The 57,671-nt window shown below is 64.8% G+C and carries 50 protein-coding genes, 2 tRNA genes and 2 pseudogenes (2 of these 54 only partly in view); 26 read left to right on the top strand and 28 right to left on the bottom strand.

The window, feature by feature from the left end:
* Nucleotides 1-99 carry the start of a dienelactone hydrolase family protein gene (locus OG430_RS49625; RefSeq protein ID WP_442816655.1) on the bottom strand. Its footprint begins 165 nt before the window's first position, so the window shows 99 of its 264 coding nt (coding positions 1-99); the start codon lies at nt 97-99; the stop codon falls past the left edge of the window.
* A 161-nt stretch (nt 100-260) separates the two neighbouring features.
* Here OG430_RS49625 and OG430_RS42400 point away from each other — a divergent pair, with 161 nt between their 5' ends.
* From OG430_RS42400 to OG430_RS42385, 4 genes are all read left to right on the top strand, one after another.
* On the top strand, nt 261-710 hold the full coding sequence (locus tag OG430_RS42400; RefSeq protein ID WP_327357994.1) for a hypothetical protein: 450 nt from the start codon (nt 261-263) through the stop codon (nt 708-710).
* 480 nt (nt 711-1,190) lie between these two features.
* On the top strand, nt 1,191-1,595 hold the full coding sequence (locus OG430_RS42395; protein ID WP_327357993.1) for a hypothetical protein: 405 nt from the start codon (nt 1,191-1,193) through the stop codon (nt 1,593-1,595).
* 38 nt (nt 1,596-1,633) lie between these two features.
* Complete coding sequence (locus OG430_RS42390; protein WP_327357992.1) at nt 1,634-2,743, top strand: hypothetical protein; 1,110 nt, start codon at nt 1,634-1,636, stop codon at nt 2,741-2,743.
* Nucleotides 2,744-2,790: 47 nt separating this feature from the next.
* Nucleotides 2,791-3,138, top strand: a complete 348-nt coding sequence (locus OG430_RS42385; protein WP_327359503.1) for a hypothetical protein — start codon at nt 2,791-2,793, stop codon at nt 3,136-3,138.
* A 78-nt stretch (nt 3,139-3,216) separates the two neighbouring features.
* On the opposite strand, the pseudogene OG430_RS42380 reads toward OG430_RS42385, so the two are convergent.
* Nucleotides 3,217-3,459: pseudogene (locus tag OG430_RS42380) on the bottom strand (ABC transporter ATP-binding protein); the annotation flags it as partial.
* Nucleotides 3,460-3,523: 64 nt separating this feature from the next.
* Nucleotides 3,524-4,087 carry a hypothetical protein gene (locus tag OG430_RS42375; RefSeq protein ID WP_327357991.1) on the bottom strand — a complete coding sequence of 188 codons (564 nt, stop codon included), beginning with the start codon at nt 4,085-4,087 and terminating at the stop codon, nt 3,524-3,526.
* A 230-nt stretch (nt 4,088-4,317) separates the two neighbouring features.
* Between OG430_RS42375 and OG430_RS42370 the strand changes: the two genes are divergently transcribed.
* Nucleotides 4,318-5,520, top strand: coding sequence for a sensor histidine kinase (locus tag OG430_RS42370; RefSeq protein WP_327357990.1), 1,203 nt, complete (start codon nt 4,318-4,320; stop codon nt 5,518-5,520).
* A complete protein-coding gene (locus OG430_RS42365) occupies nt 5,517-6,194 on the top strand; it encodes a response regulator transcription factor (protein WP_327357989.1) in 678 nt (225 codons plus the stop codon). The genes OG430_RS42370 and OG430_RS42365 overlap by 4 nt, the downstream gene beginning before the upstream one ends.
* A gap of 128 nt (nt 6,195-6,322) precedes the next feature.
* Here OG430_RS42365 and OG430_RS42360 read toward each other — a convergent pair whose 3' ends face one another.
* Complete coding sequence (locus OG430_RS42360) at nt 6,323-7,168, bottom strand: helix-turn-helix domain-containing protein (protein ID WP_327357988.1); 846 nt, start codon at nt 7,166-7,168, stop codon at nt 6,323-6,325.
* Between the two features lie 146 nt (nt 7,169-7,314).
* Here OG430_RS42360 and OG430_RS42355 point away from each other — a divergent pair, with 146 nt between their 5' ends.
* Together OG430_RS42355 and OG430_RS42350 are read left to right on the top strand one after the other, a co-directional pair.
* Nucleotides 7,315-7,524, top strand: coding sequence for a hypothetical protein (locus tag OG430_RS42355; protein ID WP_327357987.1), 210 nt, complete (start codon nt 7,315-7,317; stop codon nt 7,522-7,524).
* A gap of 7 nt (nt 7,525-7,531) precedes the next feature.
* The gene (locus OG430_RS42350; RefSeq protein WP_327357986.1) at nt 7,532-8,350 is read left to right on the top strand and encodes a serine protease; all 819 of its coding nucleotides are present in this window, start codon (nt 7,532-7,534) and stop codon (nt 8,348-8,350) included.
* 103 nt (nt 8,351-8,453) lie between these two features.
* On the opposite strand, the gene OG430_RS42345 is transcribed toward OG430_RS42350, so the two are convergent.
* Entirely contained in the window at nt 8,454-10,436 is a 1,983-nt protein-coding gene (locus OG430_RS42345; RefSeq protein ID WP_327357985.1) for a hypothetical protein, read from the bottom strand.
* A gap of 218 nt (nt 10,437-10,654) precedes the next feature.
* Between OG430_RS42345 and OG430_RS42340 the strand changes: the two genes are divergently transcribed.
* Genes OG430_RS42340 through OG430_RS42320 form a run of 5 tightly spaced genes read left to right on the top strand, consistent with a single transcriptional unit; the run spans nt 10,655 to nt 16,548 of the window.
* Complete coding sequence (locus tag OG430_RS42340) at nt 10,655-12,004, top strand: ABC transporter substrate-binding protein (protein WP_327357984.1); 1,350 nt, start codon at nt 10,655-10,657, stop codon at nt 12,002-12,004.
* Nucleotides 12,001-12,927 carry a carbohydrate ABC transporter permease gene (locus tag OG430_RS42335; RefSeq protein ID WP_327357983.1) on the top strand — a complete coding sequence of 309 codons (927 nt, stop codon included), beginning with the start codon at nt 12,001-12,003 and terminating at the stop codon, nt 12,925-12,927. Before OG430_RS42340 ends, OG430_RS42335 begins: the two co-directional genes overlap by 4 nt.
* Nucleotides 12,924-13,760, top strand: a complete 837-nt coding sequence (locus tag OG430_RS42330) for a carbohydrate ABC transporter permease (protein ID WP_327357982.1) — start codon at nt 12,924-12,926, stop codon at nt 13,758-13,760. The genes OG430_RS42335 and OG430_RS42330 overlap by 4 nt, the downstream gene beginning before the upstream one ends.
* A gap of 2 nt (nt 13,761-13,762) precedes the next feature.
* Entirely contained in the window at nt 13,763-15,550 is a 1,788-nt protein-coding gene (locus tag OG430_RS42325; RefSeq protein ID WP_327357981.1) for a glycoside hydrolase family 36 protein, read from the top strand.
* Nucleotides 15,547-16,548, top strand: a complete 1,002-nt coding sequence (locus tag OG430_RS42320) for a LacI family DNA-binding transcriptional regulator (RefSeq protein ID WP_327357980.1) — start codon at nt 15,547-15,549, stop codon at nt 16,546-16,548. Before OG430_RS42325 ends, OG430_RS42320 begins: the two co-directional genes overlap by 4 nt.
* A gap of 75 nt (nt 16,549-16,623) precedes the next feature.
* Here the strand turns inward: OG430_RS42320 and OG430_RS42315 are convergent, their stop codons facing one another.
* The 7 genes from OG430_RS42315 to OG430_RS49615 all read right to left on the bottom strand — a co-directional run bounded on the left by OG430_RS42315 (nt 16,624) and on the right by OG430_RS49615 (nt 19,662).
* Entirely contained in the window at nt 16,624-16,764 is a 141-nt protein-coding gene (locus OG430_RS42315; protein WP_327357979.1) for a hypothetical protein, read from the bottom strand.
* A 6-nt stretch (nt 16,765-16,770) separates the two neighbouring features.
* On the bottom strand, nt 16,771-17,328 hold the full coding sequence (locus tag OG430_RS42310; protein WP_327357978.1) for a DUF7927 domain-containing protein: 558 nt from the start codon (nt 17,326-17,328) through the stop codon (nt 16,771-16,773).
* A 126-nt stretch (nt 17,329-17,454) separates the two neighbouring features.
* Entirely contained in the window at nt 17,455-18,423 is a 969-nt protein-coding gene (locus OG430_RS42305) for an aldo/keto reductase (protein WP_327357977.1), read from the bottom strand.
* 144 nt (nt 18,424-18,567) lie between these two features.
* A tRNA-Ile gene (locus OG430_RS42300) sits at nt 18,568-18,641 on the bottom strand.
* A gap of 22 nt (nt 18,642-18,663) precedes the next feature.
* On the bottom strand, nt 18,664-19,035 hold the full coding sequence (locus OG430_RS49620) for a hypothetical protein (RefSeq protein WP_442816654.1): 372 nt from the start codon (nt 19,033-19,035) through the stop codon (nt 18,664-18,666).
* Between the two features lies 1 nt (nt 19,036).
* A tRNA-Leu gene (locus OG430_RS42295) sits at nt 19,037-19,121 on the bottom strand.
* Between the two features lie 58 nt (nt 19,122-19,179).
* Entirely contained in the window at nt 19,180-19,662 is a 483-nt protein-coding gene (locus tag OG430_RS49615) for a WhiB family transcriptional regulator (protein WP_442816769.1), read from the bottom strand.
* A gap of 2,786 nt (nt 19,663-22,448) precedes the next feature.
* Here OG430_RS49615 and OG430_RS49610 point away from each other — a divergent pair.
* A pseudogene (locus OG430_RS49610) lies at nt 22,449-23,358 on the top strand (IS481 family transposase); the annotation flags it as partial.
* Nucleotides 23,341-23,565: a hypothetical protein gene (locus OG430_RS42270; RefSeq protein ID WP_327357973.1), complete on the top strand. Its 225-nt coding sequence runs from the start codon at nt 23,341-23,343 to the stop codon at nt 23,563-23,565. The pseudogene OG430_RS49610 and the gene OG430_RS42270, both read left to right, overlap by 18 nt.
* A gap of 739 nt (nt 23,566-24,304) precedes the next feature.
* On the opposite strand, the gene OG430_RS42265 is transcribed toward OG430_RS42270, so the two are convergent.
* The 3 genes from OG430_RS42265 to OG430_RS42260 form a co-directional block, all read right to left on the bottom strand.
* Nucleotides 24,305-24,691, bottom strand: coding sequence for a hypothetical protein (locus OG430_RS42265; RefSeq protein ID WP_327357972.1), 387 nt, complete (start codon nt 24,689-24,691; stop codon nt 24,305-24,307).
* A 466-nt stretch (nt 24,692-25,157) separates the two neighbouring features.
* Nucleotides 25,158-25,352, bottom strand: coding sequence for a helix-turn-helix domain-containing protein (locus OG430_RS49605; protein WP_442816768.1), 195 nt, complete (start codon nt 25,350-25,352; stop codon nt 25,158-25,160).
* Between the two features lie 565 nt (nt 25,353-25,917).
* The gene (locus OG430_RS42260) at nt 25,918-26,319 is read right to left on the bottom strand and encodes a hypothetical protein (protein ID WP_327357971.1); all 402 of its coding nucleotides are present in this window, start codon (nt 26,317-26,319) and stop codon (nt 25,918-25,920) included.
* On the opposite strand from OG430_RS42260, the gene istA reads away from it, so the two are divergent.
* Both istA and istB read left to right on the top strand, forming a co-directional pair.
* Nucleotides 26,297-27,835 carry an IS21 family transposase gene (gene istA, locus OG430_RS42255; protein ID WP_327350379.1) on the top strand — a complete coding sequence of 513 codons (1,539 nt, stop codon included), beginning with the start codon at nt 26,297-26,299 and terminating at the stop codon, nt 27,833-27,835. The genes OG430_RS42260 and istA overlap by 23 nt on opposite strands.
* On the top strand, nt 27,835-28,626 hold the full coding sequence (istB, locus tag OG430_RS42250; RefSeq protein ID WP_327350378.1) for an IS21-like element helper ATPase IstB: 792 nt from the start codon (nt 27,835-27,837) through the stop codon (nt 28,624-28,626). Before istA ends, istB begins: the two co-directional genes overlap by 1 nt.
* Before the next feature lie 95 nt (nt 28,627-28,721).
* Here istB and OG430_RS42245 read toward each other — a convergent pair whose 3' ends face one another.
* Nucleotides 28,722-29,375 (bottom strand): ISAs1 family transposase, encoded by a 654-nt coding sequence (locus OG430_RS42245; RefSeq protein ID WP_327357970.1) that lies wholly within the window; start codon nt 29,373-29,375, stop codon nt 28,722-28,724.
* Between the two features lie 660 nt (nt 29,376-30,035).
* On the opposite strand from OG430_RS42245, the gene OG430_RS42240 reads away from it, so the two are divergent.
* Entirely contained in the window at nt 30,036-30,476 is a 441-nt protein-coding gene (locus tag OG430_RS42240; protein ID WP_327357969.1) for a recombinase family protein, read from the top strand.
* 1,637 nt (nt 30,477-32,113) lie between these two features.
* On the opposite strand, the gene OG430_RS42235 is transcribed toward OG430_RS42240, so the two are convergent.
* Together OG430_RS42235 and wecB are read right to left on the bottom strand one after the other, a co-directional pair.
* The gene (locus tag OG430_RS42235) at nt 32,114-32,662 is read right to left on the bottom strand and encodes an archaeosortase/exosortase family protein (protein ID WP_327357968.1); all 549 of its coding nucleotides are present in this window, start codon (nt 32,660-32,662) and stop codon (nt 32,114-32,116) included.
* Between the two features lie 113 nt (nt 32,663-32,775).
* Nucleotides 32,776-33,912, bottom strand: a complete 1,137-nt coding sequence (gene wecB, locus OG430_RS42230; RefSeq protein WP_327359452.1) for a non-hydrolyzing UDP-N-acetylglucosamine 2-epimerase — start codon at nt 33,910-33,912, stop codon at nt 32,776-32,778.
* A 185-nt stretch (nt 33,913-34,097) separates the two neighbouring features.
* On the opposite strand from wecB, the gene OG430_RS42225 reads away from it, so the two are divergent.
* Nucleotides 34,098-35,441, top strand: a complete 1,344-nt coding sequence (locus OG430_RS42225) for a glycosyltransferase (RefSeq protein WP_327357967.1) — start codon at nt 34,098-34,100, stop codon at nt 35,439-35,441.
* A 50-nt stretch (nt 35,442-35,491) separates the two neighbouring features.
* On the opposite strand, the gene wsfD is transcribed toward OG430_RS42225, so the two are convergent.
* The 5 genes from wsfD to OG430_RS42205 form a co-directional block, all read right to left on the bottom strand.
* The gene (gene wsfD, locus OG430_RS42220; protein ID WP_327357966.1) at nt 35,492-37,129 is read right to left on the bottom strand and encodes a glycan biosynthesis hexose transferase WsfD; all 1,638 of its coding nucleotides are present in this window, start codon (nt 37,127-37,129) and stop codon (nt 35,492-35,494) included.
* Nucleotides 37,126-37,821 (bottom strand): septum formation family protein, encoded by a 696-nt coding sequence (locus OG430_RS49600; protein WP_442816767.1) that lies wholly within the window; start codon nt 37,819-37,821, stop codon nt 37,126-37,128. Before OG430_RS49600 ends, wsfD begins: the two co-directional genes overlap by 4 nt.
* A gap of 197 nt (nt 37,822-38,018) precedes the next feature.
* The gene (locus OG430_RS42215) at nt 38,019-38,918 is read right to left on the bottom strand and encodes a MinD/ParA family ATP-binding protein (RefSeq protein ID WP_327357965.1); all 900 of its coding nucleotides are present in this window, start codon (nt 38,916-38,918) and stop codon (nt 38,019-38,021) included.
* A gap of 771 nt (nt 38,919-39,689) precedes the next feature.
* Nucleotides 39,690-40,352, bottom strand: a complete 663-nt coding sequence (locus tag OG430_RS42210) for a hypothetical protein (RefSeq protein ID WP_327357964.1) — start codon at nt 40,350-40,352, stop codon at nt 39,690-39,692.
* Nucleotides 40,353-40,551: 199 nt separating this feature from the next.
* Nucleotides 40,552-41,058, bottom strand: coding sequence for a hypothetical protein (locus tag OG430_RS42205; protein WP_327357963.1), 507 nt, complete (start codon nt 41,056-41,058; stop codon nt 40,552-40,554).
* A 570-nt stretch (nt 41,059-41,628) separates the two neighbouring features.
* Between OG430_RS42205 and OG430_RS42200 the strand changes: the two genes are divergently transcribed.
* A complete protein-coding gene (locus OG430_RS42200; RefSeq protein ID WP_327357962.1) occupies nt 41,629-42,906 on the top strand; it encodes a DUF7927 domain-containing protein in 1,278 nt (425 codons plus the stop codon).
* A gap of 793 nt (nt 42,907-43,699) precedes the next feature.
* Here OG430_RS42200 and OG430_RS42195 read toward each other — a convergent pair.
* The gene (locus OG430_RS42195) at nt 43,700-44,392 is read right to left on the bottom strand and encodes an MIP family channel protein (protein ID WP_327357961.1); all 693 of its coding nucleotides are present in this window, start codon (nt 44,390-44,392) and stop codon (nt 43,700-43,702) included.
* 51 nt (nt 44,393-44,443) lie between these two features.
* On the bottom strand, nt 44,444-45,289 hold the full coding sequence (locus OG430_RS42190) for a hypothetical protein (protein ID WP_327357960.1): 846 nt from the start codon (nt 45,287-45,289) through the stop codon (nt 44,444-44,446).
* Between the two features lie 996 nt (nt 45,290-46,285).
* On the opposite strand from OG430_RS42190, the gene OG430_RS42185 reads away from it, so the two are divergent.
* Nucleotides 46,286-46,990, top strand: a complete 705-nt coding sequence (locus OG430_RS42185; protein ID WP_327357959.1) for an HAD family hydrolase — start codon at nt 46,286-46,288, stop codon at nt 46,988-46,990.
* A 285-nt stretch (nt 46,991-47,275) separates the two neighbouring features.
* Here OG430_RS42185 and OG430_RS42180 read toward each other — a convergent pair whose 3' ends face one another.
* Complete coding sequence (locus tag OG430_RS42180; protein ID WP_327357958.1) at nt 47,276-47,452, bottom strand: hypothetical protein; 177 nt, start codon at nt 47,450-47,452, stop codon at nt 47,276-47,278.
* A gap of 81 nt (nt 47,453-47,533) precedes the next feature.
* Here OG430_RS42180 and OG430_RS42175 point away from each other — a divergent pair, with 81 nt between their 5' ends.
* Together OG430_RS42175 and OG430_RS42170 are read left to right on the top strand one after the other, a co-directional pair.
* Nucleotides 47,534-47,965, top strand: a complete 432-nt coding sequence (locus OG430_RS42175; protein WP_327357946.1) for a hypothetical protein — start codon at nt 47,534-47,536, stop codon at nt 47,963-47,965.
* A 45-nt stretch (nt 47,966-48,010) separates the two neighbouring features.
* The gene (locus tag OG430_RS42170; protein ID WP_327357947.1) at nt 48,011-48,778 is read left to right on the top strand and encodes a transposase; all 768 of its coding nucleotides are present in this window, start codon (nt 48,011-48,013) and stop codon (nt 48,776-48,778) included.
* Between the two features lie 696 nt (nt 48,779-49,474).
* Here OG430_RS42170 and OG430_RS42165 read toward each other — a convergent pair.
* A complete protein-coding gene (locus OG430_RS42165) occupies nt 49,475-50,320 on the bottom strand; it encodes an IS5 family transposase (protein ID WP_327359451.1) in 846 nt (281 codons plus the stop codon).
* Nucleotides 50,321-51,194: 874 nt separating this feature from the next.
* Here OG430_RS42165 and OG430_RS42160 point away from each other — a divergent pair.
* From OG430_RS42160 to OG430_RS42150, 3 genes are all read left to right on the top strand, one after another.
* Nucleotides 51,195-52,958 (top strand): hypothetical protein, encoded by a 1,764-nt coding sequence (locus OG430_RS42160; RefSeq protein WP_327357957.1) that lies wholly within the window; start codon nt 51,195-51,197, stop codon nt 52,956-52,958.
* Nucleotides 52,959-53,011: 53 nt separating this feature from the next.
* Nucleotides 53,012-54,835, top strand: coding sequence for a hypothetical protein (locus OG430_RS42155; RefSeq protein WP_327357956.1), 1,824 nt, complete (start codon nt 53,012-53,014; stop codon nt 54,833-54,835).
* A 222-nt stretch (nt 54,836-55,057) separates the two neighbouring features.
* Nucleotides 55,058-56,986, top strand: a complete 1,929-nt coding sequence (locus tag OG430_RS42150) for a hypothetical protein (RefSeq protein ID WP_327357955.1) — start codon at nt 55,058-55,060, stop codon at nt 56,984-56,986.
* A 164-nt stretch (nt 56,987-57,150) separates the two neighbouring features.
* Here the strand turns inward: OG430_RS42150 and OG430_RS42145 are convergent, their stop codons facing one another.
* Nucleotides 57,151-57,671, bottom strand: the end of a protein-coding gene (locus tag OG430_RS42145; protein WP_327357954.1) for an InlB B-repeat-containing protein. It continues 1,903 nt past the right edge of the window; 521 of the gene's 2,424 nt are visible here — the last part of the coding sequence; its start codon lies off the right edge, out of view; the stop codon is at nt 57,151-57,153.

Genomic DNA, 57,671 nt, shown 5'->3' with positions numbered 1-57,671 from the left:
GCGCCCGGCGAGGGCCGCAGCGCCCGCGGGTGTCAGGGGCGAGAGGCGGTTCGGGCTCAGCCAGCGGGATCCCGCCGTTCCGGGACCCCCTGCTGCCACGTGGCCCGCAAGGCCAGCTGGTGCCCAAGGAGCCTTGCGCGCGCTTCCGAGCCTTCAGTGCCTGGCTCTCTGCATTGTGTGCTCGCGGCGACCAGCAGCCTGTCACGCTGGGTCGCGGCGGTATACCGCTGTGTCGCGAAAGCAGGGGAGGACGACCATACATGGCACAGGAACAGAACAAGATGCTGTGGGACCGGTTCAATAAACTCAACGCCGACGGGACCGGTGTCAGCCAGAAGGACGTGCGTGCCCTTCTCGTGGACGAAGGCGGGTTGAAGCCGGAAGACGTCGATGCGCTCCTGCGTGACGTCACCGGGGGGACCGACGCCCGGATCACCGCCAGGAACTTCGGCGCCATCGTCCCGAAGCCTGCAGGGACGCCGACGGAGCAGGTGCAGCGGATGCAGGACGAATTCAAGGCTCTCGACACCGACGGCACCGGGATCACGGAGACCCAGCTCCGCCAGCTCCTTATGAACTGGGGCTCCGCGCTGACCTCGCCGGAGGTTGATGAGCTCCTGAAGGAGGTCGTCGTGGACAGCGAGGGGCGAGTCACTTACGACGCGTTCAACGACATGCTCGTCACTGGCTACCCCCTCGCGTCGGAGTAGCGGCCGGACTCGCATGCCACCCCGCCCCCGCCCCTCCGACCACGGCGGGGGCGGGATTAGGCCTGGACCGACGCGACAGCCTGCGAACGCGACGGACACACGCGATTGACGTCCGGACGGGGCCATCGGAACCCCGGTCCCGGGGACTGTGCCGCAGATCATGGATCATCCACCAAACTTCGCAACACAGGACAAACGCGAACAGACGGGGGCATGACTTCCCTGTTGAAGCCGCGCGAGTCGAGCGACCAGCCATCCGGGGGCGGCCAAAAATTCGGCTCATCGCACCCCGGACCCTCGCCGCCTTCGCCCGGATAAACCAACAGCCATGAGGGTCCAACAGTTCTATTTGGGCAGCGAATCGGCGCCTGGGCCTCACCCGCCTGCCCGCCCGCCGCGCGCCCAAGAGCACGGCGTGTTTGGCTCCGTTGGTGACCTTCGTTCAGGTCAACCCCGCCCACGAAGCTGGTAGGTGACATCGTGTCGATTCCCGTACGCGCGAGCAATGCCTTGGTGGCGCTGGGGCTCGTGGCCGGCGCCACCGCGCTAGCGGTGACCGTTCCCGCGGCCGTCGCGGCCCCCCGAATCCATGCGGCTGTGGACCCCTCACCCACTCCGGCAGATGCTGCGAAGGAGGGCGAGCTGGTCAGGCAGGAGACGTTCGCCGAGGTCACCGGGGAGTCCCCCGTCGTCCCGCACGATGTGGAGTCTGCGTCGCCGGAGGCTCTGGTGCCCGAGCCCGAGGTCGAGCCCGCCGACGACTTCCCCGACCTCCCCGACGGGCCGTTCAGGGAGGAGACCTTCGCCGAAGTGACCGGTGAGGCCCTTGTCGTCCCGCACGTCATCGAGGAAGCCCCCACCACACCGGACTCCTCCGTCCGTTGAGCCGCCGCTCCGCTGCCGTACCGCCCCAGGAGAACGTCATGGCACCACGACTGAGACACCTTCTGCCCGCCGCCATCTGCACCGCCCTGCTGTCAGCCAGTGCGTTGCCCGCCACGGCCGACCCGGCCGGCCCCGGTTTTCCGGACGAGCGCACCTTCGCCGAGGTCTACGGCCTCTCGCCGGCCGATGTCGAAGCGGGCAACGCGACATCCCTCGGACAGCGCGCCCCTCACGTCAGAGTGGTCCCGCCCGCCGAACCCGTGGTGGAGCCGGACCCCGAACCCGAGGCGGAGACCGACGAGGACGGCAACACCGTCACCGCCTTGTCCGTGACCGACTACATCCGGCACTGGCAATGGGACCGCAACGCCCAGAAGCAGATGGATGACGTGCAGCGGGACGCGCTCTCCAACGGATGCGTCGGCCTCACCATCCTCAACAGCCACGCCCCCTACCGGATGCCGCCCGGCACCCTGGCCTTCGCCGAGTACGACAAGGACCGCGCCGAGCGCGGCGAGCAGCGCTACCTCAAGCACAACCCGGACGAGGCCGAGCAGGCCAACGCGTACGGCGCGAAGATGGGATTCAGCCGCTCCGGTGGCTTCGCCCGCGCCCGGGACGTCCGGCTAGCCCTCAACGAAGCGCTCGAGCAGTCCCGGACCATCGACGAGTACCGCACGCACGTCAAGGCGGACGAGACCCTCAAGGGCGTCAAGAACCTGGACTCGGCCCTGGTCAACAGCTCGCACTGGACTCCCCAGGGCATGAACCCCTCCAAACTGCGGGCCGTGATCTTCTCCAAGCGCTTCTGGAGCGAGCAGGACCTCGACGCCACCAAGGAGCAGCGCGAGCTCGGTGAGGCCGACGCCTTCCTGCCCGACCCGGAGACCGGTCAGGTCGACATGCGCAAGGACCGCAACAAGGCCCGCCCGGGCATGATCAATTTCGACTTCGGCTTCTACGGCGCCCAGACCGGCTCCAAGGGCCGCTGGATCCACGCCAACCACGCCAATCTGGCCAACCGCCCCATGAAGATCTACAAGAGCAACTTCTCCAACTTCACCCGGTACCTGGGCGACTTCGACCGCCAGGTCTTCGCCATCGCCTTCGTACCGAAGGACTCCGCGAACCTCGTGGACGAAGAGTGATCAGCCGCCCCAGCACACCCACATCCGATTCCAGGAAGAGAGTCCCCATGCGTACGTCCACGCTCGCCCGCGGCATCACCACCGTCGCTTCCCTCGCCGCCTCCCTCACTCTCGCCGCCGGGTCCCCGGCCTCCGCGGACACCGCCGGCCCCACCCCCGTGCGGTACCAGATGCTGAGCTGTCCCTCCTTCGACGCCTGCAAAGGCACCGTCGACGGGATGATGTCCAACCCGAACATCAGCATGAGCATGAAGGGCGGCGACCCGGCCATCTACTTCACCTGCGCCGAGGGCCAGTTGAAGTCCTGCGACGCCACCCTGAAGGACCTGGGACGCTGGAACGGCACCAGCTTCGCGCCGAAGCCGGTCAAGGCTCCGGTGAAGCCCACGAAGTAGCTCGTACGGGCCCACACCACCCGCACCCGGCCGGCACGAAACAGGCGCGTGCCTCGGCCGGGTGCGAGTTGCGGGGCAGGCGAGGTCGACCAGATCGCGATAGTCCTCGCTCCAGGGGTCCTCGTCCGCGTCCGGCAGCAGCAGGACCCGGTCGGGGCGCAGCGCGTCGATGGCTCCCTCGTCGTGCGTGACCATCACGATCGCTCCGGGCCAGGAGCCGACCGCCGCGACAACCTCGTCGCGTGAAGCGGGATCGAGGTTGTTGGTCGGCTCGTCCAGGAGCAGCACGTTGGCGCCCGAGTGGACCAGGCCGGCCGGCGCGGTCGCCAGCCGGCCTGCATCTGTCCGCCTGCGCTGAGCACGAGTGTGGCCCCGCACAAAGCAACTATGCGAACGATGGGGGAATCCCGCCAAGGTCGGCGAGAACCCGAGTGTAGTGGTCGGCGAAGTCGATGCGAGTCACGTCCTCGTACCGCACCTTGGACGTGGTGCGATCCCAATGAGCAGTGTTGTCGATCTCCTGCAGCCGCACCGACTTCTTCCCGAGGCACGCCACCTTGCCGATGAGCGCAAGGTCGGGGTCCATGTCCTCCATGAGCACTCCGACAAGGTTGTGCCGGCTCCCCACCTGGCCCAAGAGACTGCGGGTGCTACCGAGAACGAGGCGCTCGCCCGGCGGCGCCGGCGGCGGCCAGGTGCCGTGCTTCTTCATCCAGCGACGGTGAAGGTCCCGCTTGCCCCGTGTGCGTACACCGGTCACATCCCGAGTGCGCACCAGGCTGTAGCCGTCCAGCATCGAGTCCGTGACCAGCAGCAGGAGCGTCCAATCCCGGTTCGTCGCTAGGACGAAGCCGTGCAGGTGGTCGTCCGGAACGAGCTCCGCGCGCCACACCCTCGCTACGAAGCCTTCGTCCGCGGCGCGGCGCAAGCGCCGCCGTTCCACGTTCATACCGTCAGCATTCGCCATGACAAAGGATGCCGCAAAAGATGCTGCAACAAGACGCAGGTCAGCAGGTTCCTGATGCGGCCCTTGCGGAAGGCCCGGTAGCTGCCTCTGCCCGACCAACGACAGCTTCCTTCTGGAGGTAGCCGCACGAAAGTCACTGGCTCCAGCAGCGGGCCGCCTCCATCCAGGTGGCTCTCCAGGCGGCGTAGCCCGCGCGCCTCTAGCGTGGCCGTATGTCTGAGTCCGCGGTCCGCGTCGCCCCATGGTGGCGACCCTGTGGGGAAGCGCTGGTCCTGAGCGTGGTCTTGGCGCTGGCCTGGCTGGCCGACGAGATCGGCGGCTGGGTGGACTGGCGTCCGGTACTCATCGCGATCGGTGCCCTGCTGTGGGGGCTGCGGCGCGCGCCCCTGCTCGTCATCGCCGTCCTGCTGGTGCTGGCGCAGTTGATTCCGCTGAGTGACGGCTACAACGGTATCTGGACCGGCCAGACGGTTCCCGCCGTCGCCATGTTCGCGCTCGGCACCACGTTGCGCGGCGGGCGCGCGCTAGCCCTCGGAGTGCTGACAGTGGTGCTCGGCCTCGTCGGCTGGTACCTGACGGGACCCGATTGGGAGCACTCCGTACAGGAGGCAGAGTACTTTTGCTTCAACCTCGTCGCCTTCTACGTCGCTCCCGCCCTCGGCGGCCGGGCCTGGAACTACCGGCGCGAACTGGCCGCCGCTCAATCCGCGCGTGCCGAGGCGTTGGAGCGAGAGCACGAGATCCGCACCGAGCAGGCCAGAAGCGCGGAGCGGACGCGTATCGCCCGGGAAATGCACGATGTCATCGGCAATCGGGTCGGCAACATGGTGATGATCGCGACCACGATGCACACCGTGCAGTCCCGGCCGGAGGGCGACCCCGCTGTCGCGGCCGAGGCCGAGCTGATCCGCGGTGAGGGCAGGGCCGCTCTGCAGGAGCTGCGCGAAGTCCTCGGGCTGCTCTCGGCGACCGCCTCTCCCCCGCCTACGGTGACCGATCTCAACGAGCTCGTCCGATCCGCCGCGCGGGCCGGCGGTACTCGTATCGGCTTCACCGTGGACGGGCACCTGGACACGCTGCCTCCGCCGGTCCTTCGGGCCCTGTATCGCATCGTGCAGGAGTCGCTCACCAACGCGGCCAAGCACGCTCCGGGTGCGCCGGTCGGCGTGCAGATCGCCTGTCGGCCCGTCGGCGTCGAACTTGAGGTCATCAACGGGGCGGCAGCGCGAGCCAGGGACGAGCAGTCGGCGGCAAGCGGTGGCAGCGGTCTGACCGGTGCGCGGGAGCGAGTGGCCGTCCTCGGCGGTAGCCTCCAGACACAGATGCTGCCCGACGGCGGGTTCCGGCTGCGCGCCTGGCTTCCCGTCCGAATCACCCGCGCCGCGACGGGTGAGAGGAACGACGACGCCTCATGAATTCTCGGATGATCAATGTGCTGCTCGCCGACGACAGCACGATCATGCGGCGGGGCCTGCGCACCACCCTGGAAGCAGTCGGCGGCATCCACATCGTGGCGGAGGCCGGGACAGGCGTCGACGCTGTCGAGAGTGCCCGCAGGTATCTGCCCGACGTGGCACTGGTCGACGTCCAGATGCCCGGCGGGGACGGCATCACCGCCACCCGCCGGATGCTGCAACTCCCCCGCCCGCCCGGCGTGATCGTGCTGACCACGTTCGACTACGACGAATACATCAGCCAGGCGCTGCGGGCCGGCGCCGCCGGCTTCCTGCTCAAGGACAGCCCACCCGAAGAGATCGTGCGCGCGGTGCGCCTGGTGCACGGCGGGCACGGTGCCATCGATCCCCAGGTCACCCGTCGGGCCGTCGGCCTGCTCAGCGATCCGCCGCCCCGTCTCGCTCCCGTCGAGCAGGATCGTCTGGACACGTTGTCGGGGCGCGAACGGGAAGTCCTGAGGCTGCTCGCGGGAGGGCTGGCGAACGCGGCCATCGCCGCCGAGCTCCACACCAGCGAATCCACCGTCAAGGGCCACGTCAGCCGCATCATGACCAAACTCGGCGCCGACAACCGGGTCCAGGCCGCACGGATCGCCTATCGAGCAGGCCTTGACGAACCGGACGGCGGAAGCTGAATCCTCCGGTTCCTGTGTAGGGAGATGCCACCGATGGCCGCACCGACAGCGCCGAGTCCGGCCATCACCCAGGCCCGGAGCCGGGAGCCGCCGCGCCTCGTGGGGCTTCCCACCCCAAGGAGGCTGCCTCACCGTTCGGTGCCCGGGCGGGGGTTCTCCTCGAAGTAGTCGGCCATCGCGAGGTCCAGATACCGCTTCATGGCGCGATCCTGAGCTGGAGACGGCTGGACGGTCGCGGCGCCCATGGCCTGGGCCCCCAGCATGAGACCCCGCTCGTCGACCTCTTGGACATCCAGCTCGGCAAAGCGGACTCCGGACGCCTCCTCCTCGGCTTCCACTGCGGCGCAGTGTGCTGCCATCCCCTGGGCCCAGGCCTCGATCCGAGGGTCGTCGACGTCCGCGTCTGCCAGCTCGTCGAACCGGGCGCTCAGCCGGAGCGCTTCCGCATTGAGGTGTGGGCGGCCGGCCAGGAAGGCGTCGGCCTGCACGCTGCCCAGAGCCGCGCCGACGCCGTGGGTCGCCTCCAGCAGGAGCAGGAACCCCTGCTCCTGCTCACTCGGGACGTCGAGGCCACCGGCCTTGTGGGCGGCAGCCACCTCAGGGGTGAACAGCCCGATCGCACTGCCGAACTCGCGGAGGCGGGCCACCGCCGCCCGCTGCTGCCTCAGCTGTTCCTCCTTGGCCGCCAGGATGCGGTCCAGCTCGGTGAGGAGCGTCTGGACCTGCTGGTCATCGGTGGCTTCGGCGGCCTCCTTGACGGCCTCCAGGCTCAGCCCGGCCGCGGCCATCCGCTGGACCCAGAGCAGCCGGGTGATCTCTTCCATGCGGTACGCGCGGTTGCCCGCGCCGTCTCGGCCCGGCTCGGGAACCAGGCCGATCTCGTGGTAATAGCGGATGGTCCTGGGCGTGAGGGACGTCAGCTCGGAGACCTCGCCGATGGTCAGGGGCTTGTCGTGGAATCGGTTCGTGCTCATGCAGTACATAACAGCGCATTCCGTAGCGTCACCTACAACGCAACGCGATCAGCGGCCGTGTTCCGAGGGCCCGGTTACCTTCCGTCGAACGTGGAGAGAGCCTCGATCACATACCTCGCCTGCGCCTTGACCGGCTCAGGGACTCCATGGAGTTTCTTGATCGCCTCTTCAAGGGCCTTGGCGTCGACCTCGATGACCTTGAGGATCTCGCCATAGTCGTGATGACGGACCCCCTTGTAGTGGTTGGCGTGACGCAGGCGATTCTGCTGCCGCCGCGTGCGTCGTCCCGATCGCTGGGTGCCTTTCCGGCCAAGAACGGAGAACGGCGACTCACCTCATCAGCGCCGCTGCCATGATCACCTCATGACTTACAGCAACCCCATAACTACGCTCACCCGCAGGGCAGTTGGCCGACTGCTGACGTCGGTGGGCACTCTGACCGCGGCACTGCTTCTGATCATCACCGCTGCGCCTGCCGCGCACGCGGTCATCGGCGGCTCACCCGCCGTCGCCGGCCAGTTCCCCACCATCGTCAGCGTGCAGAAGAACGGCAAGCACTTCTGCGGCGGCAGCCTCGTCAGAGCCGACTGGGTGCTGACCGCGGCCCAGTGCGTGGACCGGGCCACGCCGAGCCAGTTCAAGGTGACCGGAGGGCTCCTGGGGCTGGGCAACACCGTGCCCGGCGTGACCGAGACCCGCGAGGTCGTCCGGATCGTGAAGCACCAGGGATTCAGCGAGTCCAACGCCGTCGACGACATCGCCCTGATCCAGCTCAAGGCGCCCATGCTCAACCTCACCACCGCCGCCCTGCCCACACAGGGTCAGAAATTCACCGGCAAGGCGACTGTGGCCGGATGGGGAAGTACTTCCCAGCCCACACCAAGGCCCACGTTCCGCCACGGCCCAGCCGCCAGCGCCCTGCGCTACGTTTCCGTTTCGCTCCTCTCCGACCCCGAGTGCAAGCGGCAGAACGGCGCCTCGATCCGGCCCGGGATGATCTGCGCCGGTGATCCGAACGGCGGCAAGGATGCCTGCACCGGCGACGCGGGCGGCCCCCTCGTCCACAACGGCAAACTCGTCGGCATCGTCTCCTGGGGCAACGGCTGCGCCAACCCCGGCACCCCCGGCGTCTACACCGAGACCGCCCGCTACCGCACCTGGATCGACTCCAAGCTCGCCTGACGCCCACCACCGGCAACTGCCCGGCAGAGCAACACTCCCTGGAGCATCGGACGAGCCTCTCCCGCAGCCCCGTCGACGGGGCTGCGGGAGCGAAGTTCTTGCCTCAGCCCACCTCGGCGGTCACCGTCTGCCCGGGCGCCACGGACGGCGTCACATAGCTGTACGTCGCCCCGTCCACGGTCTTCGTCTTCGCCGCACGGGCCTGTCCGTCGACCTTGATGGTGGTGTGCGTGCCGGGGAAGCGCGCCTCCCACGTATAGGCCGCCGCGCCGGACGTGTTGGTGAGCGTGGACTTGGTCGCGCCGTCGTGGCGTACGGAGAAGGTGTTGCCCCCGACCTGCAGGTCGTCGATCTTCAGCCAGTCCATCCCGGCCGGCAGGCGTGACTGCGTGGTCAGGGTGCGGGCCGGTGCGTCGGGCGTGATGCCCATGAGTCCCTCGACGGTCTGGCCGAGGAGGGTGAAGGAGACCTCCGGGTAGTCGCCGTTGGTGCCCTGCTTGGCGTTGACGTGCTGGATGTCCTTCTGGTCGTAGACGTACTTCATCCACTTCCAGGCGGTGCCGGAGCGGTTGTTCTTGAAGAACGTGTCGGGGAGATACGTGATCGCCTCGATGTTGGACGGCTTCCCGGAGCCGCTCGCCTGCTGATCGATGTAGTCGAGGTAGGCCTCGCGGCGGGTGCCGGGGTCGAGGAGCTGCTTCATCGGCATGAACCAGCTGTTCTCCTTGCCCCACCCGGTCAGCGCCCGCCCGTCCGTGGTGTAGCCGCGCACCATCGAGGCGCCCGAACCGGTGCCGCTCCAGGTCGAGTTGAAGTACGCCTTGAGGTCCTTGGCTTTCGTCTCGTACGTTGCCGCGAGGGCGCTGTCGCCCTTGCCGCGGGCGAGCGAGGCCATCGCCAGGTAGGCCTGGTACTGGGAGCCGATCGCGTCGCCGGCCTCGGCGAGCGGCTCGTCGCTCTGCTCGTTGTAACTGGCGGCGCCCTGGAAGATGCCCCGCCCGGTGCCCTCGGCGACCTTCACCGAGCCGTTGTCCTTGATCGAGTCGTGCAGGTCGACGAACTCGTTGGTGGCATGCCGGTAGAAGTCCCACAGTGCGGGGTCGTCCACATAAGCGCGGTCGCCGCTCCAGCGGTACGCCTCGGCCGCCTTCTCGACGAGTTCGAAGGTGGCGGGGACCTCGCGCACGAAGTCGGTGGGGCTCTTGTAGTCGATGGACAGGTAGGTCTTGGCGTCGAAGTTGAGCGCCCACACCGGGTAGTACTTGTGCTCGGCGGTCGCGGAGGCGGCGTAAGAGCGGAGCATCGCCTTGTTCTCTGCGTTGAGTCCGAGCACACCGGCGCCGGACAGCTGGTGGGCCATGTCGCGGGAGTAGTAGCCGCTGCGGTTGGCGTATCCCGCCCAATAGGAGGCGGCGTAGGTGCCCGTGCCGGTGCCGCTGGTGTTGCGTTCGTCGACGTTGAGCGGGCCCTGGGTGCCGGGCAGGTGGACCCAACTGTTGGCCTTGCGCTTGGACCAGTTGAACATCTCGACGATCTTCGGGTCCGAGGAGCTGACCTTGGGGTCGGCCGGGGACGAGGGCGAGACCATGAGGTCGTCGGAGTTGATCCATCCGTCGCCGGACTCGAAGGCGATCTCCAGCTTGTCGCCGGTCTTCAGGGCGATCCGGCTGAGCGTGTGGCGGCGGTAGTTGGCGGCGCTCGGCAGGGTGAGCGAGGCGGCGACGGTGCCGTTGACGCGGGCGACGTACTTGCCGTTCGCGCCGCCGGTCGCGATCCAGGCCGAGACGTCGTACGTGCCCGGTCCGGTCGCCGTCACCGTCTGCGTGACCTTCTTGCCCGCGCCCGCGTCGAGGTAGATCAGCTTGGTGCCGCCGTGCGGGTTGTTCGGGGCGACCCCGGTGCCGGCGGTGAACTGCCAGCCCGTCGCGCCCTGTTCGAAGCCGGGGTTGGCGACCGTCAGCAGCGCGGGGACCGCGGCCTTGTGGGGCTTCGCCGAGGCAGAGCCGCTCAGCGTCAGGGGCGCGAGCGGGACGAGCAGCGCGAGTGCGGACAACAGCGACAGACGTGCGGGACGTGCAGGCCTCATCGGGAACTCCCGGACTGTGGGCGGCGACCGCGGTCCTCACTGACCGGGGCGGGCGGCACGCTAGCAACGCCCTCAGAATGCTTGCAATGGATCCGACAGCATCAATTGCACTGACAGACAGAAAGTTTTCACTCAACTCTTGCAAGTCCCCGAAGGCCGCAGCTAGCGTCCCGTCCCGTCAGCTTCCGCAACGGTGTGCGAGCAGGGTGGGGACAGCCATGGAACTTCAACGTCGCAAGGTGCTGCAGATGGGCGGCGCGCTCGCCGCCGCGGGCGCCGGGCTCACCGGCCTGACCGCCTGCTCGGGCACGGGCGACGCCGGTGCCTCCGGCTCGGCGGGCGCCAAGGACAAGGGCTCGATCACCGTCTGGTCCTGGCAGGGGCCGGCGGCCGAGATGAAGGCCCTCGTACCGGAGTTCAACACCAAGTACCCCGACATCAAGGTCACCGTCGAGGACATCGGCAACCCTGCGATCTGGGACAAGATCACCACGGCGATGGCGGCGGGCGGCGACGGCCTTGCCGACGTCCTGCACATCGGCGTCGACTACCTGCCGGGCTACGCGGAGAAGTTCCCTAACGGCCTGGCCGACCTCGGCGAGCTCGGCGCCACCCGCCACAAGGACGCCTTCGCACAGGGTATGTGGCAGACGGTCTCCCCCAAGGGCTCGAAGGTCAACGCCCTTCCCTGGGAGGCGAATTCGGGGGGCTTCTACTACCGCACCGATGTCTTCGAAGACGCCGGGATCGACGCCGGTTCGCTCCAGACCTGGGACGAGACCATCGAGGCCGGCAAGGAGATCAAGAAGAAGACCGGCAAGTTCCTGCTCGGCATCGACAAGCCCGCCTCACAGGCCGACGCCGCCAATTTCTTCCAGATGCTGCTCCAGCTGCAGGGCGCCTTCTACTTCAATCTCGACGGCGAGATCACGCTTGACTCTCCCGAGGCCGTGAAGGCCATGACGATCATCAAGAAGATGAACGACGCCGACCTGGTCAGCGATCTGTCCGGCGGCTGGAACGCCCTGATCAGCTCCATCAAGAAGGGCACCGCGGCCGTGCTGCCCTGGCCGACCTGGTTCGGCGGCATCATCGAGGAGACCGTGCCCGACGAGGCCGGCAAGTGGGGCGTGCGTCTTCCCCCGGCCGTCCGCCGGGGCGGATCGCAGGCCGCGACCGTGAACTCCACCCATCTCGCAGTCGCAGGGAGCAGCAAGAATCAGGCCGCCGCGTGGAGCTTCATCGAGTACGTCCTGACCCGCCCGGCCTCCCAGGTGAAGATCTACAAGGGCAAGGGCATCGCCCCGGCCCTGATGAAGGCGTACGACGACGCGGTCTTCCATGAGCCGTCGAAGTTCTTCAGCGGCCAGAAGAAGGGTGAGATCTTCCTCGAGGCGCTCAAGGCGCCCCAGTCGGCCTTCAACTACACCTCCGACTACGCCCGTGCGCTCAAGCTCGTCACCGACGCCCAGTCGAAGGTCCTGCTCAAGGGCGCCGACCCGGCCAAGGTCCTGGCCGACGCCGCCGACCAGCTCGGCAAGCAGACCGGACGCAAGGTCGTGCGATGACCGCCACGCTCGTCCGCAAGCAGGCACCGCCCGGCGCCCCGGCCAAGCAACCGGCAAGGCGGACCGGAAGGCGCCGCAATCTCGCCCCGTACCTCTTCATCCTGCCCGCGCTGCTGCTCTTCGCGGCGTTCAAGCTGTACCCCATCGCCTGGTCCTTCGTCCTCAGCCTCTACAAGACGATCGACGGGGTCGACACCTTCGTCGGCGGCGACAACTACACCCGCCTCCTCGACGATCCGCTCTTCTGGACGGCCCTGAAGAACACCGGGATCATCCTGGCGGTCCAGGTCCCGGTGATGCTGGCCCTCGCCACCGGTCTCGCGGTCGCCCTCAACTCGACGCTGCTGCGCGGCCGTTCCGTCTTCCGGCTCGGCTTCTTCATGCCGATGGTGACCGGCCTGGTGGCGTACGGGATCATCTTCTCCGTCCTCCTCAACAAGGAGTACGGTCTGGTCAACTGGCTGCTCTCGCTGGTGGGCCTGGACGGCGTGCCGTGGCTGACCGACCCGCTGTGGGCAAAGATCTCCCTCGGTCTCGCGCTGACCTGGCACTACACCGGCTACAACGCGGTGATCCTGCTCGCCCGTCTGCAGACCATACCCGGTGAGCTGTACGACGCGGCGGCGGTGGACGGCGCGGGCGCCTGGAAGTCCTTCCGGCACGTGACCCTGCCGGGCCTGCGCCCCGCACTGCTGCTGACGACGGTGCTCTCCACGATCGGCACCCTGCAGATCTTCGACGAGCCGTACATCCTCACCGGCGGCGGCCCCGACAACGCCACTCTCACGATCGGCGTGTACCTGTACCAGAACGCCTTCAAATACTTCGACTTCGGCTACGCCTCGGCCATCGCCTACGCGCTCGCCGTACTGATCGGCATCCTCGGAGTGATCCAGTTCAAGGTGCTGGGAGACAAGTCATGAGCACGGTCCACCCCCGCACCAGGGGCCGGGGCATCCTGCTGACCTCGGGCCTCGCCATCGTGCTCGCCGCCGTCGCGCTGCCCTTCTACTGGCTGGTGATCGCCGCCACCCACAGCTCCGAGGACATCTTCGACAGTCCGCCGCCGATGCTGCCCGGCGGACATCTCATGGACAACCTGGACAGCCTGCAGACCTCCGCGCAGTTCGGCCAGGTGGTCGTCAACTCCCTGCTCATCGCGGTGATTTACACGGTGTGCGCCGGGGCAGTGTGCACCCTCGCCGGATACGGCTTCGCCAAGTTCCGCTTCCGGGGCCGGGAGGGTCTGTTCGGGCTGTTGATGCTGGGTCTGGTCATCCCCGCCCAGGTCACCCTGGTACCGCTGTTCAAGATGATGGCGGAGTTGGAGTGGCTCAACACCTATCAGGCCGTGATCATGCCGAATCTGGCGCTGCCCTTCGGGATTTTCCTGATGCGTCAGTCGATGGCCGCGCTCCCCGACGAACTGCTCGACTCGGCCCGGATGGACGGCTGCGGCGAGCTGCGGCTGTTCATCAAGGTCGTCCTGCCACCGATGAAACCGGCCCTCGCCGCCCTGGCCATCTTCCTGTTCCTCTTCCAGTGGAACGACTTCATCTGGCCGCTGATCGTCCTGCGCGACGGCGCATCCTTCACCATCCCGGTCGCCCTGGCCTCCCTGCAGGGCGTGGACAACACCGACTACGGCGCGATCCTCGCCGGTACCGCCATCGCCGCCATCCCGATGGCACTCGTCTTCCTGGCGCTGCAGCGCCACTTCGTCTCCGGCCTGCTCGCCGGCGCGGTGAAGGAGTGACTGTGCACACGCTCATCGACGACGCCCCCGAGGCCGTCACCACGGCAGGTCTCGCACCGGCCCCCTTCGAGCCGCTCCTGGACGGCGTACGCATCGCCGTGGTCGCCCCGGACGCCTCCTGGCAGCTGGGCGAACCGCACGACGGCGTAAGGATGTTGACCGTACGTTGCCCGGGCGCGCCCCTCGAGATCCGGCTGTCCGTCCCGCTCGGCGACGCCGCCGGGTACTGGCATCCACAGGGCGGCTGGCAGCGCACCCTGCTCGCCGACTGGGCCGGCCGCTCCGAGGTCTCCCTGGTGGACGCGGCGGCCGCCGGGTGCCTCTACGACCACACGGGGGCCACGCTGTTGACCTTCGCGGCGGCCGACCCGGTGCGGGAGGCGTCGCTGCGGTTCGGGGTGTCCGAGGAGAGCGACACCCATGTCGTGCACCTGAGGCTGCCCGCCTCGAAGGAGCCGCACGAGATCGCCTTCGTGCCCCGCGCCGCCTCGGTGGCATCGGCGCTGCGCGTGCTGCGCGGCTGGTTCGCGGAGCGGATCGTCCCGATGCCGGTGCCCGAAGCCGCGCGTACGCCCGTCTACTCCACCTGGTACGCCTTCAACCAGAACGTGTCCGCCACCGAGGTCGAAACCCAGGCCACGCTCGCGGCCCGGCTCGGCTGCGGGGTGCTCATCCTCGACGACGGCTGGCAGGAGCTCGGCAGCGGCCGGGGCTACGCCGGGTGCGGGGACTGGCGGCCCGACCGGGCCAAGTTCCCCGACTTCACCGCACATGTGGAGCGCGTACAGGAAACGGGTCTGCGCTATGTGGCGTGGATCGCGCCGCTGCTGCTCGGGCCGAGCGCCGCCTGCTTCGACCGGCTCGCCTCCTGTGCGCCCGCACCGGCCGGCGCTCCGGGAGCGTACGTCCTCGATCCCCGGCTGCCCCAAGTACGCGCCCACGTCGTGGAGTTGTGCACCCGCCTCGTCGCCGAGCACGGGCTCGACGGGCTCAAGGTGGACTTCCTGGACGAGGTGATGGTGTACGCGGGGAGCCCCGAGTGCCCCGCGGGGGCCGACATCCCCGATGTGGGCCTCGCGATGACCGCGCTGCTCACCGAGCTCCGCGCGGCACTGGAATCCGTACGGCCAGAGGTTCTCCTCGAACTGCGACAGCCCTACACCGGGCCAGGGATGGCCCCGTTCGGCAATATGCTGCGCTCCTTCGACTGCCCGGCCGACGCCACCGCCAACCGGGTCCGCACCCTGGACACCTCACTGCTCGCAGTGGGCGGGGCCGTCCACTCTGACATGCTCCTGTGGGACCGCGACGCCCCGGTCGAAGCGGTCGCAAGGCAGCTCATCGGTGCGCTGCACTGCGTCCCGCAGATCTCCGTACGTCTCGACGAACTCTCCGAATCCCACCTGAGGACGGTGGAGTTCTGGCTGCGGCAGTGGAGCGCGCACCGGGAGCTACTCCTGGACGGCGAGGTGGAACCAGGCCGTCCGGACGAGCTGTTCACCGTGGTGCGGGCGGCCGCCGCAGGCCAGGCGCTGATCAGTGTGCACAGCGACCGGGTCGTCCCCCTCGATCTTGCCGCCCACCAGCGGTTCACCCTGGTCAACGGCTCCCCCACGGACCGGATCGCGGTCGAGGTCAGAGGCGGTGAGGGCTGGACGCAAAGCCTGGTCCACGGCCCCGACGGCCGTATGATCGAGGGCCCGCTGCACTTCCTGCACGAGGGACTGCAGTCGCTGCCCGTGCCGCGCGGAGGACTGATCTCGCTCACCGTCTCGGAAGGACCACGATGAAGGTCGGCATCACCGAGGTCGCAGTGCGGGCCCAGGTCAGTGAGGCAACCGTCAGCCGGGTCATCAACCGGCGCCAGGGCGTGGCCAAGAAGACCAGGGACGCCGTCGAGCAGGCCATGACCGAACTCGGCTACGAACGGCCCACCCAGGGCCAACTCGTCGCCGTCGTCACAGAGTTCGTGTCCAACCCCTTCTTCGCGGACGTCGCCGAGCGCATTGAGTCCGCGCTAGCACCGCACGGCCTCAAAACAGTCCTCTGCCCCGCCTTCCCCGGCGGCGTACAGGAACGCGACTTCATCAACTCCCTCGTGGACAAGGGCGTCGCCGCCGTCGTCTTCCTGTCCGCGTCCAACACCATCGAAGGCGCCGACACGGAGACGTACGAAATCCTGCGCGCCCGGCGCATTCCGTACGTGGGCATCAACGGCGAGTTCACGGACGGCGTGCCCGCCCCCGTCTACTCGACCGACGACGCCCTCGCCGCCGAACTGGCCGTCGACCACCTGTACCGCCTGGGCCACCGCACCATCGGCATGGCCTCGGGCCCGGCCGGCAACCACCCCGCCGACCGGCGCGTCCAAGGTTTCCTCACCTCGATGGCCAAGCGCGGCGTCGAGGACGCCGAACGCCTGGTGATCCGGCAGTCCTACACCGTGGAGGGCGGCCAGGCGGCGGCCGGCACCCTGCTCGGCCTCGGCGCCACAGCGATCGTCGCGGCCAGCGACTACATGGCGCTCGGCGCGATCCGGGGCATCCGGCGCCTCGGCCGCTCGGTCCCGGACGAGGTCTCGGTCGTGGGCTACGACGGCACGATGATCACGGAGTTCACCGATCCCCCGCTGACCACGGTCCGCCAGCCCGCCGACCGCCTCGCCCTGGAGGCCGGCCGGAGCGTCCTCGCCCTCGTCGGCAATCGCGACGTGCCCACCGGCGAGCTGCTCTTCGATCCGGAACTGGTCATCCGCTCGACGACGGGGCCGGTACCGGAAGTGGCCTGACGTGACCGCTCGATGCGGGCAGCCCGCCCACCCTGGGAGACGGTGGACGGGCTGCCTTCGTGGAGGTGCGAAGCGTTACTTCTTCTTGCCTCCACCGGGACGGTTGGTCAGGGTGATGTCGAGTTCGCCGGTGCGCTCCGAGACCGTGCGCGGTCCGTGGATCGCCGCCGCGCCACGGGGCAGGACGTAGCCCTCGGGGACAGCGGTCTCCCGCACGTAGAACTACCCGTTGCCGGTAGCGTAGAAGGTACACGTCTCCTTGAGATCGGTGGCGCAGCCGGTACCGATCCGGATGTCGGCGTTCTTGCCCGAATACTGCAGTCCGGCCTTGCCGCTGGACTCACGCCACAGTTCGAACACCGCGCCGTGCAGTCGGGCACCTGTCCTGGCGTCCTTCTTGATCACGGTGATCTTCTTCGTGACGGGCGTCGTGGTGGTGCAGTTCTTGTCGATGACCCCGGCCGCGCGGTTCATCGGCACCGGACAATTGGTGTTGCTGGAGCTGGTGATGACGTTGGTGAGTTTCCTGTCACCGGCCGGGCGGACGGCTGCCTTCACCGGGTAAGTGACCGTGACAGTCTTGCCCGCGGCGACGTCACCGGTCCGACTCAGCTTCGGCTTCTTGTAGGCGACCTTGCCGGAGCTGGCCTTGGCGTCCTTGTTGTAGGTGCCGTCGTCGAGGACCTTGGTGAGGTCATCGTTGAAGTCGGCTCCAGCGTAGTCGGTGGAGCCCGGGTTGCGCAGGGTCACGGTGTAGGTGACCTTGCCGCCGGGTGCCACCTGCCGGGGAAAGCCGTCTTGTTGACCATGAGCCGCGGCTCCTCACCACAGGTGAGCCCCCGACGCACGGAGATCCCCCGGGCGAGGAGGCTCCGTTCCCTGCCGACCGCCAACGCGAACTGCGGATTAGGCCCCGCGCACTCCCCCCTCAACCCCCGCGACGCCCAGCGCGTCCGCAATGAGCACCAGTTCCCCCGGGGTGAGGTCCCCCCGCTCCACAGCCGCCCGATTCTCTTCCAAGTGGATGGCTGTGGATGCCCCGCTAAGCACGGTGGTGACTCGTGTGTCGTGCAGCAGCCACGACAGGGCCAATTGCGGCAGGGACTGGCCACGCGTCTGCGCAATGTCAGCCAGCATCTCGACCGCCTCGTCCTGAGAGGTGATGACAGGGAACGTAGGCGAGGTACTTACAAGGGCTCCGTGGGCGAGTGGCGCCCCAGCCACCAGCCCTACGCCATGCTGAGTGAGCACGTCAAGGAGGCCTTCGGTCACCCACTGGTTGAGCAGGGAGTACGAGGCCTGGCACACGGCCGGTGGGGATCCGAGGTCCGCGAGGATGGCGGCGGCCCTGTTCAAGGTGGCGGGAGCGTACCCGGATAGTCCCACGTACAGGGCCTTGCCCTCATGAACCGCCGTGGCCAAAGCCTCCATGGTTTCCTCGAGTGGGACCCGGGGATCAGGGCGGTGAGCGTAGTAGATGTCGACGTACTCCAGGCCGGTGCGGCGCAGGGTGGCGTCGAGGGAGGCGCGCATGTGCTTGCGCGAGCCAAACCCCGTGAGCGCGGCGAGGGACGGGCTGACGGAGACGATGAGCTCGTCGCGCCAGGGCCGCAGGCCAGCCAGGACCCGGCCAAAGTTCTTCTCAGCAGCACCCTGCGGGGGGCCGTACTGGGGAGCAAGGTCAAAGTGGGTGATGCCTCGATCGAAGGCGTGGTGGATCAGCGCCGTGTGGTTCTGGAACGGAGAATTGTCGCCGAGGCTGCGGGACAAGGCTAGCGAGAGCGCCGGCAGGTGTAAGCCACTGCGACCGCAGCGGCGGTGCGGCATGTGGGCGTGACGGTCAGGGGCCGGGGTGTGGGGGGTGAACGTTGTCATCGCGCTTCCTCACGATTCAGGTCATGGGACTCGGCCTTGGGGCTTGGAGCTTGGATCGGAGACTTGGGGCCTCGGCCAAAGGAACCGGGACCTGGTATCGCCGCATCAACTTCGCTGCTTGCCAGGAAAGTTGATGCGAGGCGGTGGGGCGTGCGGGACTTGAACCCGCGACCGGAGGATTATGAGTCCCCTGCTCTGACCAGCTGAGCTAACGCCCCATGTCTCGTTCCGTAGATGGCGTCACGTGCGGTGCAGGCGAATGGGTGGCCAGCGAATACTCTCGGGGCCGGCGGCTGTGGTGTAGTGGGCCAGCGTGACACCGCTACGGGCCAGCGCTCGTTGACATCTCGGGCAGGGACGAGCCATGCGCGGGGTGCCGGCGGAGCCAACTCGGGCCACGTACGCCGTGGCACCCCTGGGGTTAGCTGCCTTACGGAGGAGAACTTCCTCTGCGTGGAAGGTCGCGTGTCGGAAATCGGTCGCGGGATGATTTCTGGGGCGGTTGTACGCGTGGGCAAGGACCCTGCCTCCGCGCACGAGCACTGCTCCGACGCGGTAGTGGCAGGACGATTTTGCGGCGCACTTCAGCGCGAGTTCTAGGTAGGAGATCACGTGAGCGAGGTGGGAGTCGAACCCACAAGTCCCCTGAGGGACAGCGGAGTTTAAGTCCGCCGCGTTTTCCGTTTCGCCACTCGCCCGGAGCCAGCACCGTCGCACTTCAGAGGAGAACGGAACCGGCCGTGGAGCATAAGGCCATCATTGGTGGCAGTCCCAGACTGCACTGGTACGCGAGGCTGGTGGGCCCTCGTCCGGCGCGAACCGGGAGCAGCCTTCGCGGGTTGAACCACACCCGAACCGCGCACCGTGGAATCGTAGGTCCCTTGCCGGACTTCGACCTGGGGCGGGGGGCACGCCCTTCGGGCTCTTCGTGCGGGGGTGCCGCTGGCCGGCCCGCTGGACGTCCCGTGCGTGTATGAGGGCTGCATGCCAGGACGCCGTCTTCGGGTGACGCTCGATAAGGCGGGCGCGCCATTTGGCACTTGTGCCGCCGAAGAGGCCGAACGGTATGCGCTCATCCAGTGCATAGGCCAAGCACTCTGTGCTGACCGGGCAACGGTTGCACAGCTTTCGGGCCTTTCCTTCTGCCGCCGTATTCAACGTGAAGAAGAGTTCAGTATCGGCACCCTCGCAGGCTGCGGACAGAATCCACCTGCGATCACTACTGTTTCCGGATATCACTGGCTCCACAGCAACTCCCAGGTCTTTTCCGTGGGGATTCCGTCTGCTTGAGCGCCCCTCAGTCCGTGGTCCAACTGGAAGCACGTACAAGCGTGGCGAATGTGCTCGTCCCAACAGCGCGCTTCGTCCACGTAGTCGTGCCACTCAGCGGTCTTGTCCGGCAGCCGGCCGTATCGGGCTGTGCGCTGGGCCGTAAGATATCCATGAGCGACCAGTCGCAGCCGGACCATAAGAATCCATACATTGGCGTGGTCGTCCCCAAAGATGTCTCTACCGGGGAAGCCCGGGGGCGCCGCCGTTCTGGACGTCCAGGACACGCTGGGGTGCGATGGGTGGTGGACGTCTTTGCCTTCGCCGTTGACCAGCACGTCCCAAGTCGCCCGGTTCATACGGCCACCAGCTCTGCGCCCACGCCAGCCCTGGGCGCGCTGGAAGAGCGCACACGCCTCCCGGTCGTCCTCACTCCACCCCTGCACGAGCACTGGATGATGCGAAGGCGCATACGCGCCTCTGTCAACCAGCATGGAACGCACACAGGCGGTGTATGCATTGTCCGAACCTGCGGTAAAGAAGCAGCGTCCGGGGAATACAGTGAGGTCAGGGAGAGTGGGACGGGCGGCTCTTACCACCGTCACTCCCTGTCGATGACGCGGCCAGATGCGGCCGGCCAGAGTCGCGGTACGTGCGAGGAACATCATTGGAGCACTCCTGAGAGGCAGGAGGGGCGTCGGCCTTGGGAGGTATCGGGCGCCCGGGATGGATGGGCTCGAAAGACGGGCCTTAAGCAGAGTCGCCATATGGCGTGTCGGGCGGCGAGGGTGTTCTCCGCGGCCGATCACCGCGGATTGCCGGCGAGCCGCTCGCTCAGCGCGGTCCGGATGCGCGAGTCGAGCCCAGCCACGAACATGACCATGTCCCAGCGCTCGATGGCGCGCACCTCCGGCTCGCTCCAACTCTCGGCGGCCTGCAGCCTGGCCGCATGCTCGAAGGCCAGCAGGGCGGGGCCCCGGGGGCTGTTCTCGGACCCAACGGCGTAGCTCCAAGGGCCACAGCCGTACGCACTGGCCGAGGAAGTAGCGTCGCACCGACATACGTCCTGACCGCCAGCCTGTACCTGCCAGGGCGCGGCGACGCAAGCGACGAAGGGCCAGAGCGGTCACCATGCCAATCGAATCCGCCAACTCCTGGCGGCTGTGGGCCTTGGTGGGCGGCAGCGGCGCGGCACGGCCGGTCAGCCGACGCACTCGGGCGGCGATGGTTCCGCCGTCGGCCGAGACCCATAGGGCGCCCAGCGCGTGCCGGGCGAGGTCCTCTTCAACCTCGGCCCATTGGTGCGCCTGGTCGGCGCCACGGTAGAGCAGGTCAGATACGTGCTGGTCCAACCCCGAGGAGCAGGGGCGGAAACTGGTACGGATGGCCGGACGCCATAAGGGGACTGCGCCTGATGCGCACTCAGTGAGGCTGGCAGGTTCCCTGCTGCGGTGGGTCCGCACACGACGGTTCCCGGGCTTCACCTGGGTCGAGGGCCCGCCCGACTGGGCGCGCTTCCCGCATCGCGAACAAGGATTACACAGGGGCATGGAAATCCTCCTCTAAAGGGGTACGCGCCTTCGGTGTTGGCCGGGGCGGCGTGTTCCAAGAACAGCACAGTTATCGCCGCGCATGCGAGTAACTGATTGCACCTCAGAAATGAGCGTTATCGTACTCCGAATCTCAACTCCAGCTACTTTTAACGACGTTGAATTAACTCGCGGGCCCTTATGTCCTCCTCGGTAAACGGAAACCCTGAGCCGACTGAGGTAGCGAGACCCATAGGGAAACTTCCGCCAGTCATCACCGACGGGACAGATTGGTTGGCCGTACGCTTGGCTGGTTGCCCGTGTGCAACCAGCCGCAGGGCCCTCCCTCGGCTCACGCATCACACCGAAGAGCGCCGATCGAGTGGACTGCCCTCGAATTGCTCGCCCACGGCTACTGCGGCATCCAAGGATTCCTATAGGTCCGCGTGAAGCACATGCGCGGCGAATACAGAGGTGCAGTACTGGGCGTCGCCCACGACTCCCAACTGCCCGCTCAGAACCCTGAGAGTGGAAGGCGGACATCTGATGCTGACAATATGCGTGGCGCTAGTCGCGATTGCGCTGCTCTCCACCCACATCTGGGGTGGCCTGGAATCGGTTGATCTGCCTGCCGCTGCTATAGGGCGGGTACGGACCGGCTCAGATCGGGTCACCATCGAGATGTCGTACAGGACATGTGGCAGACCTGGCCGCCTCGTCGTCACACTGGTCGATCTGGACCGCCCTCGTGCGAGCGGCTCCGCGGTCGTGTCGGTGAGCGGTGCGGGCAGGATCACGGTGGCCATCGGTGATGGCAGCGGCATTCCAGTCAAGCCCGGCGGGCGCACCGCTGTGTCCGCAGTACTCATCGGCGAGAATGGACGCACACTGGCTCGTGACTCGGTGACCACGTCCGCAGAGTGACCCGCCAGACGCCGACGATTGACCTGCTCATACGCATGGGGTCGGTGGACTGCGTCTGCGGCACTGCCACTCCGTGGAGACCAGGAGGAGTGCACTCACATACGAGTAGGGGTCCGGCACCCGCTGCGCGGCATGCCGGACCCCTACTCGTACACCCACCGAAGCTGTCGAATCACCGACAGGTCCTCCCGTGTCGGTGTGAGGTCTCAGGGCATGCTTCACCGTTTGTGCTCTGGGAACGCTTGACACGTTCGGCTGATTGTCCGTCCATCTCTCACTCAACAAGGCGGCCAGCGTGGTTCGTTGACGTTCGTGGATCCGCAGCAGTTGACCGAGTGCTGGTACCGCGCCGTTCGTGAAGTGCTTGGTAGGTCGCCGGTCGGGCAGGTCGCTGCCGGTACGGCACGTCCCGCCAGGCGCTGCATACCTGGCTGGCGGCGACGGTTTGAGCAGGAGTGCCTGCCCGATCTTGCGGACCGGTCTCGCCGGCCGCGGATCAGCCCTACTCGGTTGCTGGCCGAAGTCGAGCGATGATCTGCCGGCTGCGGCGGCAGCACCCTCGGTGGGGTGCTCGGCGGATCGCCCACGAGCTCGGTGGCCGTGGCCTGGAGTCGGCGCCGTCGCGGGCGACGGTGCACCGGGTGTTGTCCCGCAAACGGCCTGGTGCGTTCCCAGGAACAGCAGCATCCACGCAAGTACCGCCGCTGGCAGCGTGAGGCACTGATGCAGCTGCGGCAGATGGACCTGGTCGGCGGGGTGCCGTTGGCCGACGGGCGGGAGTGCAAGATGGTCACCGGAATCGATGACCACTCCCGGTTCGTGGTGGTCGCCTCCGTAGTGACAGTGCCCAGTGCCCGCGCAGTGTGCTCGGCGTTCACCGCGGCGATGCGCCGGTACGGGGTGCCCTTCGAGGTGCTGACGGGCAACGGCAAGCAGTCCACCGGCCGCCACACGCGCCCGCAGCCGGTGGAGGTGCTGTTCGAGCGGATCTGTCGGGAGAACGGCATTTCCCAGCGGCTGACGAAGCCGCGTTCGCCCACGACCACGGGCAAGATCGAGCGTTTCCACCGGACCCTGCGGGAGGAGTTCCTCGATTATGTGACGCCATTCGAGTCGCTCGTGTCGGCTCAGGAGGCGGTGGACTGACAGCTACAACCATCACCACCCGCACCAGCCCCTCGAGATGGCCACTCCGATGAGCCTGTTCAGACCGACCCGCTCAGACAGGGGTGGCGATGACCTTGACGGCGCGGTGCCGGATCTCGCGATCAATGTGATCGAGCCCCCGGTCCTGCCGCCCCACGGCACGGCGATCGAGTTCGACATCCGGGTCCCGCCCAGCGGAGCCCTCACCCTCATCTCCAACAAGCAGTGCCTCAGAGTCCACCAGGCCCTCGCCGGAAGGACTTTGTCTGTCTAGGCCAACCAGCGCACTATCCACCTCCTCCTGGACGGGCACCGAGTCACCTCCGTCCCTTCACGTCTGCTGCCGGAGGACCTGGCCTACCTGACCATGCGCCACGGCCCCCGGCCCGCAGGGCCCGAGCCCGTCGCTCCGGCTCTTCTCCGGTCGAAGGGGACTGTTGTTCTCGCTGCCGGACAGCCCGTCGAAGTCGACCGGAAAGTGAACCGCGACGGGCTCGTTGCCATCGGCGGCCTCTATCACCAAGTCGAGTTCTCCCTGGCCAGACGCGTGATCGCAGTCCGTCTGGACGGGCACTTGATGCACGCGATCGCCGACAACGCGCTCATGGGCACCTGGCCTTGCCCTGTCCCCGCAGATCAACTCGGCAGACTCCGTCGAGCTCGCACAGCCGCCACACCGCTGCCTCCACCGCCGTTGCCAACCGGGCTGATTCGAGCTCAGCACAAGGTCTATGCCAGCGGCCGGATCATGGTCAATCGCCAGTTCATCAAGCTGGGTCCGCGGCATGCCGGGAGATCGTCACCATCGTCATCGAGCACACCCACTACCGGATCTTCCACGGCGAAGACGAGCTCGCGGTCAGGCCCTTCAAGAACACCGGCCCGATCACTCGCCTCTACGTCAAAGGAATGGGCAAAAAGGAGAAGCGTCAAGCAACTCCTGACGACAAGCCGTCAACCATGTCCTGAGACCAAACGCCGACAGGTCCTCCCGTTGCCGGAGGACATGAAGGTCAAACCCTGTGCTTGTCCATGGGCTCATGCAGGCCCGGCACATAGGCATCAGCGTACGAGTCATGACTCGGCATCAGTGTGTACGCGGTGGCACCAGCCTCCTGTTCAGGCTTCCAGGAAAAGCGGTTGAAGTCTCCAACACGGGCCCAGCAGTCCGAGCGCAGCAGCTGGACAGCGCGGTGGTCGTCCTCCAACGGGTCGACTGGACCCAGGTGCGCCCGCGTAAGGGCCAGGGTGCTGGCGTACAGCTGCGCGGTCCAACTCCCGCTCTCGGGAGCGAGATCACACAGTGCCTTCGAGAGCTCCTGCCGCCCGGTCTCCTGGGTGTCCATCGAGAGGGACCAGTCTCTGTTGGCCTCCTTGGCACCCACTACGGACGTGGCCACCGCCGGCGCTCTCCCTTGCGTGGTAAGCAACGCAGAGAGCGCAGACAGGGCCACAATGCCCATAGCCTTGGCCATGGTGACCAGAACGCGCTTGACGCTCAGAGCCTGCCTGATGCGTTGGATACACCCCGTGCGGGGCAGGGTGGCCACGGGTGCGTTTCCGGAGTGGTTGTGGGGGCTACTGTCGTTGATGTTCATGACTGGTCTCTCCGATCGTGGAACGGATGGGGGAATGAGGGTGCGACTGGTCGCGTGGGGGGGGTGCGGATGGGCTCGAGCAGGGGTGGTGACGGCGCCCGTCAACGTTGCGCTGTGCGCCGGAGTTTTAGGCGTCTCCCTCTGGCTGCCGGCGGAGCAGAGTTCAGGCGGCGCTCAAGGTAGCCGTCCCAGCGGTGCCCCAGCCTGCAGCGCGCTGAGGCATCGCCGGGGATGCGGCGGATCCGCAACCGCGTACCTCAGGTGTGCCCTAGGGAACAGCCCTCACAGGGCCTCGAATCTCGCCGCTGAACAACTCATCAGTAAACACGCCCAGGGCCCGGGCAATCCGCCACGCAGTCGCCGGTCGTGTACCACGCTTGCCCCGCAGTAGCAGTGAGACGAACGCCTGAGAAGCTTTGGCCTTTACCGCCAACGTGCGCTGCGACAGTCCCTGAAGGCCCATCACTTCGCGGAAACGGTCTGCATCTTGGACTTTCACGAGAACCTCCTCGGACGGGTCACTGCGCGTCGTGTGTCGCGCCGATCCCAGGTGACCACTGTTATCAAGGTGTGCGCACAACAAGATGTCACCGGCATTGCATGGCGTTATCGACCTAATCGGCCTACGAAAGGGCGAGTTCCCGGCAGCATCCGCTGTGGGGTATGCGTGTAAACCCTGAAAGTCATTGGTGGCCCCTGCTGCGAAAGAGGTCCGGGGGCGGGTGGTGTAGGTGGGCTCGGTCATCATCGTTGCCGAAGGCCTGATGGTGCCGATGGCCAGAGCTCAGGCGAATGCAAGGCGATATGCGGACGTGGGCTCCCGAACGCTTGGACTGAACGCTTCGTCACAGCGAGCGATGCTGTTGGCTCGGGCGGTTTGAGCGTTGGCCCCACCTTCGAACTTTCAGCTGTCCTGGGATTCGTGGAGCCACCTGATACCCGGACGAACTCCGGGAGCGCGCGATCCGCGAGGTCCGCTCCACCGGCAGGGCGGTTTCAAAGTCTGACTGATCATGTGTCTGTGCAGGTCAGTTGAGGCCGATGAGGTCGAGTGGGCGCTGGAAGGGGGCGTAGGACATGTTGCGGAGTCCGGCGGCGATGTTGGTGTGGCCGGCCGTTCGGAGTTGGTTGATGGCGAAGCTGCGGGGGGCCATGTTGTCCGGACCGCGGCCGCTGCGGACCTTGGAGGCATCCTCGGCGAAGGCCGTATCACGGACGAAGTGAAGCCTGTTCTCGATGGTCCACTGCGAGCGGATGATCTTCGCGAGTCGCTGAGGTGACGGCGGCCATGAAAAGGTCCCCATAGGCGGCCATTTAAGGCCCCACTGATGGCCACGGGATTCCCCGCGTACGGCCAGTTCTCTCCCCGCTCGCCCCGACAGGTCCTGCTCGGCGACGCTCGAGCGGGTGAAGAACAGCAGGGAGATCATGGAAATCCTTGAGGCTTACGACCTCACGGGGAGTTACCGCGCCGCGGCCGAGTTGGCGGGGTGCGACCACCACACGGTGGCCCGTTATGTGAAGATGCGGGCCGCCGGGCAGAACCCCGCCCAGCACCGCCACCGGACGCGAGCGATCGACGACTATCTGCCGAAGATCGAGGAACTGGTGGTCCGTTCGCAGGGCAAGGTCCGTGCGGATGTGGTCCATAAGCGGATCACCGCGATGGGTTTCGCGGGCGGGGAACGCACCACCCGTCGCACGGTCGCCGAGGCGAAAGCCCAGTTCAGGGCCGGTCGGCGGCGGATCTACCGGCCGTGGGTGACCGAGCCGGGGCTCTGGCTTCAGTATGACTTCGGCGACGGCCCGGTGATCAAGGGCCGCAAGACCACGCTGTTCTGCGCATGGCTGGCCTGGTCCCGTTTTCGGGTGGTCATTCCGATCTGGGACAAGACGCTGCCGACGGTCACCGCGGCTCTGGACGCCACTTTCCGCAGGCTCGGCGGGGTTCCGGCCTACGTTCTGACGGACAACGAGAAGACGGTCACCACCGATCACGTTGCCGGGATCGCGGTCCGCAATCCCGAGATTGTCGAGGTCGCCCGGCACTACGGCACGACGATCAGAACGTGTCTGCCGGCGGACCCGGAAACCAAGGGTGGCTCCGAGTCCACGGTGAAGATCGCGAAGGCCGATCTGGTGCCCCGGGACGTCAATCTGCGCGAGCAATACAAGACGTTCGGAGAGCTGGAAGCCGCCTGCCGGCAGTTCTGCGAAGAGGTCAACTCCCGCACCCACAAAGCGACTCGACGCAAACCGGTCGAGCGGCTCGCGGAGGAACAACAGCGTCTGCATCCGCTGCCGAGGCGGCCGTTCACCGCCGCGTTCGGCACCACCCGCCGGGTGACCTGGGAGTCGACAATCTCGGTCGAAGCGGTCCGCTACTCGGTCCCGCACGACCTGATCGACAGCCGAGTTTGGGCCCGCTTCCACGGCGACGAACTGATCGTCACCGCCGTCGACGAGCACGGCTCGGCCCGCGAGGTTGCCCGGCATCCGCGCGGCCAAGCGGGCTCGCCGGTCCTGGACGACGCCCACTATCCGCCGCGCGAAGACAAGGAAGGCGACCGCACCCCGAAGGCCACCTCCGCCGAGGAGACCGCGTTCCTCCAGCTCGGCCCGGGTGCTGCCAGCTGGCTCATCGAGGCCGGGGCGACCGGGGTTCGCCGGATCAAGGCGAAGATGGCCGAGGCCGTCGCACTCTCAAAGCTCTACTCGATAGCGGACGTTGACCGCGCCCTCGGCACGGCCGCGGTCACTGCCCGCTTCGCGGACAAGGACCTTCTCTCGATCCTCGACTACCAGGCTGTTCACGGCCTGGCCGAGCCGGTCCGCCGCAGCGAAACCCACTCGCTGCAGCCCGGCACCTCCGCCTGGTCCGCCCTCGGCGCCCCCGCACCGAGCACCCCTGATCTTGCCGAGTACGACGAAAGCGACCACCTCTGATGGCCACCCCGATCCGCACCGTTCTCGGCACGAACGGCGACCCGCTCGCCGAGGCCATCGAGCTCACCAAGCGGCTGAAACTCCCGCACATTCGCAGGTCGTTGACCGACATCATCCCCACCGCGAAGGCGCAACGCTGGGATCCCGCCGAGGTCGTGCGCGTCCTTCTCGCCGAGGAAGCCGCCGGTCGCGACCGCGCCAATCTCCACACCCGCCGCAAGCGGGCCGGGTTCCCCACCGGCAAGACCTTCGGCGACTGGCACGAGTCCAAGTCCTCCATACCCAGGCCCACTCAGGACGCCCTGAGAAGCCTGGAATGGGTCGGACGCCGCGAGAACTTCTGCATTTGCGGGCCCTCGGGAACGGGAAAGTCGCACTTCACCGAGGCTCTCGGGCAGACCGCGGTCGAAGCCGGCCTGACCGTCGCCTGGTTCACCATCGAGGACCTGGGGATGCTGGTCCGCCGGCACCGCGCGGACGACTCCATCGCCCGGGCCCTCGCGAAGATCGTCCGCTCAGACCTGATCATCGTCGACGACATCGGCCTGCTGCCCGTCTCCGAGGATGCCGCCGAGGGCTTCTATCGACTGGTGGATGCCGCATATGAGCGTCGCTCGATCGCGGTTTCGAGCAACCTCCACCCGTCTGGATTCGACGAGATCATGCCCAAGACCCTGGCCACCGCGACCGTCGACCGGCTACTTCACCATGCCCACGTCACAGTCACTCAGGGTGACTCGTTCAGGTTCACCGAGGCCACCACCGGAAAGGGAGTGAAGCCCTTCAGCTGACCCACACCCTCCGAGGGCGGGGAGATATCTGGCCGCCGTTGGGGAACTTCTACTGGCCGTCAGTGGGGAGAACTACTGGCCGCCTCTGGGGAGAACTACATGGCCGTTGACACTGGCGAGGCTTGTTGGCTGGTCAGGTCGGTGATGACGTAGACAGTTTCGCGGCTGCGCTTGCCGGTCTTGGTCCGGGTGCGGTGGCGTACGACGCGGGCGACCTGGACGGCGTGGGGGAAGTCGACGCCCAGGTCGGTGACGGTCAGGGCCTGCACGACGCGGGTTTCCTTGCGGCCGTGCCCGGTGGTGCGGTCGTAGTACTTCGCGGTGGCCTGCTGCCAGGGCAGGCCGTGGAGCTGGGCGTACAGGCCCGGCTGGTTGCGTTTCACGGTCAGTGCGTAGTGCGCCTGCTTGTCCTCGACAAGGAAGCGGGCGTGCTCCCGCTGGGCATGCAGGGCGTCGGCCGTCACGGTCGCCCCGCGCAGGTCGAAGGGCGCCAGCAGATCAGCGAAGCAGGTGATCTCGTTCGTCTTCTTCGGGACCCGCAGCTGGGTGACGGTCATTCCCTTGCCGGTGATCGCGGCCAGCAGATGGGCCGCCGGGCTGTCATCGGTGCGCGAGCCGCGGGCAGTCTTGCCGTCCACCGCGAGGGTGTCCGCTCGGGCCGGATCGTATCCAAGCAGGTCGGCGAGTCCTCCGGGGCAGACAGCGTTGATGATCCGGCGGATGGTCGCCGCACTCGGCGCGACCCGCACGGCGAAGGCCGTCGTGGTGCGGGCACGGAGTCGGGCCAGAGCATCCTGAGGGGCATTCGCTGCCCATTACCCGATCGCGGCGAACGACTTCGCGCCGGTCAGCACCGCCGAGTGGGCCGTCAGCAGCACACTCACGAACGGGTGACGCCTCCCGCGACGGCCCGTGGATCCGCCAAGGTCGCCAGCCGCTCGGGCAGGTCCGTGATCGCACGATGCTGACGCGACGGCGACTTGACCAGACACACGGTGGGGGCTGACGGCACATCGAAGCTCCATCGTGTGAAGGCGACTTGGCAAGGTCACCTGCACAACGGAGCCTCGTCGCGCGGGCCACGGCCCCAGCCGGCATCACCACGCCGCCGTGGTCTGCACACCTACAAGATCAACCCGACTTTGAAACCGCCCTGGCTCCACCGGCCGCCCTATCGCGCGCGTCGCGAAGGACCTGAGCTTCCATAAGGAAGCCCTGCGTGGCTGGGTCCGCCAGGCCGAGGCTGACCGGGTGAGATGACCAGTGCAAGGCGGCCCCCCGGCTCCCCGTGCCGCTCGCGCTCCGACGCGGTCACGTGCGCATACCACACCGGCCGCTTCACGAAGGTGCCCAAGCTGAACAAGAAGCTGCGAATCCAGACGCCGGCCGATCGCTCGCCGGGGGCAACCGTGACAGCCCGGCAAACCGGTCCCCGCTGCCATCGCCCCCAACTGCCGAGCGCAGGCATCCGCATCGGATACGCCCGTTGCTCGCACCTCAGCCAGGACCTCGACTCACAGCTCGACGCACTCGCCAAACACGGCATCCCCCGCGACAAGATCTTCAGCGAGAAGATCAGCACCCGCATCGAGGTCCGCCCCCAGTTCGAGGGCGACCTCAAGACCGCCCGCGAGATCAAGGCGCGCGCCCCGCACTACCGCGTGATCCTCACGGTGAACGAGATGAAACGACTGGGGCGCGACGCAGCAGATCTCACCGCCCTCGCGGACCATCTGACCGAGCACGGCCTGGTCCTGGAAATGCTCGTTGGTCCCCTTGCCGGGATCTACGACCCCACTGGACCCGGAAAGGTCCTCTTCGGATTCTTCGCAGCGATGGCCGAGACCTAGCTCGAGGCCGTTGGTGAAGGTGTGGAGGCCGGGCAGGTCGTCGGCGCGCACCGCCTTGATCCATTGCGGGAGCTCGTTGCCCTGGAGATGGGTGAGCGTCTTCCCGAACGCGCGGACGTGACCGGTGGGGGCATCCAGTTCGGGGTAGCTGGCGAAGTCAGCTTTGAGCTTCAGGCGCTCGCTCTCCGGCAGGGTGTCGGGGTGGGTCAGGATCCATCCGGTGACCGTGCGCGGGGACGGCGGACGGGCTGCCGGTAGAGCGGTCAAGGCCTGCTCCTCTCCCCCCATACCACCGCCGGTCGTTCGATACCCCATCGGTCATACGCCGCCACGGTGTACGACTCGGCTCGCCCGGGCGTCGCGTCGCAATACTCCCTGGTGGCCGGCCCCACAGACTTGATGTACTCACCGTTCCGATAGATGCGATAACCCACCACCGGATCGGACGAACGGGAGTCCCCGGCTCTCCAACTCACCTGTGCCCGGCAGGTCTCATCCCCTCGGACCATAACGCGGCCAGGCGGCGACGGAGGTAGCACAATGTGTCCTCCTTGTCCGTGGGGCGACTCGCGCCGCGTCTCAGCGCGAGGCCATGCGTAGTACTCATAAACCCACGCCGGTACGAAGCCAGCAGTCCCACATCCTCCAGGGGGGCCGACCCTGCGCGGAACACAGTGCCGGATGATGCCGGCGAATCGGACGGTGCCATTGGCCAACGGCTGCCAGACTGGCCCCCCCGAGTCACCGCTCGCGACCATCTGGCCTCCTTGCGCTGCCGAAAAGTAGCACTCCTGCAGACCTGCGGTGCAGTCCTCGTCGAGCTCACCGCACCGAAATCCACCGGCGTCCTGTGTGGCCTGAGAGAAGCCGGAGTGACACACCCAGCCGTCAGCCGGCAGGTCGGTGGCATGTCCGTTCTCGGGCCTCCCCGTCGCTGTGAGAGTGACGACCGCCTTCTCCGGGAGGGTCACAACTCCGCCCGGCAGAGGCACCCGCGCGGGCTGGCTAGCGATACGCAACCGCGGGGGCAGCGGTCGCGTACCGGCATGGACCAGGGCGATGCCAGGGTGCCGATCGGTCACTGTCCCGTCGGAGCGGACAGTCCCGGTGGTGTGCGATACCGAGCCCAGCGTCTGCCGGTCCTCGGTGGTGATGTCTTGCACGGCAACACCCACAGGGTGCGCGACATGGCCGACGCTTAGCAGGTAGTAGTGGCCGTTCCGGTAGTACGCGACCCCGAGCGAGCCCGAACCCGCATGATCGACCGGGCCCTGCGGCGACCAACCCATGACGCGGGCCGGCCCCGCATGCGCCGCGGCGTCGGCAGGCGCCACCTGTGCCGGACTGTTCAGCGGAGCAAGTGGCGCATGCGGGACGAACAACGTCAGAGAGAGTGCCGCAGCCAACAGTAGGACCAGCAGCCCGACTTCGACTCTCGCCGCAGGAGTACGCAATGCGTCCTGGAGGCCTGTGGCCAGGATCCGGATCATGGCTGATTGTTGATATGGGTCTCACGGCGCGTGATGTAGGCCCACCGCAGGAGCAGTACACCGCCCACTACGAGCACAACGACCAAAGCGATCTTCCACGTGATCGCCAGGAGTCCCGTCGCCGCAAGCGGCGGCCTTGGAGGCGTCCTATACACGCCGAAGATTCCCCTTCCCCGTCTTCGGCGAAGTCTTGCCGTCACGCGTGCCTCTTAGCGGGAACGCCAGACGTACACCGAGCAGAATGCGCAGGTTCAGCAAGAGCGCGGCAACCAGCATGACCATCATGAAGATCGGCCCGGAGAACGAATGAGCCCACCCGAACCCGGTCTCCCTTCCCCACCCCATCGTTCCGAGCCCGATGATGAGCAGCCGCCCAACATTGGCGGTCAGCAACAAGGCGACGGTGCCAGTTGTGGCGAGCAGCAGCCGCACCGCACCCACCCTGCGAAAGCCCGCGAACAACGCGCCCACCAGCAGCGTCGGGATGAGGATCAGGCGGGTGCTGCACCCAGCATCGAGGTGAAGTCCCAGCGCGTTGGGTGTGCCAAGGCCGAAGTAGAACGTGGCTTGGTCGGGCACCAGCAAGGTGTCACCGTCCAGGACCGTAGCGGCAACCGCGTGCCCCAAGCGCGCCTCCATATCGGCCCACCACTCCCCCGCGACGAGCAGTTGCCCGGCGAAGAGCAGCCACAGCACTGCCCACACGGGCCCTGATCGGCCGCCTGGTCGGGGCGGTGGCGGTGCCGTCTGCGCCTCGCCGGAACCCGATAGCGCGACCTGCCGCTCCGTCGCCCAGTACGTACTTGTCATCAGTGAACGGGCCTTCCCTCAAGACTTGCCGGGACAGTTGTTTCCAACTGCGGGGGAACGGGACAGGCTCCCGCATCGACGAACTCACAGACGGCTCTGGCGATGTGCTCCCCCGCTCTCCCGTCTCCGTACGGGGATGGAGTGGCGGCCAGGCGTGCCGGCAGGTCACGGTCATCCAGCATCTGCTGCGCCATGCTGTAGAACCCGTGCCTGCCGGGGACCAGCCGCGCGAATCCGGCACTGACAGACTCCGGTCGCTCCGTGGACTCTCGAACGACCAGCAAGGGCTTCTTGAATACCGTGCAGTCTTCCTGGAGCCCGCCTGAGTCCGAGATCAGCATGCGCGCTTCCCGAGCGAGAGCCAGATAGTGCGGGTGGCTCAGCGGCGAAGTGTGTCCAACCCTTGCTAGCAGTCCGCCGAGGCCGAACGCCTCCACTCGATCCTTCGTGCGTGGATGGAGTGGCAGCACTACCGGAAGGGGCAGCCTAATCAAGTCGCGAAGGATGGTCGCCAGCACTTCCGGACGGTCGACATTCTCCGGACGATGAAAGGTGGCAAGGATGAACCCTCCTGGTACCAGGGCTCGTTCAAGGAGGATCGCGGCGCGGCGCAGGCCGTCCGGCATGAACCGCATGTTCGCGTCCACGCCGGTGTTGCCCGTGAGTCTGATGCGCTCCGGCTCCACGCCCTCGGCCAACAGATTCTCCACAGCCTGTGACGTGGGGGCGCAGTGCAGATCGGTCACTGCTCCGGCGACAATCCGGTTGATCTCCTCGGGCATGGCCCGGTCTCGGGACCGTAGCCCGGCCTCAACGTGTACGACTGGGACCCCCGTGTAGTGCGCCGCCTGGGCTGCCGCACTCACTGTGTTCGTGTCGCCTTGGACGAGCACAGCGGCCGGCGCTTCCTTCTCATACCAACCCGACAGTTGGTCGATAATCCGGGCCATCTGCTGAGGCCGTGAGACGCCACCGACGCTGTCCAGGCGTAGAGCAGGCTGCGGCAGACCGAGCGTCCTGAAGAACGTATCCGTGAGGTCCGCATCGTAGTGCTGGCCAGTCCACACCACTCTCGCCCGAGTTCCCAACGCATGCACCACGCTGGCCATTTTGATGATTTCCGGGCGCGTGCCCATCACCACGTCGAATGTTTCCCTAGGGAGCATACGATTCAATTCCCCGTCCACGATCGACCCCCGCAGAGCATCATTCGTGGATAATCTCGATCCAGTCAACCTGACGCAAGGAACCCGCTCAGAACAGCGAACACGCCACCCAATTGCCGGAACGCATACCCCTACCGGACACTCAAGGATGCTCAATGGACGTACTCAGCAGCGCAATCATCATCTCATTGATTCTTGCGCTTCTGTTTCTGGTGTACGTGACCATTCTGGTCACAGCCTTCGTCAAGCACCGCCCAGGAGAACTCGGCAACCCGCGCGACTACCAATGGCACTTCATTGTGCCGTGCCTCAACGAACAGGCCGTCATTGGCAAGACTCTCGACTATCTCCTCTCGTCGTTCCCTCAGGCCCGCCTCTGGGTGATCGACGACGGATCGGATGACTCAACGCTCGAGATCACGTGCGCGGGACGGGCAGGCGGTGGCCGCATCACAGTGCTCCAGCGCTCCCTGCCGGATGCTCGGTGCGGCAAGGGTGAGGCGCTCAACTATGCCTACCAGCAGATCAGTCAGCATGTGGGAGATGCGGACAGGTCCAAGGCCGTCTGTGTCGTGGTCGACGCGGACGGAAGGCCCTCCTCGAATCTGCTTGATGTGTGCTCGGGACCGGCATTGTTCGGGGACGCGCAAGTGGCTGCAGTGCAGGTCGAGGTCCGCATGAGCAATCGGTACAGAACAGAGCCACTGCCGGGCGAAAGCGCATTCGCCAACTGGCTAGGGCGCACCTTCGTCAGGCTCCAGGACATCGAATTCCGAGGCCCCATCTCCGCCATGCAAATGGTGCGCAAGTTCACCCACACCGTGAACGTGGGTGGAAACGGTCAGCTGGCCCGGCTCGCCGCACTTGACTCCATCGACGGCAGGGGGGGAAATCCTTGGGGCAGGGCCCTGCTGGAGGATTACGAACTCGGCCTGCGTCTCATGCTCAACGGCTGGCGCAATGCCTACACCATCGACAGCTGGGTGGACCAGGAAGCCCTCTATTCCTTGGGGGCCTTGATTCGTCAACGTACGCGTTGGGCCCAGGGGTCCATGCAGTGCTTGCCGTATCTGCGCCAAATCTGGTCCTGCCGGCACTTCACGAACGCAGGGCTTGGCGAAGTCAACTACTACCTTGCCCAGCCCTGGCTGCAGTTGATCGGCTCCCTCGCCTACCCGCTTCCTGTACTGGCCTTCATGTCGAATGCCGCGCTCTACCCTCTCTTCGTGCGCCGCTACCTGGAAGACGGCGGCGGTCTGGTCCTCGCGCTCTACATGGTACTGGGGCTTGCGGAGTTCGCTGTCTGGGGACTGCTCTATCGCTGGCGCAGTGAGCGGTACCTCGGCTGGTGGCAGGCGCTGGGATACGGTTTCGCACTCGTGGCCTACAACTACCTGGTATACGTCATCGCTTGGCGTGCCCTCGGACGCGTCCTGCGCCGCCGTGACGGCTGGGTGAAGACACAACGCATCGACGCTCTGCCCGCCACCTCAGCCTGAATACGAGTGTGCCGCTGCCCGCATCGGGCAGCGGCACACATGATCGAGGGCTACCGGCGACTTCGCACAAACCAAGCGTTGCTGTTACGCCCGCTGCCGAACCACGATGATGCTGGTGCGGATGCCTTCTTCTGGCGAGGAAGTGCAGCCATCTGCGAGCTTGCGCCCGGCTCCGATCCGATCCCAAGGGACGTCAATACTGTGGCCACGAGGAGAGGTCCCATGAGGGTCAGCCCATACAAGGTGAAGATCATGTGCTTGTCCAGGTCATTCGACCCGTCCGTGACCATCACCGCCCAGAACTGGACAACCGTACTGGCCGCGAAGACCACCACTACAGCCGCACCAGCTCGCGCGGCCAAGGGCGAGCGCCGCCTGAACACCGTCACCGCCCCGAACACAGCAGCACCGAAGACCAGCGGTGGGAACACGAACCAGCGGATCGGCCGCATGAAGGTGAGCAGAGGCTGCACCAGACAGACCCGGCATTCCTTCGCGTACGGTCCCGCCCCACTGTCCGCCAAATAGTTTCCGAGATAAGAGGCTCGCGTCCGGGTGAGACCCACCATTCCACGGTCGGCAAGGCCTGCCAGCCGATCCGGATGGTTGAGGTGGAATGACACCAGATCCGCCGTACGCAAGTGAAGCATCTGTTCATACTCGGGACTCCAAACTAGCGGAGCGGTAAGGATGTTCTTCCCGCTGTAGCGCTCCCAATTGGGGTCGAGGCCGAGATCCGCCAGGTCCTGTCGCGGAGTGGGGCTGTTCGGAAGGATCTCCACAAACAGCTGGTGGAACGTGTAGATCTCTCCAAGGTGCCGTGCCTGCATCCCCTGGAATTGCACCGTGACCGCCAGGAGTCCGACGGAGATGAGCGCGGCGGGACCCCGGCGCAGCACGGCCCCGAGCCTGGACGGACGCACCGGCCCCTTCTGGCCAGCGGCGTCCTCGCCAGCGTCCCTCAGCCGTTGAACCCAGTGACCAGCCCACGGGAAATGTGCGGGGCGCAGGAACAGCGCGAGCAGTGTTCCCACGAGGTAGCTGGCCGTCTGAGTCTTGTCCGCGATGCACCACAGAGCCGCGAACGCGACCAGCAGTATCGCTCCAACCGTGGTACGCCGGCCGCGCAACATCCGGAACAACGCCGCAATGAGGAAGAGGGTGCCGAGCAGGCCTGCCGGCTCACTCAGGGGCGAGATGAAGTACGTCGCAATGGTGCTGTCAAGGACGACCAGCGCCATCCCGATGACGACGACGCCACGTAGCCACACAGCGAAGGGCATCACCATGAAGTTCACAGCGATCGCTACGCCAAAGATGAGTGCACAGAGGATACCGAGCGCTCTCAGGTCGAGTGCTGCCTCCGAACCGAGGAGCGGGGTCAGCGCTTTCGCACCCAGGAGCAACAGCGCCTGAGTACTCAGATACGGCTCGCCTGTGCCACCGGCGCTGCATGCCTCCCCGTACCAGGTGAACTCCTCGTAGTAGGGATTCGCGTACGCCCACCCGGGCACCCCATCCGGCATGGGTGCAGGGCGTAGTCCCAGCTGGCAGATCAGCCGGTGCCCGTCGCCATTGTCGGCCAACCCCACCGCGCCGCCCGCGAACAGTCGTAGGAGCATGGCCAGGCACGCCAGGCCGCCAAAGATCAGAGCGACCTTGGCATGGGAACGATGGACAGTGCTCATGCCATTCCCTTGTCTTGGGCCCCCGCCTTCGAGGGCACCGAGCGACCCTGATGGTAAAGACTTCCTCTGATGGTCTTGCCCTCAGCGGCAACAACGAGCCAACAACGAGCTACTCGCGGATGCTCTGTCTGTTCCGTCCCTGGGAGTTGAACGTGAAGCCGGACATCCCGCCGCTCCGTCAACCCAGCCCCCAAATAGCGCACCGCTGCAGCGCGACACCGCTCGTACGAGATGGCTCGGATCCGCCCCCGTCCCAGCCTGCCGATGTCAGGCCCGAACACCACTGGATCGGACACGAGCTCCCGGTCGTGAAATTCGGAGCACTGGATGTCGGCACCGCCGTACCGGCAGTGTCGCAACTCCGGGGCGCCCGCTTCTCTGAGTAGCGCGCCCTTCAGCGATCCGGAACGGGTGCCAGGCATCTCCGCTCCGGGCACACCGACATCGCACCGGACGGTGCGCTCTCCGGCGTTCCACTCCTTCGCGGTCGGCACGACTGTGTGCAGATACGGCCGGTACGCGGGCGTCGCCTGGCCCGCACCCAGATAGCCGTTGACGTCGTGTGCGGCACACGCTGTACGCGCTTCTCTCAGCAACCAGTAGGGGCTGGGGCGCTGCTCCTCCGCCGCCACCGCCCCGTGCAGCTCGGCAGTCGCATACGTCTCCAACTGGTGCGGCGCTGTACAGCGCACGGCCGGCGAGGTGTCGCTGGGGAAGGCCGGCAAGTAGAGTGCCGGATCCGGCAGAGACCGGCACGCCCCGATGGTCCAGTCCGTACGGAAAGACCCGGCGCCCAAGCCAAGAGTGCCCAGCGGTTGCGTACGGTCGCAACCGCTCAGGGAAAGCAGCACGGCGGCCAGCAACACGCTGACCGCCGTACGTTCCGCTCTCACAGGCCCTGCGCCACTTCGGCAGCCACCCGCAGCCACGCCCGCCGAGTGGCCGGCTCCAGGCGGCCGAAGTCAACGAGCCCTCCGCCTGCGAGTTCTGTGTCAAAGGGCACCGGCACCACGATTCGGGTACGGGCGCTCAACTCATCCTCAGCATGCCACAGCTGAGTGCGGGTCTGGTCCGGGCTGGGAGTGATGACCGTGACCGCCCGGCTGACCACCTCCCCCAGCCCACGGGAGTTGAGGAAGTCGAGCATCCACATCACCGACCGGAGCGAATCCTCGTGCGGCCGGGTAGTGATGACCAGCTGATGGGAACTGGACACCACGGACAGCCAGTTGTCCACCCGGATATTGTTGCCGGTGTCAGCGATCAGAACCTTGTAGAAGCGCGACACGATGTCGCGCAGCAGCCAGAAGGCTTCCTCCGTGAGCACCTGATCGGTGTCGGGCGACTCGCCCGACGCCAGCACATCGAACATGGCCTCCGCCTGTGGCTGCACGTATGGGGCCAGCTCCCCCACCCGCAGGTCGGGCCGGTTCAGAGTCGCCAGAGCACCCAGCATGTCGGCGAAGTCGGCGGCGCCCTTGGCCCTGCGCGTGCGCAGCCCCAGGGTCCCCCATGCCTCGTTGCAGTCCATCGCCGCGACGAAACCCCCACGCAATGTGCCCATTACCGTTGCCAGGCAGGCCGCGCCGGTGGTCTTGCCGTCACCACCCTTGGGTGACACCACCGCGATCTGACGGAAGCCCGCGAAATGCGTGCGGACGTCAGCGATATCGGCACGTTCCGGCCGTTCCGCGGTGAGGGGTACAGCTGCGGCGGCCTGCTCTCTCTCCGGATCCGCAGCACGGCGGCGAAGACGGCTCCACACGCTGGTCGCCTGCTTGCTGGCCAACGGCGCGGACGCTTGGCGGGCGACGGGAGGGCGAGCCACCGGCGCGGCCGGCTGCGGACGTACATGATTCGGGGCAGCGACCGCGCTGGCACTCGGCTCCGAAACGGCACGTGGACCGCCTTGTGGCGGGAACGCCGCTGTCTGCTGCGGGGCCGCTGCAGACCATGGTTCATGCTCATGCACCGAGGCTGAACGCCCCCTGAGCGGAGTCGCATGGCCCCCTGTACGGGGAGACGAAGCTGCTGCGATCGTCGTGGCAGGGGCCTCAGTGGTACCCCTTGGCCACGCGGGCTGTCCACCCCTGACGGCCCACGGCGGGAGGTCCACCCCATCACAGAAGGTTTGCTGGGATCCCAGGGCGGCTGAGCGCTCCTCTCGCTGCGGCTGTCCCACATCCGAACTCTCATGAGCCACGCACCCACATGCGCATCCTGTCCCTGCGGTCCGCTCCTGCTCAGGACCCCCGCGGGCATGCCCAGCGCCTACCCCAGGAGGCAAGGCCGAGTCCTGCTCCGAGGTGCCGCCTGATTCCGCGGCGAAGGGCGTCGCACGCTGGGAAGTGTCAAAGATTTTTACCATTGCCCCTCCTTTTCTGACTCGATGCTATAGATCAAGAAGAGAGGCGATGCCAAAGTATGCACCACTACGCCCCAATTACCGCTTCCGCAGTAATATTCATAAGTCATTCCAGCGGAAATGGGCCAGCCTGCGCAGCATGCACGGAAGGCCCCCGCCGCACGTTCGGGGGCCTTCCGTGCGCTACAGGCTATTTCAGACACTGAGGTGTGCGGAGCGCTTGCGCCACCACATCAGCGCACCGCCGGCAAGCGCAGCACCCGCCGCCCCTACTCCGACCTCCGGACTGACCATCGGCACATCGACGGTCGGCACGTACGGCTTCGTGGCCGTGGCCGAGGTCTTGATCGTGAATGGCATCACATCCTTGGTGTGTTCGGGCCAGGTGACCTTGCCGTTGTTGAGCACCGTGTCAGCGGGAGCGCCCTCGACCACACGGAGCTTGATGTTCATGGTGACGTCGATACCCGGCAGGAAGTTCTTACCGCTCTCGCCGTTGTTCACGTGCTGGCACACGATTTTGTCTCCCTCTACCGCATAGTTGAGGGAGGGAAGCGTCGTACAGTTTCCGACAGTCCCGCTGTATGGCCCCTGGAACCACTTGAGGGGCACAGTGGTCTGGCCATAGGCCGGAAGCTGAATAATCAGAGTTCCTTCGGAGGTTGGCTCCTTGATCCTCATGGCGAAGTTGGACTCCACCTGAGGACCTCCAGGCTTCGCAATGTCAGCCGACTGATCCTTCAGTACGACCGAGTCCGGGCCGCCGTCCGCCTGCGCCGCGACCGGAGAGAGCAACAGAGCCCCCGCCGCGAGCGCCCCGGAGCAAACAGACCTGACTGCCATTCTGTTACTGATCACCTTGCTTTTCCTTTCCGAGTTCCCTTAAAGCGCGGCCCACGATGGCCCCGACCCAAGAATCGCGGTGCGCTTGATCATCACCGCCTTCAATGTCCAGCAAGGAGGAAATGAATCGAGCGTCAACACGCGGGAGGCAAAACCATCCGGACCAAAGGGGTGAATCTTTCACGTAGTTGGCGGGTGCATCCACCCAAACGGATCAGGCTGCCGCAAAGCCCGACCCCCGGCGGGCCAGACGCCTAAAGAGCAAGGCACCGCCGAACCCCACGACCGCGAAGGCCGCTGCACCCCACTCGAACATCGGGACCGGGGCGACCGGGACGGCCGGGAGCGCGGTGACGGCGACGCCTCGGACACTGGGCTTGCCGCTCGCGTAGACGGTGAACGGCGGCGCCAGTACCTGCTCGTTGACTTCGGCGTCATCAGGCATCATCGCCGACACCTGGAACTCGGCAGCTGCGCCCGAGTTCAGCGGCGTCGTCGGGGTGCACACCGCGGGGTCAGCCGATGTGCACCCCCAGCCCACAGGCGCCTTGATCCCACTCGCGCCTGCCGATCCACGAGGGATCTCGACCCTGACACCCGACGGGACGGGGGCGCTGAACTCGAACCTGATCGTTGAGTCCACTTTCGCTCCGGGAACGGCCGCGGCCGGCTTGGCAGTTGTGGTGATTGTGATGTTCTCGAACGACGACACGTCGGCCATGGCCGGACCGGCCATGGCTACGGAACACACGACGGAAGAGACCGTCAGCATGCCCACTCGAATTGATCGCATACTTTTCAGCCTTTCAGAAAAGCCCGATAGGTCGGAGTCAGGAGCCCCTGCGACCACCACAACTTGACGCACTATCGGACTTTCTTCGGAACCGACTCCCATGGCAGGGACGATGGGATGTGAAGGACAGGCTCATCCATACATTCATCCGGTTTAGGTTCCCTGCTGGACTCTTAACAAAGAAGAAGGATTACCCGGCTGGTCGAATCTCTATACGCCTCCCGTGGTCATCCTCCGGCGCGTCCACAATCAAGATCAGCCCGTGCCTCAGAAACACGCCAAAGTGACGACCGCTGGGCGGCATTCCATGCGGTCCAGCCCTCCTCGTTCACCCCGCCAAACAGGAAGAGCTCCGTGTCGTCTCTGAAGTCCCCTCACCCCCTCAGCCGCATCACACGTGCCGTGGGGTGCGCGATGACCGTCGGTCTCCTTACCTCCGCCTTCACTCCCCCCTCCGCAGCGCAGCCCACGGCTGCCGCAGCGGTGACATACGAGCAGGTGACGATCTCCTGGAACAGCCCTTACGACCTCGACAAGGGCGGCAACAAGAAAACGTTGCCCCACTGCCTGGGAACGGATGACAACATTCATCTGATTGCCTCAGTCAATTGCCGCGCCGCCAAGCACGTCTTCGAGAAGGTGCCTGGGCATACATGGACCAACGGGCCGCAAGGCGCAGTCACCACCTTCACTTTGCGCGACCCTGAGAACAGGAACAGGTGCGTCACCTGGCTCGCTGACGGCCCCCGCCTCCTCGACAACTGCGGCTCGCCGTCCCTGTTTATGCTGCAGACAGCTCCGCGGCAGACCACCACGAATGACACCGTAGGCAAGGAGAGCGGGCATAAGATTCTGCGCGTCTCCAACACTGGTGCGGCAGAGGGTGACTGGCAGGCGCCCTGTATGACCCACCAGTTGGACGGCAAGCACTCGCCCGTACTAGCCAGGTACGATTTCAACAGCGACGGGTATCCGACCTGTGCGGTCGTGGACGCCGCGACGGTGCGGACGGTGGACATCCCAGAGCCGAAGCCCGCGAGCGTAACCTTCAGCAAGAGCGCCACCCCGTCCAACCCCAAGCCTGGCGACAAGGTCAGCTACACCCTGACCGCGAAGAACTCAAGCCCGGACACCGACGCCACCGACGTCTCCTTCCAAGACGACCTCACCGGCATCCTCGACGACGCCTCCGCCCCGGCTGACACCAAGGCCAGTGCCGGCACCGTGACTGGCCCCGACGGGAGCAACAAGCTCACCTGGAAGGGAACGCTGCCGAAGAACGGCGGTACGGCCACGATCACATACAGCGTCACTGTCAAGAACCCCGACACTGGAGACCGCACCCTCTCCAACGTGGTCGTCTCCGACGCTCCGGGAAGCAACTGCAAGACCGGATCCACCGATGCTGCGTGCAAGACCAATACGCTTGTGGAGAAGGAACCCCTCAAGCACCTCGAGGTCACCAAGCAGCGCACCCCGAACCGGTTCAAGGCCGGCACCGTCATCACGTTCACTGTGACCGCGCGCAACCCCAACGCCGAGCGCATCGAGAACGCAAGGATCGTAGACGACCTGTCCCGCCTGCAGCAGGTGGCCGACCTGCAAGCCAACAGCCTCGCTAGCAGTACGGGCTCAGCCCCCACCGTCACCGGATCAAAGCTCACCTGGGCCGGCCCCATTGACGCCGGCCAGACTGCAACGATCAAGTACTCGTTCACCTACCGAGCCGGCTCCAAGGGCTCCCCGGATAACGGCGTGGTGACCATCGAACCCTGACCCTGAAAGAATCCAAAGCGTCGTGCTGCACGCGCCCGTCAAGACGCGGGCATCAGTACATCGGAGCCCCCGCAATGGGTCTCTTGTTGTTAGGTGGGCCGCTCCGGGTTCGATAGAGCCGCCGAACCCGGAGTGGTTCCGTCGAGGTCGAAGGCACAGGGACGCCGGGTGCCAAGCTCCAGATCAAGAGCACCGGAGGCGAGTGGATCGACCGCAACAGCGTAGGCGCCGACGGGAAGTTCTCCTTCGCGAGCGGCTACTACGAGTCCGACGGCGTAACAGTTCGGGAGATCCGCAACGGCAGCGCTTCACCCTCATCGGCCAAGGTTGCCCTGAAGTGGGCACGGCCGCAGATCACCAGCGCCAAGCGGGCCAGCAGCGGCCGTTATGACCTGCAGGGCACTGGCGTTCCCGGCACCCAGGTGAAGGTCAAACACAACGCCACCGGCTACTACACGCAGACGACCGTCAACCCTGACGGTACCTGGCAGGCAGCCGGCACGGGCTATACCGCCGACGCGAACGGAGCCGTGGTCGCGCTTACGCCAACGGCATATGGTCGAACGACTCAGCCCGGGTCCCCTACCAATAGAGATTTCAGGGGGGCACCGAAGGTCTGACCCGAAATAGCCCCTATTCGGCGGGTGTGTCATCCCTGTAGGGGTGACACACCCGCTCAAACCTCCTATGCAAGAGTTCTCATCGATTACGCCTTGAATCGTCCTGAAGGGCGAAACAGGGACCTGGAGTGCCCAGGCCACAGGCTGCTTCTGCAGGCCTCCGGTCTGTACCGTCAGGCGTTGGCGGATTCATCGGGGTGGGTTGCCCGGTGGACTACCGCGGCGAGCGCTCCTCCGACCAATGGGGCGAGCAGGAACAACCACAGCTGGGTGAGCGCGGGGCTCCCGGCGAACAGGGCGGGGCCGAGGCTGCGAGCGGGGTTCACGGACGTGCCGGTCAGAGGAATGCCCACGAGGTGGATGACGGTGAGGGAGAGGCCGATGGCGAGTCCGGCGAACCCCACCGCGGCGACCTTGTGCGTCACCGCTAGGACCACAAGAACCAGCAGGCAGGTGAGGATGACCTCGGCCAGGAAGGCGCCGCCGGTGTTGATGTGGACGGCGGAGCGATCACCGAAGCCGTTACTGCCGAACGCGCCGTGAGTCTTGATGCCCGGGACCTGCTTGGCGACCAGTAGGAGCAGGGCCGCGCCCGCGACACCGCCGAAGAACTGGGCGATCCAATAGGCGACCGCGGTCTTCAGAGGGATCCTCTTTGCGAGCAACACCCCAAGTGTCACAGCCGGGTTGACATGGCAGCCAGAGACAGGCCCCAGCGCGTAGGCCAAAGCCAGCAGCGTAAAGCCGAAGGCCAACGCGATCCCCAGGGTTCCGATGGCGTCGCTCGCCAGTACCGCAGAACCGACGGCGAAGACGACCAACAAGAGGGTCCCGAGAAACTCCGACACGATCGAACGCGACTCCACGATGTTTCTCCTTACGCGAGAATTCCCCGAGAATCTCTGCCGTGAGCTGGGTCAACGGGCGGAATCCTGCCTTTCCTTGGAGGCAGAGCGGCGCCGGTGCAGCGCGATCGCGCTACCCGCACCGACGATCGCCGCCGCAGCGAACGCGAGTGGCAGGTCCGATGGGCCCGACGAGGCAGTGTCGGCAGCGTGCACCGCGCCACCGCTCGCGGCACCCTTAGGTGTGGCCTTCAACGCGCTGGGGGACTCGCCGGAACCGGCGCCTGCCTCGCTGGCCGCAGGCGTCTCGTTCGGCTTCGGGGTGCTCGCGCCGCTGGATGATGTGCCGCCCTCCGTGCTCTTGCCGGGTTCGGGGGACTTGGAGGCGCCGTCCGAGGCACCGTCCGAGGGCTTCGCCGATGCGTTCGCCGATGCGGAGGGGGACGCGGACTCGTCCGGGGCGGCGTCGGCCTTGAGCGCGCTGCCGTCCGCGCCCACCAGGTTCCAGCCCTTTACGTCCTGGCCCTTGGGCTCGTTCGGCTGGTCGTCCTTGAAGTAGTAGAGCGGGTGCGTGTTGTAGATGACCTGGGGCTTGTCGGCGCCCTCGGGGTTGTCCTTGGTCTGGCCGGTGTCCCCGTCGACCCCCTCGGCCTTCGTCGGGTAGCCGATCGCGGCGGGCCAGTTGGTGGCGCAGTCGCCGGTGCAGTCAGGGGTGTCGGCCTTGTCCTCGGCGCGGAGGTAGAGGGGGTTGCCGTCCTTGTCGGCGAGGGCCTTGCCGGCCGGGGTGTCGATGAGCTTGAGCTCGCCCGGCTCGGTGGGCTTGTCCACGGCGAGCGCCTGGCCGGCGGCGCTGAGGGTGATGAGGATCGCCGCGGCTGCGGCGGAGCCGAGCGTGGCAACGGTCCGGGATCCGTCCATGGAAGGCTCATCCTTTTGAAGATCGACTTACCCCCTTTGGCCAGTTGATCCGCATCACGCTCGCACCGCCATCTGTATCGGCCATGCGGGTGACGGCAGCACGTCCCAGCACCTTGCCACAGGAGCCATGGCCCGTAGGTCTCTGATGCTGACATCGACAGTCAGCCGGCTGTTGAGACAGCTGGCCTCAGCCACCACGATGAGCCCTTCGAGGGAGCGGCCCGTGCCGGTCAAGGGCTATGCGACAGATGTGGGGTTCACTACCGCTGTGTGTCCGATCCCACGACCCTCGGGCACGGGGACGCTCCACGCCGCTTTGCGGTGCCTCCCAAGCCACTGGGCGGCGTGGGGCTTGGTCGGCGTGACCTCGAGCCCGCGCAGTCCACACCAGGGAGTGCCTGATTTTTGGCCCTGTCTCGCATGCGGGATGCTGCGTAAGAAGCCTTGCCCCGCTTTCCCTGCGGAACCCAGAGCATCTGCCGGGTCAGGTCCACACAGACCACCTTGCACGGGCGCACCGGGCACTTCTTAGCCTTGTTGGGGTCCTTACCAGCCTGCACGATCAGCATCGTCCGGTAGGCGGGAAGGTCTACCTCGCCCCGTGCGGGCGCAATGTTCCTGTGCCAGCCCCAGATAGGCCTCCACCTGCCACGCGACGGCCTCAGCGGGTGCAACCGCGACGCCACTACCACAGGGGTCAGCACAACGAGCACGAGGATCGCAGCCGCCGTGCTCCACCTGGGCTCCTCATTCCAATTCATCGATTTGAATTCATGCGCCCCATTCATACGCTCGGGCACATCAGACGGCACGCCGAGCGGGCCAAACAGACGTCAGCGCGGATGCCTCGCAGAGCGCAATCCCGGCCAGATGACCGAACAGCTGAAAGAAGAGCATGCGTGCAATGCGCTTCAGGTTCCGTCGCGCTCCTCAAACCCGTCACCACCGGACAGGCCTCCTTGACCTCAGCGCGGCACAACGCTGAACATCTCAGTCATGGCAATCATGGGCGTGCTCCTCGACTTCTCAGGAACCATCTTCCGCATGGAATCTTCCGAATCCTGGCTGCGGGCCGTACTGGCGGATGCCAGGATCCCCATGCCCGAGCCGGAATTGCTCCATCACGCGGCACAACTGGAGGCGATGGGAGCGCTGCCGGGCGGCGCTCCGCTCGCCGTGGTGCCCGACCACCTTGCCCACCTGTGGGCTGCCCGCGACGAAAGCGCCGAGCACCATCGGGTGGCGTACACAAGCCTCGCCCAGCAAGTGGCCTTGCCCGGGACCGGCCTCCATGACGCCCTCTACGAGCGTCATATGACGCCTGCGGCATGGCACCCGTACCCGGACACCGCCGAGGTGCTCACCACACTGAACCTACAAGGTATCCGTGTCGGCGTGCTCAGCAACATCGGATGGGATCTCCGGCCGGTCATCCGCGCCCATGGGCTCGATGACTACGTGAACGCATACACCTTGTCGTACGAGCACGGCATCCAGAAGCCTGATCCCCGACTCTTCCGAATTGCCTGCGACTCAATCGGCGTCGCCCCTCATGAGGTGTTGATGGTCGGCGACGACCGACGCGCGGACGGCGGAGCTGCGGAGCTCGGCTGCTCGGTCCACTACGTGGACCATCTGCCGGCAGCGGAGCGGCCCCTAGGGCTGATGCCAGTACTCGACCTCATTGGCCAGCAGCACTGACGGCAGCCATAGCGAGCCTCAACGGTCCAAGCCGCAGCACCCCTTCCCACGGACCCGACCGGCCCTCGGAATTGCGAGGAACCGGAATGCGGGTTTGCCTTGAGCGTTGGCACCTCGGGAAGAAGGCGGAAACGACCAGCATGCCTGGCAACGCCGGCGGAACTGGCCAACATCGCGGTGCTGGTTCTCGCGGCCTCGGGTTTCGTGGTCACACTGGTGAGATACGTCCGTGACTGGCCCGGTGACCGAATAGACAGCTGGTGGCCACTTGCAGCGTGCGGCACTCTATTCCTGGTTGCCGCGATCTTCACCTGCGTTCGCCCCTTCTCCCTCCGCCACCACCGCACTGTGGCCGCTTCCACACTTGGCGGCGTTGTGGATCTCGTGGCCGGGCGAGATCTTTCCGCTGTGATCACCGCTCACCACGTTCCAGGTCTTACCTATGCCGGTGGCGAAGACCACGGAGCCGAAGCAAACTCTTACCTAAGGGCTGTCCCGTTTAACCATGTGAGCTGGGACGTTGACTGACGGTACGGTCGTTGCGTGGAGTCCGAGAAGGTGCCCCAGTGTCCGCTGCACGGGCCCGGCGAACGTCCTGAAACCCTGGTCGGGCGGCGACTGGTGAGCGTCTTCGCCGCGTGGCATTGGAGCGCAGACGAGGCAGCGGAAGATCCGCTGGACGTGTGGCTGATCGACGACCAAGGCAGCTCCGTGCACATCACCACCGGCTCGGACGGGTGCCTGGTCGTGGAACCCTCAAGCCCGCACGAGGGATACGACATGGACGGCTGGGGGCGCGTCGAGGTAGGTCCGGTTGGTGATCGGACGCCGTTTGCCGCCCGCCTCGGGGAAGACGTCCTGGCGGTGAGAGAAGAGTTCGAGCCCAAGACCGGCCGCATTGCACTCGAGGTCGTCTTCGCCACCGGCCGGGTTCGTTGCGACAGTTGGGCTGGTGACCTCCGCCTTACGGAGTGAGGTTTCGCGTCCAGTTTCACCTGGTCACGATGTGATGATCTTGATGTGGCTGGTGTGATCACGGCGTCCGAGCCGTCCTGGATAACCCCCTTCACCGGGCTGAGCCCGCGCTGCTTCGGCAGGTTGGTGACCGCGCTGCGGCGCGAGGGTGCGGACGCGGTTCGGCGGGGTCGGCCGTGGGGCCTGACGCTGGAGAACCGGGTGCTGCTCGTGACGGCGTACTGGCGCACGAACTTGACGATGCGCCAACTCGCCCCGCTGTTCGGCGTCTCGAAGTCGGCGGCCGACCGGATCATCGGCCATCTCGGCCCGCTTCTCGCGCTGCAGCCCAGGAAGCGGTTCGCGAAGGACGCCGTGCTCATCGTGGACGGCACGCTGGTGCCCACCCGCGATCATGCGGTGGCCGAGCAGTCGAAGAACTATCGCTATTCCACGGCCCATCAGGTCGTCATCGACGCCGATACCCGCCTGGTCGTCGTGGTCGGCCAGCCGCTGCCGGGCAACCGGCACGACGCCCGCGGCTGGGAGGAATCCGGCGCCAAGGCCGCCGTCGGCAACACCATGACCATCGCCGACGGCGGCTACCAGGGCACCGGACTGGTCATCCCGCACCGCCGCCGCAAAGGCGAGGAACTCCCTGCATGGAAAGAGGAACACAACCACGCCCACAAACAGGTCCGCGCCCGCGTCGAGCACACCTTCGCCCGCATGAAGAGCTGGAAGATCCTCCGCGACTGCCGTCTCAAAGGCGACGGCGTCCATCACGCCATGCTCGGCATCGCCCGCCTGCACAACCTCAACCTCGCCGGATAAGCGCAGGGGCGGCACCGCGACCAACCCTGCCCTCCGCCGACTCCAAGATCGTTACGGGACAACCCTTAGACCGCAAGAACTCAGCCGCTGTCGGACATCGGATACCCACCGGTGTCCTGGTCCAACAGGTGCAATTCATCGACGCACATACATTGCCGTAGACGGATACCTATGGCAACGCCTCGACAAAGCCGTGCCGGCAGGATCACGCGGGGTGGTCTTCCCTGAAACTCAGGACTCATACGCCGTCAGGGAGGCGTGCTCACAAACCGTAGGCTGGTATTTCCAGGCTAAACTGCGCCAGACCTTCGACTACAGTCACTACCCCTTGATAAGCAGGACGTCTGGCTACCTCACTATAATTGGGGAAACAATCGAATCCCCAAACTGCACTCCTTGGGCTGCTCTTCATGGCAACATTGTGGGCCTTCAACTCCGGTTCGCCGTAAGCCCACGCCCAAATTCGAGTCTTGAGTAACGGTACAGAGAGTCCTTCCCCCTTAGCCGGCAATTCTGGAGCATTCCTCCTGCCGCTGATCGATAGCGATACGCGTTCATTATTTCCTGATTACTTTAATGGGCATCACCTCGTGCCGCTCGGGACTCCTCTCACGCAGGAGGAGGGGACTGCACACATCGCCCTATGAGCGTCCTGATGCGCGACTAAGAGGACGTTCCGTTTGAAGACGGGATAGTTCATGGGTTGTGCCAAGTTATGGGTGTTTCGCCGGTTGCTCGTTTCGCGAGGTTCGAGATCATCGCGAGGCGGATCATGCTTTCGGAGTGGGCGGGTTTGGTCTCGTAGTCGCGGGCGAGCCGACGGTGCATCATGATCCAACCGAAACTTCGCTCTACTACCCACCTTCGCGGAATCACGGAAAACCCTTTGACCTGCGGTTTCCTGGGGACGACATCGACATCGATGCCGAGGGTGGCGCCGTGCTCGATGGCCTGAATCTTGTAGCCGGTGTCGACCCACGCCTTCGTGATCGTGGGGTGGTCGGCGGCAATCTGGGTGAGGAGCTGCTTGCCGGCCTCGTTGTCGGAGACGCTGGCCGCGGTCACCATGACCAGCAGCAATAGGCCGAGGGTGTCGACGACGATGCTGCGTTTGCGGCCCACGATCTTCTTCCCGGCGTCGGTGCCCTGAGTGTCGGTGGGCACGCTGGTGGCGGTCTTGACGCTCTGGGCATCGATGACGCAAGCGGTGGGCTCGGCAGTACGTCCTGCCTGCTCACGGACCATGCGGTGCAGGTGGAGGCCGAGTTTCTCGATGGTGCCGTCGGCGGTCCAGGCGCTGAAGTAGCCGAACACGGTGGCGTGCGGCGGGAAGTCGTGGGGGAGGTAGCGCCAGGGGACGCCGGTCCTGTTGAGGAAGAGGATCGCGTTCATGACTTCTCGCAGGTCAGTGACCTTCCCGCCGAGGTTGAGCGAGGTCTTCTGCCGCTCGGCCCGCCAGGCCGTCAAGGTCGGCTCCATCAACGCCCAACGGGCATCGGAGAGATCACTCAGGTACGGCTCGCGCTGCTGCGAAGAGGTCATGGGACTACTCATGCGCGAGGCCGCCAACCGGGCATATCGCTCGATCGAGCGAGGCAAAAGCCAGCTTCCGGGGCGTATTCGAACCGGACAGAAGCTATCGGTGGGAAACGGGGTGAAGCGCAGGATCAGGCGTGCTGCAACTGGTGAGACATATCGCGTGTTCTGCCTGTACACGGCGAATCCCGGCGCGGCCCAACTTTCCCAAACACGCGCATAGATGACACGAACGTCCTCTGAGAGGTCGTTTTCACCTGTAGAGCCTGTTTCATTCCAACATGCACCTGTGGCAGGGCACGGCTTGACGGACGTCGGGTGCGGAGGCGCTCCATGCGCCGCCTGGGAGGCCCGACTTGTCGGTCTCACCCTGCGAAGCCTGTCTCATCCCAAGACATGGGTCGATGCCCTACCTGTGCAGCGGAGGCGCACCTGGAATCGACATGCGTGAGACCCAGGACAAGTAAAGAGACGCATGGGCCGACGCAAACCAGGTGAAAACGACCTCTAAGGGCCACATCCGATCCGGCCCACCGTGGCATAGATCCCTGAGCTGGCGGGCGAACATGCCGACTGCATCCGTGCGGATGGAAGTCTCGAAACTCCCGTCGCCCCCCACCCACCATCCCCCATCACCTCTTCTCCCGGCGCCAATCACGAGGCGCCCCGGGCAGATCGCATCGTTACGCCACACGGGTTACACGCCGAAACGTCTGTTGCAGATTGAAGGCTGAGGCGACAGTCTTTCATTCGCACGACCAGCACATCCGCACCCACAGCCATTTTTGTTAGATCCGCGCATTCTTGAAAGGCTAATGAAATGACAGAGGATCTAGTTCGACTCAAAGCAACCCACGCGATAAGTTCACACGGACAAGACATGCACCACAAGGTCCGCAGGATATCCACTACGTGCAAAGATAAATGGTATCGGCAGGTACTCGTCTTCGAACTATTTGAAGAATCCTCGATCGACAAACACAACAGGAGTCGCGTCATCAGAATTAGCACCAACGGGACCGCTCTAGATAATGGATTCTGGGCGCAACATCAGCAGGAACGTAATTTCTGCGAATATATTCTCAATATCTACCCTGCAGGATGGAGTAAAGAGGAGGAGTCGAAGCCGGGGCGTCAGCCCAAAGAATCGTGGGTACTTACCGACTTTTCACCGACAGTACAGAATAAGACATATGAAGTCGGCACATCGACCAGCATTGGTGCGAGTTTGGGATCTTGCGGAGATATGCCCACTGGAGGCGTTAGCACGGGAACCACTACCTCGAGTTCTCAGCCCATCTACGGTTACCAACTCGCATCCAGGGTCGGGGAAAGCGGAGATCACTGGGTGCAGTGGAGCCTTAAGGGTAAGGTCACAACCAAAGATCTGCCCGGCCCGCTCACTCTAAATGAAGGAGTCTTCAAGCCTCGCTACGAAGCGATATTTACCCTGGACTCAGGTCGCTCCGCGGAGCGGTATACCGCGTTTGAGACCGTGGCCACATGCAAGTACGGAAAGGTCTACGACTGGTCAAAGGGGTCAGAATTTGAAGTGAGGGCAACCTATTGCATAGGGCAGAGGTACATTGTTGATTGGCAGGAGCAGGAGGTGTACGCCGTCGACCCTATGACAACGTCAACTTCCGGTAAAACAGATTTCCCAAATTTGGCGCCGCCGGCCGAACCTACTGTGGATATCAGTGACAGGTTTTCATATCGCCCTTTGTCCCCCGTTGGAACATCCCTGATCGCAAAGAGTAACGCCGAAATTACAGTTCCAGCGGACAGACTTCTCGCTTATTCTGGTGGATTCACGATCGGGTCGACAGCAGGCAGTTCCGGAACCCGCTGGGTAAACTCCAAGAAGGCGGTTCAAGTTGAGAATGCAACCCCGCTAGTATGGATTACACCGGAGCGATATCGAGGAGGCTTCATTACCCATATGGCCAAGGATTCGGCTGGGGTTAAAGTTACGTCATTTGACACTGCGCAAGACGCTGGCATTCCTGAGGTACCTGACGGAATTTGGCAGAAGAATGAAATTACTCCGATCGCCCTTTGGGCCAATGGCACCTACTCCCTAGAAGACGGTCTAGCCGACAACGGCCTGCACAGTTTTTCCCCTACAACGACTGCTGAGACTCGCGGGATAACTGCGGGGTTTCTTTCCGGACCTGCTGGTAATGCTGGACTCGGCCGCGGGTTTCTAGTCAAATCAGGCGCCCTCTTCGGCTGCGACGGAATTAAACTAATTGATTCCAGTTCAGAAGAGTGGAAAGTTAGCTGGAAGGGACTTGCCCACCCGGTCTTCGATGCCATCGCGCAGGCGCTGGGAACGCCTGTACCCACCTCCATGGCTGGGATATGGGACCCAAATCATGACCCCTGTGTCTTCATGTTCGCCGACAACAAAGTTGCCGCCCTCAATCTCAGCACTCTGGACACTGGAACTCCGATGCTATTCAGTGCAGATTGGGTCGACCTAGTCCGTGGAACTGCTGGGACCAAGTTCGCTGGAGATATTAGCGTATCAAGCGCAGCAGCTAAATTTGTAGGGTTGCGAGAGGACTATCCAGTGAGTGGATATGTGCCCCTCAAGGGCGGGACCTGGTGCTTTACTCACCCCGTCTACAGTGCCACTTAAACTCTATACCAAATAATAACCATTCCCGTCGACCTCAGCGAAGGGGTAATTAAATGAGCACCACAAAGGCAACCCATGTCGTAAGCGGGCATGGGCGTGACATTCGACAAGTCGTTCGCCGCATACAGACCCAGCCGGATTCCGAGAAATGGTATCGCCAAGGTCTAATATTCGAACTCTTCGAAGAACCTGCAGCTGACACGAAGCATCAGGCGCGCAGTGTCCGTATCAGCACTCACGGGACGGCAGTCTCTAATGCTTGGTGGCTAGACAATAAGAATAATAGCGAAAATAGCTACCAGTGCAACTTCGCTGGGTACTTCATGGAAATAAAACCGATGGATTGGGATACGAATGGCGAAGAGTATCAAAAGCCGGGATCCTGGAGGCTTATGGATTTCTCGCCTACTGTTGGCAATAGGGCTGGCAACTTATCCACGTCAACCACCTTCGGGGGAAGTGTTGGCTTTTTCGGACCTGCGCCAATGGCGGCTATCAGCTTCAATCAAACAACGAGCTATTCATGGCCTGCCGATGAATACACTCTCAATACTTGGGTATCCACAGGAAGCGGTGCTGATCGCGACGCGGTGAGCTGGAAGCTCACGCGTACCGGAGATGCCGAGCCAGCTCTAATACATGGGGCATTCAAGCCGCACCTCGAAGCCATATTTTCCCTATCTTCAGATACGCTTCCCCGGCGCTATTCGGCATTCACCGTAACAGTTGAAACGGTTCACGCGAAAGGAAGTTCAAAAGAAGGGACGAAGCGGCGATTCATTCAGCATTACGCTATCGACTGGCAGGAAGGGGAAGTATACGCACTCGGTAGGATGCTGGGGGGCGCTCCTGAGGTACAGGCCAAACCTGTCGTTTCGGCCATGCTAAACAAGCCGGCGGTAACAGTTCGTGACCGCTTCTCTTATCGTTCTCAGTCGCCGATCGGAACGTCCACACAAACTAAGGACGAAACTTCCGAAGTTGTTGTGCCGGATGGATGGGTTCCTGCCTACAAAGATGGTTTTACTGTGGGGATGGTTGGTAAGGCCGCTACTTTCGACGTCCCTCATCAGTGGATTGCATCGAAGAGGGCTGTGCGTCTCGAGAAGGAATATGGAAGCTCACTGGTCTGGATTTCCCCTGATACTTACACAGGTGGGTTTGCAAGCTGTAAGGACGGAAATGGCGAAGGCGCAGTCGTCTCGTTGAACTCCATGAAGAGCCTTGGAATACCTGAAATCCCTGACGCAATTCAGCTGAACCAGACTGGTGAATCGTATGCCTTTTGGGCTGACGGGACGTACCCGCTAAACAAGGCCCTGACCGACCGCAAGGTGCCGTCATTCGATCAATCCCCAGCGGCCGGGAAGGGAATCACGGCAGGCTTCTTCTCGGGGCGCGACCAGGGTAAGGGTTTTGCGATTGTCGATGGTATTTTCCGTTGCTACAACGGTAGCAATAAGGAGCATGATACTGAAATGGAAGGGCGGAAGGTAACGGTAGAGGGGGTCAAAGATCCCCTCCCAGTCCTCGATGCAGTGAAATCCATCCTCGGTACGCAAGCGCCTGATTATATTGTTGGATTCGATAGCAATGATGGTGCAGGCGTCTTCTTCTTCGCCGGCGACCGGGTTGCGGCTCTCAACATGAAGGCGCTTCTCTCCGGCGCCGGAGTGGTGTATAGGACCATTTGGCCCTCTCTTATCAGCGGAACTTCGCAGTTCACTACGGGATCAAAAGCCACCAAGGAAGATCCCCTCCTAAAGACCGTCGCCAAGAAGTTCTGCGGGCTCCGGCCAGACTATCCGGTCAGTGGCTATATTTGCGTAAATGAAACCGATCACTATTTCTTCCATCCTGCCGATAGCGGGATCTAACCAACTGGAGCTACTTGAGGTAGGGACCGGGGACCTATTGCCCGGGTCCCTGGTCCCTGCCGCTAGTTCACGCTTATGTGGAGGAATGCGATGTCTACCCCTACCCCGCCTGTGACACCTACCCCGCCTGTAACACCTACACCCAAAACCCCTCAGGTGAAAAAGTTTACGTTCTTAGTTAAAGACCCTGACCCGCAGATAGCTAATGATCCTGGGGGGGTTGTGACGGCTTACGAGCTAAGTAGCGGGATTGCCTGGACGGAATATTCGGCTAAAACCCTTTTCGAGCAGCTTGGTCTCAAGAGCAGGTTCCCGCATCTGTACGAATCTGGCGGTGACTTTCAAGCGCTACTGGCGGCGAGAAACTCTAAGTTTGGAACATTTACATTCGAGCAGTGGGTGAATCGATCGTTTGATTCCCTTAAATCCCTAAAGTCAGTGGCGCGAGATCGCAGATCAGGTCCAGCGTTTCTCGAAACGATTTCCCATCTACTGCCAATCCCTAAGGAGTTCAAGGACGACACGAACGCGAAGCCTACAATTGCGGAGCTCATGAAATCAACTCGAGAGGCTTCCAATTTCTTCAAGCCCACAAAGGAAGACCCCAATAGCCCCAATCCAGTCCGGATCCTAATTGTTAACGGCGGTAAGTCCATGAGAGCCGCAGAGGTGATCCCTCTAGATGCTCTTGCAGCCGGCGACGGACACGGTTCGGCATGCGTTCTTGTACTTCCGGAAAATTCGTTACTCGAGCAAGAAGGGCAGCTCCAACCTGAGGCTTTGAATCTTGCATTCCAGCTGCGGGAGGCTGTCTCGTGCCTGGGAGGACATTATTCCGAAGCTGAATATAAAGCCCCTGTAGATGGCGACGGCAGCGAGGCAATCGCCACACGGAGCGAATTTGAAGCTCTGGGCAACTTCTGGACGATGGACTGCGAGTTTGGCAATATCGTAGGTAGCGCATGGAAAACGAGTCACGCCTTAGGTGGCAAATTTCAAAAGCACCTAAAGGATCTCAAAGGGCTCGCAGCAGCGGAAGCCGACTTTGCTGCTGCCTACGGCGCTCTCGCCGATAATCGCCAATCGGCTACATTATATAACGAACGACGATTCACCGGCTACTTCAACCTTGAGCGCGGTAGAAGTAATGCGCAACTAAAACCCCGGAGTTTCCCTCGGAGGGCGACAGGTGAAGGTCTCGTCGTAGATTACCTTGCCCCAAAAGAAGGTGTTGCCGCTATGGGGCCCATGCAATATACCAATCCACACACCTCATACGCATGCGGCGAGCTGCGAGCGAGCAATATTCTCTGGGAGCGGATGACATGTAAGATCACCACGCAGGCGAATACGGCGCTCGATAACACCTTTACGGTAACTCTTGGGAAGCTGATTGGTGTCTTCACTGGTGGAGTTGGTGGAGTGGCGTGTGCTGGGATCAGAATCGCGATAAAGCTTGGTGCCAGGATCGCAGATGCCTACGGCAACCCTGTCGATCCACCTGGAGTGACGGTCTGCGCTCCCGGCACAGGCGACCATCCAGGGCTTGCGATTAATGCGCAGATTAACCGAATCGATCGTGGATGGCTCTCATATCTGGACAGCCACAAGACAAATGAATCGTATGCAGCGGGTCGGTCGATGGAACGGGCAGCGAAGGGGTGGGCTCCTTACGCCCCTCGGCTGCTAATGATGACCGCCGAAGTGGCAAAGACTGCTGTTGATGTCGCATCCCTGGTTGGTACTTCAATTGACTCTTCCGGTGTCCAATATACGGCATCAGGGTTCGGTGACGGGTTGCTGAATCCAGGTGGAATTCCTGTAAACTTGGAGGATCTGGGCGAGTTCCTTATGGAAAGCGGACTGGCGCAAGGTGTTTACGAATCTGCTGTCTCGAGTGCGGACTTCTCCGGATTCAATCAGGGTGCGGGCAGTGGACTGGCGACGCTCGGAGACACGGCGGTCTGGCAGCCAGTGTCTGGTGCCGTAATGGACACTGCGACGGACTATCTGGCGCCCTTGCATGGCGTGCTAAGGCTCTTTGCTGCCGCAGCAGGGTTGGGTAGTAGTGCGATAGGTCGAATGAACAGGACAATCGACAAACTGTCCCCCACTACGCCGCAGTTGAAAGCGCGATACTTTGAGCCCTAAATGAATGCAGGCGGGCTGGGGAGGGGCTTCGTAGTGCTACCCGCCCTCCCCACCACGGCGCTGGATTCCCACTTGAAGCCTCGGCGTGGTGGGGAGAATTCCTTGTGGGAGGTCTCAACTGACGGGGCATTTCACGCCCGAGCAAGCAGACCATCCCAAGCCATTCACAGACGCGTGCTGGTCACCTTGGTGGTCGCAGCGTCCCACACGATCAACCCGCCTTGGAACCGCTGATAGACGCCCTTCTTCGGAAGAGCCTTACCACCAGTCGGCTTGCCATCGCTCACAGGCAGTTGCACCGGGTCGGTCAGCGGGTAGCCGAACGCGCCGCGCTCGTAGCTGAGCTTGCCCCACTCACGCAGGAAGCCGCCCCGCACAGGGTGGGCCCCGCCGGCCTTGGTCCAGTAGATGTTGCCGTCCTCGAAGGGCTGGACGATGCCGCCCTTGAGTGTCTTCTCCGGGCCCGTGGGGCAGCCGAGGTTGCTCTTCTCCGCGCCCCAGGCCCGCCACTTGGCGTCGATCGCGCCGCGGGCGGCCACCGAGCAGGCGAAGGAAGCCGTGACGGTGTGGCTGCGCTTGACGATCAGTGGGAGGGGGATTCGCTTGCCGGCGTCAGCGCCGTCGACCGTCCAGCCGGTGAAGACCCGGTACGGGCCGGGCTTGGCGCCAAGGACGACCGAGTCGC

Origin of the sequence: Streptomyces sp. NBC_01304, assembly GCF_035975855.1 — a bacterium.
Classification (GTDB): Bacteria; Actinomycetota; Actinomycetes; order Streptomycetales; family Streptomycetaceae; genus Streptomyces.
Note: the sequence above shows the minus strand (reverse complement) of the source record. Positions and strands in the feature narration are given on the sequence as shown.

What these genes read in the sequence shown, in the direction of transcription:
- OG430_RS42400 (WP_327357994.1), top strand. Translation starts at nt 261, where the DNA reads ATGGCACAGGAACAGAACAAGATGCTGTGGGACCGGTTCAATAAACTC.
- OG430_RS42390 (WP_327357992.1), top strand. Translation starts at nt 1,634, where the DNA reads ATGGCACCACGACTGAGACACCTTCTGCCCGCCGCCATCTGCACCGCC.
- OG430_RS42385 (WP_327359503.1), top strand. Translation starts at nt 2,791, where the DNA reads ATGCGTACGTCCACGCTCGCCCGCGGCATCACCACCGTCGCTTCCCTC.
- OG430_RS42375 (WP_327357991.1), bottom strand. Translation starts at nt 4,087, where the DNA reads ATGAACGTGGAACGGCGGCGCTTGCGCCGCGCCGCGGACGAAGGCTTC.
- OG430_RS42370 (WP_327357990.1), top strand. Translation starts at nt 4,318, where the DNA reads ATGTCTGAGTCCGCGGTCCGCGTCGCCCCATGGTGGCGACCCTGTGGG.
- OG430_RS42365 (WP_327357989.1), top strand. Translation starts at nt 5,517, where the DNA reads ATGAATTCTCGGATGATCAATGTGCTGCTCGCCGACGACAGCACGATC.
- OG430_RS42360 (WP_327357988.1), bottom strand. Translation starts at nt 7,168, where the DNA reads ATGAGCACGAACCGATTCCACGACAAGCCCCTGACCATCGGCGAGGTC.
- OG430_RS42355 (WP_327357987.1), top strand. Translation starts at nt 7,315, where the DNA reads ATGGAGTTTCTTGATCGCCTCTTCAAGGGCCTTGGCGTCGACCTCGAT.
- OG430_RS42350 (WP_327357986.1), top strand. Translation starts at nt 7,532, where the DNA reads ATGACTTACAGCAACCCCATAACTACGCTCACCCGCAGGGCAGTTGGC.
- OG430_RS42345 (WP_327357985.1), bottom strand. Translation starts at nt 10,436, where the DNA reads ATGAGGCCTGCACGTCCCGCACGTCTGTCGCTGTTGTCCGCACTCGCG.
- OG430_RS42340 (WP_327357984.1), top strand. Translation starts at nt 10,655, where the DNA reads ATGGAACTTCAACGTCGCAAGGTGCTGCAGATGGGCGGCGCGCTCGCC.
- OG430_RS42335 (WP_327357983.1), top strand. Translation starts at nt 12,001, where the DNA reads ATGACCGCCACGCTCGTCCGCAAGCAGGCACCGCCCGGCGCCCCGGCC.
- OG430_RS42330 (WP_327357982.1), top strand. Translation starts at nt 12,924, where the DNA reads ATGAGCACGGTCCACCCCCGCACCAGGGGCCGGGGCATCCTGCTGACC.
- OG430_RS42320 (WP_327357980.1), top strand. Translation starts at nt 15,547, where the DNA reads ATGAAGGTCGGCATCACCGAGGTCGCAGTGCGGGCCCAGGTCAGTGAG.
- OG430_RS42305 (WP_327357977.1), bottom strand. Translation starts at nt 18,423, where the DNA reads ATGACAACGTTCACCCCCCACACCCCGGCCCCTGACCGTCACGCCCAC.
- OG430_RS42270 (WP_327357973.1), top strand. Translation starts at nt 23,341, where the DNA reads ATGAGCCTGTTCAGACCGACCCGCTCAGACAGGGGTGGCGATGACCTT.
- OG430_RS49605 (WP_442816768.1), bottom strand. Translation starts at nt 25,352, where the DNA reads ATGGGCCTTCAGGGACTGTCGCAGCGCACGTTGGCGGTAAAGGCCAAA.
- OG430_RS42260 (WP_327357971.1), bottom strand. Translation starts at nt 26,319, where the DNA reads ATGATCTCCCTGCTGTTCTTCACCCGCTCGAGCGTCGCCGAGCAGGAC.
- istB (WP_327350378.1), top strand. Translation starts at nt 27,835, where the DNA reads ATGGCCACCCCGATCCGCACCGTTCTCGGCACGAACGGCGACCCGCTC.
- wecB (WP_327359452.1), bottom strand. Translation starts at nt 33,912, where the DNA reads ATGGGCACGCGCCCGGAAATCATCAAAATGGCCAGCGTGGTGCATGCG.
- OG430_RS42225 (WP_327357967.1), top strand. Translation starts at nt 34,098, where the DNA reads ATGGACGTACTCAGCAGCGCAATCATCATCTCATTGATTCTTGCGCTT.
- wsfD (WP_327357966.1), bottom strand. Translation starts at nt 37,129, where the DNA reads ATGAGCACTGTCCATCGTTCCCATGCCAAGGTCGCTCTGATCTTTGGC.
- OG430_RS42205 (WP_327357963.1), bottom strand. Translation starts at nt 41,058, where the DNA reads ATGGCCGACGTGTCGTCGTTCGAGAACATCACAATCACCACAACTGCC.
- OG430_RS42190 (WP_327357960.1), bottom strand. Translation starts at nt 45,289, where the DNA reads ATGGACGGATCCCGGACCGTTGCCACGCTCGGCTCCGCCGCAGCCGCG.
- OG430_RS42185 (WP_327357959.1), top strand. Translation starts at nt 46,286, where the DNA reads ATGGCAATCATGGGCGTGCTCCTCGACTTCTCAGGAACCATCTTCCGC.
- OG430_RS42165 (WP_327359451.1), bottom strand. Translation starts at nt 50,320, where the DNA reads ATGACCTCTTCGCAGCAGCGCGAGCCGTACCTGAGTGATCTCTCCGAT.
- OG430_RS42160 (WP_327357957.1), top strand. Translation starts at nt 51,195, where the DNA reads ATGCACCACAAGGTCCGCAGGATATCCACTACGTGCAAAGATAAATGG.
- OG430_RS42155 (WP_327357956.1), top strand. Translation starts at nt 53,012, where the DNA reads ATGAGCACCACAAAGGCAACCCATGTCGTAAGCGGGCATGGGCGTGAC.